At 65.4% G+C, this 56229-nt stretch carries 47 protein-coding genes, 3 tRNA genes and 1 pseudogene; 37 read left to right on the top strand and 14 right to left on the bottom strand.

Features of this window, described 5'->3' with window-relative positions:
• Window positions 1–87: 87 nt before the first annotated feature.
• The gene (locus tag C725_RS13590; protein WP_038283409.1) at window positions 88–351 is read left to right on the top strand and encodes a hypothetical protein; all 264 of its coding nucleotides are present in this window, start codon (window positions 88–90) and stop codon (window positions 349–351) included.
• A gap of 274 nt (window positions 352–625) precedes the next feature.
• Here C725_RS13590 and C725_RS13585 read toward each other — a convergent pair.
• Window positions 626–702, bottom strand: a tRNA-Arg gene (locus C725_RS13585).
• Between the two features lie 110 nt (window positions 703–812).
• Here C725_RS13585 and C725_RS13580 point away from each other — a divergent pair.
• On the top strand, window positions 813–1433 hold the full coding sequence (locus C725_RS13580; RefSeq protein WP_008603750.1) for a hypothetical protein: 621 nt from the start codon (window positions 813–815) through the stop codon (window positions 1431–1433).
• A 21-nt stretch (window positions 1434–1454) separates the two neighbouring features.
• Here C725_RS13580 and dapE read toward each other — a convergent pair whose 3' ends face one another.
• The 3 genes from dapE to C725_RS13565 are packed head-to-tail and all read right to left on the bottom strand — an operon-like array spanning window position 1455 to window position 4102.
• On the bottom strand, window positions 1455–2630 hold the full coding sequence (gene dapE / locus C725_RS13575) for a succinyl-diaminopimelate desuccinylase (protein ID WP_008603749.1): 1176 nt from the start codon (window positions 2628–2630) through the stop codon (window positions 1455–1457).
• Entirely contained in the window at window positions 2623–3441 is an 819-nt protein-coding gene (dapD, locus tag C725_RS13570; protein WP_008603748.1) for a 2,3,4,5-tetrahydropyridine-2,6-dicarboxylate N-succinyltransferase, read from the bottom strand. Before dapD ends, dapE begins: the two co-directional genes overlap by 8 nt.
• 4 nt (window positions 3442–3445) lie before the next feature.
• Entirely contained in the window at window positions 3446–4102 is a 657-nt protein-coding gene (locus C725_RS13565) for a pyrimidine 5'-nucleotidase (protein ID WP_008603747.1), read from the bottom strand.
• 131 nt (window positions 4103–4233) lie between these two features.
• Here C725_RS13565 and C725_RS13560 point away from each other — a divergent pair, with 131 nt between their 5' ends.
• Window positions 4234–6516, top strand: a complete 2283-nt coding sequence (locus tag C725_RS13560; RefSeq protein ID WP_008603746.1) for a S8 family peptidase — start codon at window positions 4234–4236, stop codon at window positions 6514–6516.
• 10 nt (window positions 6517–6526) lie between these two features.
• Here C725_RS13560 and hisD read toward each other — a convergent pair whose 3' ends face one another.
• Both hisD and hisG read right to left on the bottom strand, forming a co-directional pair.
• Window positions 6527–7819 (bottom strand): histidinol dehydrogenase, encoded by a 1293-nt coding sequence (gene hisD, locus C725_RS13555; protein WP_008603745.1) that lies wholly within the window; start codon window positions 7817–7819, stop codon window positions 6527–6529.
• Window positions 7803–8465, bottom strand: a complete 663-nt coding sequence (gene hisG, locus C725_RS13550; protein ID WP_008603744.1) for an ATP phosphoribosyltransferase — start codon at window positions 8463–8465, stop codon at window positions 7803–7805. The genes hisD and hisG overlap by 17 nt, the downstream gene beginning before the upstream one ends.
• A 155-nt stretch (window positions 8466–8620) precedes the next feature.
• Between hisG and C725_RS13545 the strand changes: the two genes are divergently transcribed.
• From C725_RS13545 to C725_RS13490, 13 genes are all read left to right on the top strand, one after another.
• Window positions 8621–8902 (top strand): hypothetical protein, encoded by a 282-nt coding sequence (locus C725_RS13545; protein WP_008603743.1) that lies wholly within the window; start codon window positions 8621–8623, stop codon window positions 8900–8902.
• Window position 8903: 1 nt separating this feature from the next.
• A complete protein-coding gene (locus tag C725_RS13540) occupies window positions 8904–9965 on the top strand; it encodes a DUF2332 domain-containing protein (protein ID WP_008603742.1) in 1062 nt (353 codons plus the stop codon).
• Between the two features lie 135 nt (window positions 9966–10100).
• On the top strand, window positions 10101–10319 hold the full coding sequence (gene infA, locus C725_RS13535) for a translation initiation factor IF-1 (RefSeq protein ID WP_008603741.1): 219 nt from the start codon (window positions 10101–10103) through the stop codon (window positions 10317–10319).
• 7 nt (window positions 10320–10326) lie between these two features.
• Window positions 10327–10914, top strand: coding sequence for a Maf family protein (locus tag C725_RS13530; protein ID WP_008603740.1), 588 nt, complete (start codon window positions 10327–10329; stop codon window positions 10912–10914).
• A 1-nt stretch (window position 10915) separates the two neighbouring features.
• The gene (locus C725_RS13525) at window positions 10916–11884 is read left to right on the top strand and encodes a ribonuclease (protein WP_008603739.1); all 969 of its coding nucleotides are present in this window, start codon (window positions 10916–10918) and stop codon (window positions 11882–11884) included.
• Window positions 11865–12026 carry a DNA gyrase inhibitor YacG gene (locus tag C725_RS15920; RefSeq protein ID WP_008603738.1) on the top strand — a complete coding sequence of 54 codons (162 nt, stop codon included), beginning with the start codon at window positions 11865–11867 and terminating at the stop codon, window positions 12024–12026. Before C725_RS13525 ends, C725_RS15920 begins: the two co-directional genes overlap by 20 nt.
• 111 nt (window positions 12027–12137) lie before the next feature.
• Window positions 12138–12213 (top strand) — tRNA-Phe (locus C725_RS13520).
• A gap of 83 nt (window positions 12214–12296) precedes the next feature.
• Window positions 12297–12905, top strand: a complete 609-nt coding sequence (locus tag C725_RS13515; RefSeq protein ID WP_008603737.1) for a TetR/AcrR family transcriptional regulator — start codon at window positions 12297–12299, stop codon at window positions 12903–12905.
• 374 nt (window positions 12906–13279) lie between these two features.
• The gene (locus C725_RS13510) at window positions 13280–13681 is read left to right on the top strand and encodes a hypothetical protein (RefSeq protein ID WP_008603736.1); all 402 of its coding nucleotides are present in this window, start codon (window positions 13280–13282) and stop codon (window positions 13679–13681) included.
• Window positions 13678–14958: an efflux RND transporter periplasmic adaptor subunit gene (locus C725_RS13505; RefSeq protein ID WP_008603735.1), complete on the top strand. Its 1281-nt coding sequence runs from the start codon at window positions 13678–13680 to the stop codon at window positions 14956–14958. Before C725_RS13510 ends, C725_RS13505 begins: the two co-directional genes overlap by 4 nt.
• Before the next feature lie 24 nt (window positions 14959–14982).
• Entirely contained in the window at window positions 14983–18159 is a 3177-nt protein-coding gene (locus C725_RS13500; protein ID WP_008603734.1) for an efflux RND transporter permease subunit, read from the top strand.
• A 10-nt stretch (window positions 18160–18169) separates the two neighbouring features.
• Entirely contained in the window at window positions 18170–19672 is a 1503-nt protein-coding gene (locus C725_RS13495; RefSeq protein WP_078056301.1) for an efflux transporter outer membrane subunit, read from the top strand.
• A 74-nt stretch (window positions 19673–19746) separates the two neighbouring features.
• Window positions 19747–22566 (top strand): TonB-dependent receptor, encoded by a 2820-nt coding sequence (locus C725_RS13490; RefSeq protein WP_008603732.1) that lies wholly within the window; start codon window positions 19747–19749, stop codon window positions 22564–22566.
• Between the two features lie 60 nt (window positions 22567–22626).
• Here the strand turns inward: C725_RS13490 and C725_RS13485 are convergent, their stop codons facing one another.
• Entirely contained in the window at window positions 22627–24120 is a 1494-nt protein-coding gene (locus tag C725_RS13485; protein ID WP_008603731.1) for a sulfatase-like hydrolase/transferase, read from the bottom strand.
• 118 nt (window positions 24121–24238) lie between these two features.
• Between C725_RS13485 and C725_RS13480 the strand changes: the two genes are divergently transcribed.
• Window positions 24239–25729 (top strand): sulfatase family protein, encoded by a 1491-nt coding sequence (locus C725_RS13480; protein ID WP_243442756.1) that lies wholly within the window; start codon window positions 24239–24241, stop codon window positions 25727–25729.
• Between the two features lie 30 nt (window positions 25730–25759).
• On the opposite strand, the gene C725_RS13475 is transcribed toward C725_RS13480, so the two are convergent.
• Window positions 25760–26863, bottom strand: coding sequence for an App1 family protein (locus tag C725_RS13475; protein ID WP_008603728.1), 1104 nt, complete (start codon window positions 26861–26863; stop codon window positions 25760–25762).
• A 100-nt stretch (window positions 26864–26963) separates the two neighbouring features.
• On the opposite strand from C725_RS13475, the gene C725_RS15510 reads away from it, so the two are divergent.
• A complete protein-coding gene (locus C725_RS15510) occupies window positions 26964–28031 on the top strand; it encodes an I78 family peptidase inhibitor (protein ID WP_008603727.1) in 1068 nt (355 codons plus the stop codon).
• A gap of 159 nt (window positions 28032–28190) precedes the next feature.
• On the opposite strand, the gene hslU is transcribed toward C725_RS15510, so the two are convergent.
• Together hslU and hslV are read right to left on the bottom strand one after the other, a co-directional pair.
• Window positions 28191–29519, bottom strand: a complete 1329-nt coding sequence (hslU, locus tag C725_RS13465) for an ATP-dependent protease ATPase subunit HslU (protein WP_008603726.1) — start codon at window positions 29517–29519, stop codon at window positions 28191–28193.
• Window positions 29516–30073: an ATP-dependent protease subunit HslV gene (hslV, locus tag C725_RS13460; protein WP_008603725.1), complete on the bottom strand. Its 558-nt coding sequence runs from the start codon at window positions 30071–30073 to the stop codon at window positions 29516–29518. The genes hslU and hslV overlap by 4 nt, the downstream gene beginning before the upstream one ends.
• A 138-nt stretch (window positions 30074–30211) precedes the next feature.
• Between hslV and C725_RS13455 the strand changes: the two genes are divergently transcribed.
• From C725_RS13455 to C725_RS13410, 10 genes are all read left to right on the top strand, one after another.
• A complete protein-coding gene (locus C725_RS13455; protein WP_008603724.1) occupies window positions 30212–31498 on the top strand; it encodes a PQQ-dependent sugar dehydrogenase in 1287 nt (428 codons plus the stop codon).
• Window positions 31499–31614: 116 nt separating this feature from the next.
• Entirely contained in the window at window positions 31615–32175 is a 561-nt protein-coding gene (locus tag C725_RS13450) for a DUF2141 domain-containing protein (RefSeq protein ID WP_008603723.1), read from the top strand.
• Between the two features lie 125 nt (window positions 32176–32300).
• Window positions 32301–32894 (top strand): imidazoleglycerol-phosphate dehydratase HisB, encoded by a 594-nt coding sequence (gene hisB / locus C725_RS13445; protein ID WP_008603722.1) that lies wholly within the window; start codon window positions 32301–32303, stop codon window positions 32892–32894.
• A 55-nt stretch (window positions 32895–32949) separates the two neighbouring features.
• Window positions 32950–33606 carry an imidazole glycerol phosphate synthase subunit HisH gene (gene hisH / locus C725_RS13440; protein WP_008603721.1) on the top strand — a complete coding sequence of 219 codons (657 nt, stop codon included), beginning with the start codon at window positions 32950–32952 and terminating at the stop codon, window positions 33604–33606.
• 23 nt (window positions 33607–33629) lie between these two features.
• The gene (gene hisA / locus C725_RS13435; RefSeq protein WP_008603720.1) at window positions 33630–34361 is read left to right on the top strand and encodes a 1-(5-phosphoribosyl)-5-[(5-phosphoribosylamino)methylideneamino]imidazole-4-carboxamide isomerase; all 732 of its coding nucleotides are present in this window, start codon (window positions 33630–33632) and stop codon (window positions 34359–34361) included.
• Between the two features lie 12 nt (window positions 34362–34373).
• Window positions 34374–35168 (top strand): imidazole glycerol phosphate synthase subunit HisF, encoded by a 795-nt coding sequence (gene hisF, locus C725_RS13430; RefSeq protein ID WP_008603719.1) that lies wholly within the window; start codon window positions 34374–34376, stop codon window positions 35166–35168.
• On the top strand, window positions 35165–35476 hold the full coding sequence (locus C725_RS13425; RefSeq protein ID WP_008603718.1) for a phosphoribosyl-ATP diphosphatase: 312 nt from the start codon (window positions 35165–35167) through the stop codon (window positions 35474–35476). The genes hisF and C725_RS13425 overlap by 4 nt, the downstream gene beginning before the upstream one ends.
• A 54-nt stretch (window positions 35477–35530) precedes the next feature.
• On the top strand, window positions 35531–35923 hold the full coding sequence (locus C725_RS13420; protein ID WP_008603717.1) for an HIT domain-containing protein: 393 nt from the start codon (window positions 35531–35533) through the stop codon (window positions 35921–35923).
• 86 nt (window positions 35924–36009) lie between these two features.
• Window positions 36010–37446 (top strand): sodium-dependent transporter, encoded by a 1437-nt coding sequence (locus C725_RS13415; RefSeq protein ID WP_008603716.1) that lies wholly within the window; start codon window positions 36010–36012, stop codon window positions 37444–37446.
• A gap of 84 nt (window positions 37447–37530) precedes the next feature.
• Window positions 37531–39108: an amino acid permease gene (locus C725_RS13410; protein ID WP_008603715.1), complete on the top strand. Its 1578-nt coding sequence runs from the start codon at window positions 37531–37533 to the stop codon at window positions 39106–39108.
• 86 nt (window positions 39109–39194) lie between these two features.
• Here the strand turns inward: C725_RS13410 and C725_RS13405 are convergent, their stop codons facing one another.
• A complete protein-coding gene (locus tag C725_RS13405) occupies window positions 39195–40202 on the bottom strand; it encodes an adenosine kinase (RefSeq protein WP_008603714.1) in 1008 nt (335 codons plus the stop codon).
• Between the two features lie 66 nt (window positions 40203–40268).
• A complete protein-coding gene (gene queG / locus C725_RS13400) occupies window positions 40269–41330 on the bottom strand; it encodes a tRNA epoxyqueuosine(34) reductase QueG (protein ID WP_008603713.1) in 1062 nt (353 codons plus the stop codon).
• A gap of 97 nt (window positions 41331–41427) precedes the next feature.
• Here queG and C725_RS13395 point away from each other — a divergent pair, with 97 nt between their 5' ends.
• Window positions 41428–42375 (top strand): ABC transporter ATP-binding protein, encoded by a 948-nt coding sequence (locus tag C725_RS13395; protein ID WP_008603712.1) that lies wholly within the window; start codon window positions 41428–41430, stop codon window positions 42373–42375.
• Window positions 42372–43844, top strand: a complete 1473-nt coding sequence (locus C725_RS15505; RefSeq protein ID WP_008603711.1) for an ABC transporter permease — start codon at window positions 42372–42374, stop codon at window positions 43842–43844. The genes C725_RS13395 and C725_RS15505 overlap by 4 nt, the downstream gene beginning before the upstream one ends.
• Window positions 43845–43851: 7 nt before the next feature.
• Here C725_RS15505 and C725_RS13385 read toward each other — a convergent pair whose 3' ends face one another.
• Window positions 43852–44649, bottom strand: coding sequence for an undecaprenyl-diphosphate phosphatase (locus C725_RS13385; protein WP_008603710.1), 798 nt, complete (start codon window positions 44647–44649; stop codon window positions 43852–43854).
• A gap of 265 nt (window positions 44650–44914) precedes the next feature.
• Here C725_RS13385 and C725_RS13380 point away from each other — a divergent pair, with 265 nt between their 5' ends.
• From C725_RS13380 to C725_RS13370, 3 genes are all read left to right on the top strand, one after another.
• The gene (locus C725_RS13380) at window positions 44915–46345 is read left to right on the top strand and encodes an NAD(P)-dependent oxidoreductase (RefSeq protein ID WP_038283397.1); all 1431 of its coding nucleotides are present in this window, start codon (window positions 44915–44917) and stop codon (window positions 46343–46345) included.
• Between the two features lie 152 nt (window positions 46346–46497).
• A complete protein-coding gene (gene gltB, locus C725_RS13375; RefSeq protein ID WP_008603707.1) occupies window positions 46498–51024 on the top strand; it encodes a glutamate synthase large subunit in 4527 nt (1508 codons plus the stop codon).
• 77 nt (window positions 51025–51101) lie between these two features.
• On the top strand, window positions 51102–51770 hold the full coding sequence (locus tag C725_RS13370; RefSeq protein ID WP_008603706.1) for a glutathione S-transferase family protein: 669 nt from the start codon (window positions 51102–51104) through the stop codon (window positions 51768–51770).
• A gap of 21 nt (window positions 51771–51791) precedes the next feature.
• On the opposite strand, the gene C725_RS13365 is transcribed toward C725_RS13370, so the two are convergent.
• Window positions 51792–52727, bottom strand: coding sequence for a complex I NDUFA9 subunit family protein (locus C725_RS13365; protein WP_008603705.1), 936 nt, complete (start codon window positions 52725–52727; stop codon window positions 51792–51794).
• A 117-nt stretch (window positions 52728–52844) separates the two neighbouring features.
• Between C725_RS13365 and C725_RS13360 the strand changes: the two genes are divergently transcribed.
• The 4 genes and pseudogenes from C725_RS13360 to C725_RS13345 form a co-directional block, all read left to right on the top strand.
• A tRNA-Leu gene (locus C725_RS13360) sits at window positions 52845–52931 on the top strand.
• Window positions 52932–53107: 176 nt separating this feature from the next.
• On the top strand, window positions 53108–54310 hold the full coding sequence (locus C725_RS13355) for a tyrosine-type recombinase/integrase (RefSeq protein ID WP_008603704.1): 1203 nt from the start codon (window positions 53108–53110) through the stop codon (window positions 54308–54310).
• A 195-nt stretch (window positions 54311–54505) separates the two neighbouring features.
• Entirely contained in the window at window positions 54506–56008 is a 1503-nt protein-coding gene (locus C725_RS13350) for a toll/interleukin-1 receptor domain-containing protein (RefSeq protein WP_008603703.1), read from the top strand.
• Window positions 56001–56229, top strand: a pseudogene (locus tag C725_RS13345) (hypothetical protein); the annotation flags it as partial. The gene C725_RS13350 and the pseudogene C725_RS13345, both read left to right, overlap by 8 nt.

Raw genomic sequence — 56229 nt, 5'->3', positions numbered from 1 at the left:
CATCAGCTCGAGGTCGTTCCCGCAAGCACTTTAATGGGGCCTGCGCCTAGGTCCGGCCCCAGGGCCTGCAAAGGTCGGCGCATTTCGATGCCGAAGCTGGATACCATCGTATTGGACGCGCTTCAGGAGCGCCTGTTCTTGCCGGAACGCCTGCCTGATCTCCTCTCTGGCTGGCTCGATCACTCGGAAAAGGCATCCGAAGGCCGCCGGAAAAAGCTGCGTCAGCTTCGGACCCGCTTCACAACGTTAGAAAGTGGTCATGAAAGGTTGTTAGATCTGGTCGTGGCAGGGCAGCTGACCGCCTCCAATCCCCAGTTCGCAAAAAGAATGCGGAGCTCACCGAGCGGGTGACGCAAACGAAGTCGGATATCATCATCCTCGAGCGACAGCTAAAACGGTCAGAGCGACGCATTACCCGGAACTGATCGACCGCTTCTCCGATCTCATTCGGGACCGCCTCCGCAACGGCGACCCTGCGCTACGCCAATACTATGCGCGCGGCATTCTCGACCGCGTGGACGTGGGGGACCGAGAAATCCGTTTAGTGGGTTCTACAAAAAACCTTGAACGTGCCGTTGCTAACGCCGACGCAAGACCTGTGAAGGTGCCCAACTTCGAACGGAAATGGCGCGCCCGGAAGGATTCGAACCTCCGACCCCCAGATTCGTAGTCTGGTGCTCTATCCAGCTGAGCTACGGGCGCTTAGGAGCGGCGCTACTTAGGTAGGGCTGCCGCGGCAATCAAGCCTTATCGCGCACTGCATTCGAAATCGCGCGTTTCCTCGCTGCCGGAAAGCGCATAGGACGGCCGTCATGATCCGCCGAGCTACCGCGACCATCGTCCTTCTCCTGCCGCTTCTGACGGCGTGCGGTGGCGGCAGCGGCGGCCGTGCCCCGGACAGCCTGTTTCCCAGCCTGGCGCTGCGGCCGGGGGAAACCTTCGAGCCCGGCACCTGTACGGTGCGCGCCGCCCCCGCCGTCGAGGTCGAGCCGGCAGGCGCGGATTTCGATGTGCCGCTTCCGCCGCGGCCGGATACCGATATCGCCGCGCTGTCCGCGCGCTTCGGAACGCTGGAGGAGAATTGGCGGAGCGCCGGCAACGACGCTCAGGCCGCGCTGGCCGCAGACAGCGGCGAAAGCGAGACGGCGACAGCCGTGGCGGTCAGCCGGTGGGAAGCAGCCTTTCTTGCGCTGGCCGAGGTGGAAACCTTGCTTCTCCAGCTTCGGCGCTCCTACGCCTCCGACACGGCGTTCGAGAGCGAGCAGCCGGACGCCGCGGCCCTGCTGGCGCGGATGCGCGACATTCGCGCCCAGCATATGCAGCGCTATGAGGGCGCGCCCGCGCTGGCTGCGGCCGCGCCCGGCGTGGCGGCTTGGGCGCCGCAGCGCGGCAAGCAGGGCATCGATGCGAACGTCGCGTCCTGTAGCGGTTAGAACCTCGGCCGCGCGGGCGGCTCAGCCCCGCTGCGGCGCGAAATAACCCGTCAAGATGGCGGCATAGATATCCGTCAGCCGCTCGATGTCGCGAACCGCGACCGCTTCTCCTACCTTGTGCATGGTCTTGCCCACCAGGCCCGCCTCGATCACCGGGCACATGGCGCGGATGAAGCGGGCATCGGAGGTCCCGCCCGAGGTGGAGAGGTCCGGACGGCCGCCGGTTACCGATTCGATCGCTCCTGCGACCAGTTCGGCGAAGGGGCCGGGGTCGGTGAAGAATGCCTCTCCGGAAACGATTGCCTCGACCGCCGCCTTCTCCGTCACGGACGTTGCCGTGTCCTCCATCCAGTGCACCAGATCGGCGCCGCGATGCTGATTGTTGAAGCGGATGTTCAGCCGCGCCTTCGCCGCCGCCGGAATGACGTTGTGCGCCGGATTGCCGACCTCCAGATCGGTGATTTCCAGGTTCGAGGGCTGAAACCACTCATTGCCTTCGTCGAGGACACGGCTTTGCAAGCGCTGCAGGATCTCGACCAAAGCGGGAATCGGATTCGCCGCCATGTGCGGATAGGCGACGTGACCCTGCGCGCCGGCGACGGTGATCCAGGCGTTCACCGATCCGCGCCGGCCGATCTTCACCATGTCGCCCAGCGCCGCCTGGCTGGTTGGTTCCCCGACCAGGCAGTGATCGGGGACATGCCCCTCTTCGCGCATCCATTGCAGCAGCCGCTTCGTGCCGAATGTCGCCGGCCCTTCCTCGTCGCCCGTGACGATCAGGCTGACGGAGCCCGCGCCGGTATCGGTGCGCGCCGCCGCTGCGACAAATGCCGCGATGGCGGATTTCATGTCGCTGGCGCCGCGCCCGATCAGAAGGCCGTCCCGCACCTCTGCCGCAAAGGGCGGACCGGGCCAGTCCTCCGGCGCGCCGGGGGGCACGACGTCGGTGTGGCCGGCAAAGGCGAAATGGGGTCCGGCCGTCCCGCGCCGGGCGAACAGATTGGCGACGGGCCCGTCCGGCGCCTCGCCCCACAGATGTCGCCAGACCGTGAAGCCCGCCGCCTCCAGCGCCTCCGCAAGCAGATCCTGCGCCGCGCCCGTGTCGGGCGTCACGCTCGGGATGCGGATCAGCGCCTGCGAAAGGGCGACGGGGTCGGGTGCCCTCGCGGCGCGGGCACCGGTCGCGCCTTCAGTCACGCAGCAGCTCGTTGATCGAGGTTTTCTCCCGCGTGCCGGCGTCGACCCGCTTGACGATGACGGCGCAGTAGAGCGCGGGGCCGCCCTTCGGGTCGGGCAGGCTGCCCGGCACGACGACCGAATAGGGGGGCACCTCGCCGCGCACGATTTCGCCCGATTCGCGATCGACGATCTTCGTAGAGGCGGTGATGAAAACGCCCATACCGAGGACGGAGCCCTTGCCGATGCGCACGCCCTCGACGACTTCGGAGCGGGCGCCGATGAAGCAGTCATCCTCGATGATGGTCGGGTTGGCCTGCAGCGGCTCCAGAACACCGCCGATGCCCGCGCCCGCGGAAACGTGGCAATTCCGGCCCACTTGCGCGCAGCTGCCGACCGACGCCCAGGTGTCGACCATGGTGCCGGCGCCGACATGGGCGCCGATATTGACGAAGCTGGGCATCAGCACCGCGCCCTTGCCGATGAAGGCGCCGCGGCGGACGATGCTGCCTGGCACGGCGCGGAAGGCGGCGGCCTTGAACTCCGCCTCGCCCCAGCCCACGAATTTCGAGGGCACCTTGTCGTACCAGGTGGCGCCGCCGGGGCCGCCCTCGATGATTTCCATGCCGTTCAGGCGAAAGGAGAGAAGCACCGCCTTCTTCAGCCACTGATTGACGCGCCAGCCGCCGTCCGCCGGCTCCGCCACCCGAGCGGTCCCCGCGTCGAGCGCGGCCAGCGCTTCGGTCACGGCGTCGCGCACCTCGCCTCGCGTGTCGGTGCCGATTTCGCCGCGCCCGTCCCAGGCGGTTTCGATGATGGTTTCGATGCTCATGCGTTCAAAGCTCCAATGTTTCCAGCCAACCGCCAAGATCGCGGATGGCGATGTCGATCGCGTCCATGTCGGCGCCATAGCTGGCGCTCTCGCTGCCATTGTCCACCCAGATGGTGGTCATGCCGAGCGCCTTTGCCGGGGCGAGGTTTCTCGCCATGTCCTCGAAGAAGGCGGCGCGCCGCGGCGCGATGTCGTAGCGCCGGCAAAGATCCTGATAAACGCCAGGCTCCGGCTTCGGCCGGTAATTCATGGCGTGAATGTCGTGGATCGCCTCGAAATGCGCGCCGAGGCCGAGCCGTTCCAGAACACGTTCGGCATAGGCGGCATCGCCGTTGGTGAAGACGAACTTTCGTCCCGGCAGCGACGCGATACCGGTCTTGACCCTCTCGTCATGGCTCAGCACGTCCATTTCGATGTCGTGCACGAAATCGAGGAACTGCGACGGCTCTATGGCATGCTCGTCCATCAGTCCGCGCAGCGTCGTACCGTGACGATGGAAGAAATCCTTCTGGATCCGCCGCGCCTCGTCCGCGTCCACATGAAGCTCGCGGGCGATGAATTCGCCCATGCGTACGTCGATACGCGCGAACAGGTTTGCCGTCGCCGGATACAGCGTGTTGTCGAGGTCAAACAGCCAGGCATCGATATGCGATAAATCCATGGGCCCTGCCCCTAAAGGCTCGCACAGCCGCTGGCGACCGGTTAACCGGCGCGACATGATCGTGCCGTTATGAGGGCGGCGTCAGGGGCCGGAACGAAAAGCCGTTCCAGTGGCATTCGAGGGCAGTAAGCATGAAGCGGCGTATCGGTTTCCTTCTGGGGGCAGCGTTCTGCGCGGCATTGGCGGCGTGCGGCGGTGGCGGCGGTGCGCCGGTGCGGCCGATCCCGACCCCCACGACGCCGGCGCCCAGCCCGGCCCCCACGCCCAGCCCGGCCCCGACACCCGGCCTGTACGACACGGCCGAATATCGACGCTCCAACGCGGCGACCAGCCTGCAGGCGCTGGCCGCCTATGATTCCGGGGCGCTGGGTCAGGGCGTGAAGATCGGCATCGTCGACAGCGGCATTAATACGGCGCTCCCTGAGTTTGCCGGCCGCATTGATCCGCTGAGCCGCGACGTCGCCGGCAATCGCGGCCTCGCCGACGAGGGCGGTCACGGCACCGCCGTCGCCAGCGTCGCCGCCGCGGCGAATGACGGCAGCTTCACCCATGGCGTGGCGCCGGATGCGACGCTGGTCGTCGCCCGCGCGGACGAACCGGGAAGCTGCGCCGACAGCGAGGACTGTTCCTATCCCGACCGCAATATCGCGAGCGGCGTCGATCTGGCGCTGCAGGCGGGTGCGCGGGTGGTTAACCTTTCCCTCGGCGGCTCGCCTGCGCAACTGCCGCTGGTTCGCGCCATAGATCGCGCCACCGCGGCCGGGATGGTGGTGGTCATTTCCGCCGGCAATGACGGCGAAGCGAATCCCGACCCGTTGACGGCGATCGCGGGCAGTTCCGAGGCGCGGGGACGGGTGCTCGTCGTGGGCGCCCTGAACGAGAGCGGCGCCATCGCCGACTTCAGCAACCGGGCGGGCAGCCTGCAGCAATATTTCCTGACTGCCCTGGGCGAGGATGTCGTCGGCTTCGACGATAGCGGGCAGGGATTCTACCTCTCCGGCACGTCTTTTGCCGCGCCCGGGGTCAGCGGCGCGCTGGCGCTGCTTTATTCCGCCTTCCCCAACCTCACCGCCGACCAGGCGATCTCTCTCCTGAAGGATACGGCCCGCGACCTGGGCGATGCCGGCGTCGACGCCGTCTACGGTCACGGCGCGGTGGACCTCGCCGCCGCCTTCGCACCGCAGGGCAGCCTGGGGCTCGTCGGCTCCGGCCTGTCGCTGCTCCAGACCGGTCCGCTGATCGCATCGGGCGGTGCGGCCGGCGATTCGGGCAAGGCCGGCATGACGTTGGGAACGGTCGTCGCGCTCGATTCGCTCGGCCGCGCCTACAGCATGGACGCACATCGCGAGGCTGCGAGCCTGTCGCCGCGCGGCCTCCTCGCGCCTGCGCTTCTTGGCGGGGAATGGGGCGCCGGGGGAAGGATCGGCGGCGCCGCGATCGGATTCTCCGCCAGCCAACAGGGTTTCGCGCTTGCCGGATCGAACGCGGCGCGCGGTCTCGATGCACGCGGCGGTGTGGAGCCGATATTGCGTCGCGGCTACGCCAGCACGGCGATGTCGCCCCGCACGGCGTTCACGGCCGGCTATGGCTATGCACCGGACATGCTGACGCGGCTGGGCACGGGCACCGCCGCCCGCCCCGCCTTTCTGTCGGACGGCGGTCTTCGCTCCGCCGAGGGAGTCAGCGCCGGCGCCGGCATGGCCGCCTCGACAAGGCTTGGCGCGTGGTCCGTCGCCGCCGCCTTCGTCGAAGGGGAGAGCTGGGACCCGGCGCCCGCTCTGGGTCTGCCCCGAGGCGCGGACCCGGCGCGTGCGGACCGCTTTCGCGTTCAGGTCGCCCGCGCACTTGGCGGTGTCCAGATGATCGCGGCGGTCGAGCGGCTGGAGGAGGCCGAGACCTTCCTCGGGTCCGCCGCCGCGCCGGAGCTCGGCATCGGCGGCAGCGCCACCGATCTTCTGGAGGTCGGCGCTCTCGTCGCGTTGCCGCACGGCTGGTCGCTTGATGTTTCCGCGCGGGGCGGCGCGACCCGGCTGACGAGCGCAGGCGGGCTGATCGCTGCGGGGGGTGCGCCGCTGCTTTCCAGCGGTTTCTCGGCGGCGCTGAACGGGTCTTCGCTGCTGCAAACGGGGGACCGTTTCGGTGTTCAGCTGTCGCAGCCGCTGCGGTTCGAGCGCGCGTCCCTGCCCCTGTCGCTACCGGTTGCCTATGATTACGGCACGGCGGCGGCGACCTATGCCCTGCGCCGGTTCGACCTCAGCCCCTCGGGCCGCGAAATCGCGTTGGAGGCCGCGTACGCCCTGCCCCTTCGCAGCGGCTTTCTGAACCTGAGCAGCTTCGTACGTCGCCATCCCGGCCACCGCGCCGATGCGCCGGCGGATATCGGCGCCGCCGTGCAACTGGAACGCCGATTCTAGACGCGGTGCGCTAGGCTCCTCGATCGAGGCGGCGCGTGATCGACAGTGCGTGCGCCGGCAGCCCTTCCGCTTCGGCAAGGCGCGCGGCCGGCGGTCCGAGTGCCTGGAAACCCTCGGGGCCGCAGCCGAGGAACGTCGTGCGCTTCATGAAATTCGCTGTGCCGAGCCCGCTGGAGAACCGCGCCCGCCGGCCGGTCGGCAGCACATGGTTGGGACCGGCGAGGTAATCGCCGATCGCCTCCGGCGTGTCGTAGCCCAAAAAAACGCTTCCGGCATGGCGCACGCGCGCGAAGACGGCGTCCGGATCACGGACCGCCAGCAGCAGATGCTCGGGCGCCAGCGCATCGATCAGCGCGGGCGCTTCGGACAGGTCTGCAATTTCGATGACCGCACCGTTGGCATCCCAGCTCGCACGCGCCGTCTCAGCGGTCGATATCGCATCGAACGCGGCTGGTAGCGCCGCCAGAACCGCCTGAGCGAGCGACGGCGAATCGGTGATCAGGATCGATTGGGAGGTCGGGTCGTGCTCCGCCTGGCTCAGCAGATCCGCGGCCAGGACCGCCGGATCGGCGCCGCTGTCCGCCACGATCAGGATTTCCGACGGACCCGCGACCATGTCGATGCCGATGCGGCCGTAAAGCTGGCGCTTCGCCTCCGCCACAAACGCATTGCCCGGACCGGCGATGAAATCGACCGCGGGCACGCTTTCTGTGCCGAAGGCGAGCGCGGCGACGGCCTGTGCGCCGCCGATTCGGTAGATCGTGTCGACGCCGGCAAGCTTCGCGGCCGCAAGCACCTCGTCGTTCGGCTCTCCGCCGGGGGTCGGCGTGACCATCACCAGTTGCTCCACGCCCGCCACTTTCGCCGGAATGGCGTTCATCAGTACGGAGGAGAACAGTGCCGCGCGGCCGCCCGGCACGTACAGCCCGGCCGCCGCAATCGGGCTGTAGCGCCAACCCGTACGCGTGCCCGTCTCGTCGACCTGCTGATGGTCGGCGGGCCGCTGCACCTCGTGAAAGGCGCGAATTCGGGATGCCGCCAGCTCCATCGCCGCAAGCAGATCCTTGTCGACGCGCTTCAACGCGGCGTCGATGCGGCCTGTCGGAATGCGCAGTTCGCCCGCCGGATCGAACCCGTCGAAGCGGGCCGTCAGTTCCGCGATCGCCGCATCGCCGCGCTGGCGCACGTCCTCGATGATCGTCCGCACGGCCGCAGAGACATCGCCGCCCTCGCCCCGGCCTGCCTCGACCAGCGCGCGAAAGCGGGCGGCGAAGTCGCCCGATGCGCTATTCAGACGTTGCATCCGCCGCCTCCCGGAACCGCGCAATCCAGTCCGCCATCACCGCGCCCTTTCGCTTGAACGCCGGCCGCGCGACGATCAGCCGGCTGGTGACCTCGGAAATCACCTCGACCTCGACCAGGCCGTTCGCCTTCAGCGTGTTGCCGCTGGACACCAGGTCGACGATGCGGCTGGTCAGCCCCAGCGCCGGGGCAAGCTCCATGGCGCCGTTCAGCTTGACGCATTCCGCCTGCACGCCGCGCGCGGCGAAGTGCCGGCTGGTCGTCTGGGGATATTTCGTAGCGACCCGAACGTGACTCCAGCCGCGCGGATCGTCCGTGGCGGCAAGTTCCTGCGGCTCCGCCACCGAAAGGCGGCATGCACCGATCTTCAGGTCCACCGGGGCATAGAGCGCGGAATAGCCGAATTCGTCGACGACGTCGCTGCCGACGATGCCGAAATCGGCAGCGCCGTGCGCGACGAAGGTGGCGGCGTCGAAGGCCCGCACGCGTATCAGCGATACGCCCGGCACGTTGGTACCGAATTGCAGCTTGCGGCTCGACTTGTCGTGAAATTCCGCCTCCGGCGTCAGACCGGCGCGTGCCATCAGGGGCAGCGCCTCGTCCAGAATGCGGCCCTTCGGAACGGCGAAGATGAGGCTGTCGGTCATAAGGGGGTCATGCCCATTGGGGTCGTCTTTAGGAAAGGTGCTGGTATAGGGAGCGGTTACTGGCCGCAAGGCGCCGCCGCCGTCCGCGGCGCAGGAACGCGGCCCGGCATGTGGGGGAAACACTGACTATATTCGATGACACCATCGCAACTGGCGTGCGCGCAGCGAAACTTTCGCTGCTGTGGGGAGAGACATTGACGGCCAGCGCCTTCGTGATGCACCGGCGCATGCGGATGATCTGCGACGCCGGCGCGTCGCCCAGCCCTGCCGACATGGCGGAATTCGGCCGTATGTTGCCGGAGAAGACCGACGCGTTCTATCGCGCGTTTTCCGGCGCCAGCCGCGCGCGGGATCCGCTGGAGGCGCTGGAAAACCTGCTGAAACCCATTCACAGCCGCGCAACCGGCAACGCCAGGCGATTACGCGGCGTCCGCTGACATGACGACGCGCCCGTTCGAGCGGCAGGCGCAATGGTCGGCTCGGCTGGGATCGCCGTTCATGCAGCGGCTCTGCCTGGCACTGGACCGGGCGCTGGACATGTCCAGTGAAACGGGACGGCGCGTTATGGGCTGGCCGGGAGATCCCGTGGCGGATGCCATGGTGCTGCGTGTGACAGGCGGGCTGAACGCACTGGTACGCGCCGGGAAAGCGCCTGCTTTGGCAAGTCTTTACCCGCCAAACCCGCTGCCGGAGACTGCCGCGCTTGAGGCCGCGCTCCGCAAAACCCTGCCGGTCGTGGGCGCCGCATTGCAGCCTTGGCTGGACGGGCCGCCGCAGACGAACGAGGTCGGCCGTTCGGGCGTGCTGATGCCGGGACTGATGACCATCGCTGCCCGCACCGGTCTGCCGCTGCGCCTGTTCGAGCTGGGCGCGAGCGCCGGCCTCAATCTGCGCCTCGACGATTATGCCTATGATTTGGGCGGGCTGAGGACCGGGCGCACGGCGTCGGCGGTAAGGATTCAGCCTGAGTGGGAGGGGCCGCCGCCGCCGAATGCCAAGGTGAATGTGACGGAACGGCGAGGCGTCGACATCAATCCGCTCGATGTGACCGATCCGGCGACGCAGCAGCGGCTGCTCGCCTATGTCTGGCCCGACCAGACCGCGCGGGTGGAACGGCTGGAAGCGGCGCTTGCCGCCGCTGCCGCCGATCCGCCGCCCATAGACCGGGCCGATGCCGCCGACTGGACGGAGCGGTGCCTTCTCCCGCTGGACGGAACTGCGACGGTCCTGTTCCATTCCATCGCATTCCAGTACTTCCCGCGCGCCTCGCAGCAGCGAATCGCCGCCCACATGCGGGGCATCGGTAAGCGGACCGGCGCCTTTGCGCCGCTGTTCTGGCTCCGCTACGAGGATGACGCGGGTTCGCCCGGGGCCTTGCCCACGCTGCGGCTGACCAGCTGGTCCGGCAGACCGGAAGGCGATCCGGATGAAGAGCATCTGGCGGACGCGCATCCGCACGGGACGCAGGTCCGCTGGCGGCTTCCGCAGACCGGGAATTGAAATTCTTGCCTTTCGTTCCCATCTCGTAGAGAGGTGCCGCCGCCCTTCGCCACTTCGCGAAGCGGCGCGATTTTTCATGCGCCGGTCATTTTTTCCGGTTTCGGCGCACAGCAAGCGAGATCCCAAGGGAGCCGAATGGCAAAAGAAGAACTCATCGAAATGCGCGGTCAGGTAACGGAACTGCTTCCGAATGCCATGTTCCGCGTCAAGCTCGAGAACGATCACGAGATCCTCGGGCACACTGCCGGCAAGATGCGCAAGAACCGCATTCGCGTCCTGGTCGGTGACGAGGTGCTCGTCGAACTGACCCCCTACGACCTGACCAAGGGTCGCATCACGTACCGCTTCAAGTAGGCGCGCGGTGCCGCGGCCGGACTCCGCGCCCGCCCTTGTGCTGGCTTCCTCCAGCCCGCGCCGCCGCGATCTCTTGGCGCAGCTGGGCATCGAGCCGGCGCGCATCCAATCCCCCGATATCAACGAAACCCCGGCCAAGGGCGAACGTCCGAGACCCTATGCCGAACGGATGGCCCGCGAAAAGGCGCTCGCCGTCTCGCGCGCCGATGGAGAGTGCGTCCTTGCCGGGGATACCACTGTCGCGGCCGGCCGGCGCATCTTTCCGCCCGCTGAGAGTCCGGACGATGTTCGCCGCTTCCTGACCCTGCTCAGCGGCCGGCGCCATGACGTCTTTTCCGCCGTCGCGCTGATCGACGCGGACGGTCAGGTGCGTGTTCGCGTTGCCGCCAGCGTCGTCCGCTTCAAGCGCCTGCATCCCGATGAGATCGACGCCTATGCCGAGAGCGGCGAGGGCGTCGGCAAGGCGGCGGGTTATGCTATACAGGGCCGCGCCTCTGCGTTCGTCCCATTCCTGTCGGGGAGCTATACCGGGGTGGTGGGGCTGCCGCTTTACGAGACGCGGGCCCTGCTGCTGACCGCGGGTTTTCCCGTCTAGCATGGGCCCGCCGGCCGGCGACTGGCTGTCGGAGCGCGGCATCGGCGAAACCCGCCTTGCGCGCGTCGAGCGGGGAGAGATCACCGACGCGCGGATCGAGAGGGCTGGCGAACTGGTCGCCGGCACCGTCGTCGAGGCGAGGCTGGTCCGGAAACAGGATGGGCGCGGCCTGGCCGAGATGAACGGCACGCCGCTTCTGGTCGAGCCCTGGCCGCGTGGCCGGACGGAGGGTGAGACGGTAGCCCTGATCATCGCTCGTCAGGTCATTCCGGAACGCGGCCGCCTGCGCGACGCGAAAGCGCGCATGCCCCACGCTGCCGCTGCTGCTGCCGAGGGCCCGGAGCGGATAGACGCACGGCCCGGCGATCTGTCCGAACATGGCTGGGAGGAGTTGATCGAGGAGGCGCGCTCCGGCGTCGTGGCATTCGAAGGCGGCTTGCTGTCCATCGTTCCGACGCCCGCCGGGACCACGATTGATATCGACGGCAGCCTGCCCCCGGCCGATCTGGCGCGGCGCGGCGCCGCCGCTGCCGCGCGTGCGATTCGCCGGCTCGACATTGGCGGCTCCATCCTCATCGACCTGCCCAGCCTGGAGGGGAAGGCCGAGCGCCAGTCCGCTGCCGCGGCGTTCGACGACGCCTTCGATTCCGCCGCGGCCGGCCCCTTTGAACGAACGGGCGTCAACGGCTTCGGCCTGCTTCAGGTGGTGCGGGCGCGTCGACGCCCGTCACTGATCGAGCGGGTGCAGAATCAATCGCTCGAAACCGGCGCGCTCGACCTGCTGCGGCGCGCCGAACGCGCGGTGCCGTGCACGAAACTTGAGCTGTCGGCTGGCGTCCGAATTGCGGACTGGCTGGAGGGGCAGCCCGCGCTCCTCAGCCTGCTGGCGCGGCGTACGGGCGGGCGCGTGACCTTGAAAGCGGCGGGGAACGACCCCTTATGGTGGGGCGATGTCCACGCCGGCCCCTGAATGCCCGATCTGCGGCAAACCCGCGACCCCTGCGGATCGCCCCTTTTGCTCGCGCCGCTGCCGCGACCGCGATCTCATCACCTGGCTTGACGAGGGATACCGCGTCCCCGTTGCGCCGGAAGAGGAGCCATCCGGCAATTAGGGTTGGCCAACGGCGTATTCTGAACTGGATGGGACCGCATCCTCTGGACAAGCCGAACGCTGCTCCCTATTAGGCCGCTCTCCACGCGCGGAACAGACGCCGCGTTCCCGTGCCCGGGTAGCTCAGTTGGTAGAGCATGCGACTGAAAATCGCAGTGTCGGCGGTTCGATTCCGTCCCCGGGCACCACTTGGCTTCCCTGCCCTATCCATCCGCGCAGGTCCTGCCCGTTCATTGGACTTTAAGACGGCGGGCATTATATACCGTTCGTTATGTTAGCGAGCAATACACCCACCAAAGGCCGCCCGCGGGAGTTCGACGTCGACGTCGCGCTGACGGCGGCGCTGCGCGTCTTTTGGAGCAAGGGGTATGAGGGCGCCTCTCTGACGGACCTTACGGAGGCGATGGGGATCACGCGTCCCAGCCTTTATGCGGCCTTCGGCAACAAGGAGGCGCTGTTTCGGCGCGCTCTCGACCTCTACGAGCGGGAAAAGCTCGAATATACGCGGCGTGCGCTTGATGCCCCGACCGCCAAGGGCGTGGCCGAACGTATGCTCTATGGGGCCATCGATGCGCAATGCAGCGAGTGCGAGCCGAAGGGCTGTCTGGGAGTCATCAGTGCGGTTGCTTGCGGTGCGGAAGCGGACGCCATCCGCGAACATGTCATTGCCCGCCGGGTGTCGTCGCGCAACGCGCTCGTCGAACGGTTGGAGCAGGCGAAGCAGGATGGCGACTTGCCGGCCGAAATCGATATCGACGGACTGACGGGATACCTGTTCGCCATATTGCAGGGCATGGCCGTTCAGGCCGGTGCCGGTGCGACGCGCGAGGATCTGGAGAAGGTCGTGAAGACTGGTCTCTCCATGTGGCCCGGGCGCTAGCCCGGCCCGTTTCCAACTTTTTTATTGAATAATACCGACCGGTACATAAAAGGTCTTGACGATCGGCCGTGCCCATTTATATACCGCATGGTATGGAAATGAGAAGGGGACGTGCGATGCACAGCCGACTCGATATGGACTTAGCAGAATAACGGAGCCCGCCCCGAACTAGCGGCGGTTCCGTTTTCGATCGGCATCGGATTCAGGCGCGATTTGGTGCGCCTGAATCCCCTGCCGACCACACACAATAGGGCACTCTTTTCTCGTTCGGCGCATGCCGGGCTGCGGGAGGCGTGCATCCAATTCACAGCGGTCCGAAGACCCGCGTTTTCGGAAACAGGGGACGTGCGCCTGCGTCCCGACAAGGATTTTACATGACGCTACTCGACGCTTCGCAAACCACGGAATTTCAGGAGGAGGCCGATTTTCCGGCTCTTCGTGCCGTGGCCTCCCCCCAGCCCGCCAGCCTGTCGGCACTGGAATGGTCCGTGGTGGCTCTTGCCCGCAGGGAGCGGCCGTCCAGCATAAGAAGACCCGGCGCTATCGCGGCCGCCATGGGACTTCTGTTCGGCGGGCGCCGTCTGCCGGCGCTCGCCGACCGGCGGCTCGAGGCTCTGCGCCGCCTTGCCGTGCTTGCGTGGCACCGCGCGGCCGCCATCGACGATGGTGAGATCGCCGCGTTCCTCGGCGCCGGCTTCACATCGCAGCAATATGAACTGGTCCGCGGAAGCATCGACGCGGGGCGGTCCGGTCGCAGCGTGGGGGTACACGGATGAACATGCATACGAAAATCGCGTCCTCCTCGGCGGACGCACCGAAGCATCCTGCGGCGCGCAGATCGAAGCGCGCGGCACTGCGGCGCGGCGCCTTCATGGCGGTGCCGCTATTTCTGGCCGCATGGGCGGGATACGAGGTGTTGCAGCCCGCAGGTCCGGCGAATGCCGCCCCGCCGCAGGTCGAAGTGACTGTCGCCAATCCCGTGGTTCGCGAGATCACGGAATGGGACGAGTATGTCGGCCGTTTCTCGCCCAGCCGGACGGTCGAGGTGCGGCCGCGGGTAGCCGGTGAGGTCACCGGCGTCCATTTCGAGGACGGCGCCCTCGTCAGGCGCGGCGATCTTCTCTTCACGATCGACCCCCGCCCCTTCGAGGCCGCTCTTGCCGAGGCGCAGGCGCGGCGGGCGAGCGCCGTCAGCAGCATGAACCTGGCCGATGCCGAGCTGACGCGGGCGCTGGAACTCGTCGATATCGACGCCGTATCAGCCAGCGAAGTCGACCGCCTGCGTGCGGAGGAGCAGGCGGCGCAGGCTGCCGTTGCGGCTGCGGATGCCGATGTCCGGGCGCGCACGCTCGATCTCGGCTTTACGAAGGTTCGGGCGCCCATAGCGGGTCGCATCTCGGACCGCCGGATCGATGCCGGCAACCAGGTGGGCGGCGGCGGTGCCGGTACGGCCACGCTTCTGACGACGATCAACGCTGTCGACCCGCTCTATTTCAATGTCGAGGCGTCCGAAGCGCTGTTTCTGAAGATGCGCCGCGCGGCGGAGGAAGGCGGCGGCGACGCCCCCATCGAGATCAGGTTGCAGGACGAGACCGCATATCGCTGGAAAGGACGGCTGGATTTTACCGACAACGGCCTCGACCCGCGATCCGGCACGATCCGCATTCGCGCGGTCGTCGACAATCCCGATGGGTTCCTGTCGCCCGGAATGTTCGGTGATGCGCACCTGACGAGCGCCTCGGCCCGCCGTGCGCTGCTGGTGCCCGATGCGGCCGTGCAGACCGATCAGGCCCGCAAGATCGTCACCATTATCGGCGATGACGGCACGGCGGAGGCAAGGCCGGTCGAACTGGGCCCCGCCATTCGCGGCCTTCGTGTCGTGCGCAGCGGCCTGTCGCGGTCGGACCGTGTCGTGATCAGCGCGCCCGAGCTCGCGCAGCCGGGCATGAAGGTCGAAACCCGCCCCGGCCGGATCGCGCCGAACGACGAAGACCGCGTCTCCGCGCCGGCAACGACCGCCCTGATCGGCGGCGCCAGCTTCGCCGCGAACTGATCGCCCTATCCAGACGAGGCTTCCATGCGTCTTTCCCGATTTTTCATATCGCGGCCGATTTTCGCCGCGGTCATCGCCGTCGTCATCACCATATTGGGGGCGATCGCGTATATCGGCCTGCCGGTTTCGCAATATCCGGATATCGTGCCGCCGACCGTAACGGTCACCGCCAGCTATCCGGGCGCGACCGCGCAGACCGTCGCAGAGACGGTGGCCGCGCCCATCGAGCAGCAAATCAACGGTGTCGACGACATGCTCTACATGTCCTCGGAATCGACCGGCGACGGCAACCTGACGATCACCGTTACCTTCAGGATCGGCACGGATCTCGACGCGGCCCAGGTGCTGGTGCAGAACCGGGTCGCGGTCGCGCTGCCGACCCTGCCGGAGGAGGTGCGCCGGCTTGGCGTCGTCACGCAGAAGACGTCGCCAGACTTCCTGATGGTGGTGAATCTGGTGTCGCCGGACGGATCGCTCGATCGCGGCTACATCTCGAACTACGCGCTGACGCAGATTCGCGACCGGCTGAACCGCATCGACGGGGTCGGCGATGTTCGCCTGTTCGGCGCGCGCGACTATGCGATGCGCGTCTGGATCGATCCCGGCCGTGCCGCCGCCCTCGATCTGACGGCGGGCGAGATCGTGGCCGCCCTGCGTGCGCAGAACGTCCAGGTCGCGGCCGGCACGCTCGGCCAGCCCCCCTATGACAGCGGCAACGCCTTTCAGCTGAACGTGGAGGCGCAGGGTCGCTATGCCGATCCCTCAGAGTTCGAGGGCATTGTCGTGCGCAGCGATCCGGACGGACGCCAGGTGCGCATTTCCGACGTCGCGAACGTCGAACTCGGCGCCGCCGATTATTCGTCGAACACCTATTTGTCGGGCGATCCGACCGTCATCATGGCCGTGTTCCAGCGGCCGGGGTCGAACGCACTGGCAGCCGCGCAGGCGGTCGAGGAGCAGATGGAGACGGCCTCCCAATCCTTTCCGAAGGGGCTGGACTACCGCGTTATATACAATCCGACGGAATTCATCTCGCAGTCGGTCGATGCGGTCATGCACACGCTTGGCGAGGCGGTGGTCCTGGTCGTGCTGGTCATCGTCGTGTTCCTGCAGAAATGGCGCGCGGCCATCATTCCCGTGGTCGCCATTCCGGTCTCGCTGATCGGCAGCTGCCTGGCGCTCGCCGCCTTCGGCTATTCGCTCAACAACCTGTCCCTGTTCGGCATGGTGCTGGCTATCGGCATCGTCGTCGACGACGCCATCGTCGTCGTGGAGAATGTCGAGCGGAACCTGGAGCGCGGCCTGTCGCCGCTGGAGGCCGCGCGTGTCTCCATGGACGAAGTGTCGGCGGCGCTTGTCGCCATTGTTCTGGTCCTCTGCGCGGTGTTCGTGCCGACGTTGTTTCTGACCGGCCTGTCGGGCGCCTTCTATCAGCAATTCGCTGTGACCATCGCGACGGCCACCCTGATCTCTCTGGTCGTGTCTCTGACGCTGTCACCGGCGCTTGCGGCCCTTCTCCTCCGTGCGGAGGAGCGCAGCGACAGGCCGTCGCGGATCATGGCCGTCCTTCACCGGGCCGGTGACGGGTTCAACCGCGGGTTCGAGCGGATGAGCGAACGGTATGCCGCGCTCACCCGCTGGCTCGTGACCCGGCCGCGTCGTGTCATGCTGGGCTATGGCGGCCTGATCGCGGCCACGGTCGGGCTGTTCTGGGCGACGCCGACCGGCTTTATCCCGGCGCAGGACCAGGGCTATTTCCTGACCGTGATCCAGCTTCCCGCCGGCTCCTCGCTTGAGCGCACGGATGCAGTCATGCAGGACGTGGCGAAGCGGATCCTGCCGATCCCCGGGGTCAAGGGTTCGGTGATGCTGGCCGGGTTCGACGGCCCGTCGCAGACGCTCGCGCCGAACACCGCCGCTGCCTATGTGCCGCTGGAATCCTTTGAGAAGCGCCAGGAACTCGGTGTCAGCTTCGAGGATATCATGGCGGAGGCGCAGCGCCGCACGGCCGACATCAACGAGGCGCGGCTGATGATCGTGCCGCCACCGCTCATTCAGGGCATCGGCTCTGCCGGCGGCTATCGGATGATGGTGCAGGATCTTGGCGAACACAGTTACGAGGCGCTGGAAGGTGCGGCCTATGGCCTGATCGGAAAGGCGAACCAGACGGAGGGGCTGGCGCAGGTCTACACCTTCTTCAACACAGCCACGCCGCGCATCTTTGCCGATATCGACCGCCGCAAGGCGGACATGCTCGGCGTCCCGCCGGAGCGCGTGTTCGAGGCGCTGTCGGTCTATCTGGGCTCCGCCTATGTGAACGACTTCAATCTTCTCGGCCGCACCTACCGCGTCACGGCGCAGGCGGATGCGGAACACCGGGAAACGGAAGCCGATATCGCGAACCTGCAGACGCGCTCGAACAGCGGCGAGATGGTTCCCATCGGGTCCGTCGCGACGTTCGACAGCAAGACCGGTCCCTATCGGGTGACGCGTTACAATCTGCGGCCCGCCGTTGCCATCGATGGCGACACGGCGCCCGGCTACTCGTCTGGCCAGTCGCTGGTGACGATGGAGAAGCTGGCGACGGAGACCCTGCCGAGCGGCTTCGGTCAGGAATGGACGGGCATTGCCTATCAGCAGCAGATGGCCGGCAATACCGCCGCCATCGTCTTTGCCCTGGCCGTGCTGTTCGTCTTCCTGGTGCTGGCGGCGCAGTATGAAAGTCTGGTGCTGCCGCTGGCGATCATCCTGATCGTGCCCATGTGCCTGCTCGCGGCCATGATCGGCGTCAATCTGCGCGGCATGGACAACAACGTCCTGACGCAGATCGGCCTTGTCGTCCTGATCGCGCTGGCGGCGAAGAACGCCATTCTGGTGGTCGAGTTCGCCAAGCAGGCGGAGGACGATGATGGTCTGTCACCGGTGGAGGCCGCCATTCGCGCGGCGCGGGACCGGCTGCGGCCGATCCTGATGACCAGCTTCGCCTTCATTCTGGGCGCGGTGCCGCTCCTGATCGCGAAGGGCGCCGGGGCGGAGCTGCGCCAGGCGCTGGGTACGGCGGTGTTCTTCGGCATGCTCGGCGTGACCGGGTTCGGTCTTCTTTTCACCCCCACATTCTACGTCGTCTGCCGCGCGCTGGGCGACCGTCTTGGACGGCGCCGCCGTTCCGAGGACGGCGCGGCGTTGCAGCCGGCGGAATAGGTTCGATCCCATGACGATACGCAATCACCTTCTGTCAGCTCTTTCCGCGCTTGCCCTTGCGGCATGTGCGGCGGGGCCGGATTATGTCCCCCCTGCGGTCACTCCCACCGCGTCCGGCCCCTTCCTTTCCACAGAGTCGTCCGCCGTGACCGCCCAGCCGGTCGCCGCCGACTGGTGGCGTCTCTATGACGATCCGGTTCTCGACAGGCTGATCGAGGACGCGCTGGCGGCGAATACCGACATTCGCGTTGCCGCGGCGCGCGTCGCCCGTGCGCGTGCGATGCTGAGAGGCGCGAGGGCGGACCGCGAACCGCAGGCTCAAATCAATGCGGACGCGAACTACGGCCGCCAACCGGCCATCCAGCGTTTTCCCGGCCTCGACCGGGAAGACTGGATCATCGATGCCGGTCTGGACGTCGCCTATGAAGTCGATCTGTTCGGCCGCGTGTCGCGCGGCGTCGAGGCGGCAGAGGGCGATGTCGGGGCGGCGCAGGCGGACGCCCGCGCCGTGCGCGTCGCCATCGTTGCCGAAACGGCGCGGGCCTATGCCGACGCCGCCTCCTCGGCCGCGCGGCTGAAGGTGGCGAACGACATCGTCGGTCTGCTTGACCGGTCCCTGTCGCTGACGCGGCGGCGGCATCAGGCCGGCTTCGACACCGGCCTCGATACCGCGCGCATCGCCGCGCTCAGGAACCAGCGCGCGGCGGACGTGCCCGCGATAGAGGCGCAGCGCGACGCGGCATTGTTTCGTCTTGCGGAACTGACAGGCCGGGTGCCGGCGGATCTGCCGGCCATTGCCGCGGAACGGGCCGATATGCTGATCCTGGACCAGCCCATCCCGGTGGGGGACGGCGCCGCTCTTCTGGCGCGCCGCCCCGACGTGCGGGCGGCCGAACAGCGTCTTGCGGCCGCGACGGCGCGGATCGGCGTCGTGACCGCGGACCTCTATCCGCGGATTTCGCTTGGCGGGTCGGTGGGTTCGACCAGCACGTCCTTTGGCGACATGTTCGGCGCCGGCCCCTTTCGCTGGTTGCTGGGCCCGCTCATCGGCTGGACCTTTCCCAATCAATCGAAGGCGCGCGCGCGGATCGCCGCTGCCGAGGCCGATACGCAGGGCGCACTGGCGGAATTCGATGGCACGGTGCTCGCTGCCCTTCGGGAGGTGGAAACGGCGCTGTCCGTCTACCAGCATGATCTGCAGCGCCGGTCCGATCTGCAGGCGGCCTATGAGGAGGCGAAGCGAGCGGTCGAGATTACGCGGGTCCAGCAGCGCGTTGGTTCGGTCGATTCGCTGGCCCTTCTGGATGCGGAGCGAACATTTGCCGACGCGAACGCGGCTCTGGCGAACGCGGATGCCGCCCTATCGGGGGATCAGATTGATCTTTTCAGGACGCTCGCTGGCGGGTGGGGACCGCCTGAGTCGGATGTTCTGACAGGCAGGAGATCCAGCACGCCCACGGACGACGGTGACCAGCGAGATTGGTCGCAAAACTTAGCCGATTTATCCGATTAATAATTGTCATTTCGTTAAGGATTGCTATGGGCAAAATCTAAGAACGGCGAAAATGTGTCGTGAAGGGGAGGATTATGACGTGGCGTGCACTCATGCTGGGCGCGGTATCCAGCATTGGCCTGACATCTGCGGCCCTGGCGCAGGACACTTCGCCGCCCATCGATCAGACACCCCCCGCGGAGAACGAGACGCCCTCTGACGTCGGAACGGTTCCTGCCGATAATCAGCAGCCTTCGGCGCAGCAGCCGATCGTCATCACCGGCATTCGCAGTTCGCTGGAGCGCGCGGCGGAGATCAAGCAGAATGCCGATCAGGTGGTCGATTCGATCATCGCGGATGACATCGGCAAGTTCCCGGATCCGACCACGGCCGCCGCGCTGCAGCGCGTGCCGGGCGTGCAGGTCACCGTCGGCGGCAATAACGAGATCACCGGCGTCCTCATTCGCGGTCTCAGCGACATTTTGACGACGGTGGACGGGCGCGAGCTGTTCTCGACCGCCGGCCGTACCTTCGAATTCCAGGACCTGCCGGCCGAGGCGCTGGCGCGCGTCGACGTCATCAAATCCTCGACCGCCGATCTGATCGAGGGCGGCATTGCCGGCATCACCGATCTGCAGCTGAACAAGGCGTTCGATTTTCAGGACCCGACCGTCGTCGTCACGGCCCGCGGCAACCATGCGTCGAACACCGACACGATCACGCCGCAGCTCGGCTTCCTGGCAACCGACACCTGGGAAACCGGCATCGGCGACATCGGCGCGCTGATCAACGTCACCTGGTCCAGCACCGACTATAACCGGCCGTACTTCTATGTCCCTGTCCGGCGCAGCGGCACGTTCCGGTTCGATACCCCTGGCGTGGCGCTGCCGAATGTGAATGGCGGCCTCAACGAGTACGGCAATTACGAGCGGCCGCAGGCCAATGCCTCGCTGCAATGGCAGGCCTCTTCCGAGCTGGAAATCTACGCCGACGGCCTGTTCACGGGCTTTCGGTCCGACAACCAGTCCGCATTCGTGGAAACCCAGTTCTTCAACGAGGGCACCGAGGTGTCCGACATTGTCACCGACGACAATTGTTTCGATGCGCGGGTGACGGAGGGCGGCTTCAATCCGCGCGTCATCCAGAATCCGAACCAGAATGGCGGCCAGCCGTTTCTGGAAGACTTCACTGTTCAGAATCTATGCAACGTGACCTCCGCGACGTTCCGCAACGCCCGGGCCTTCACCAGCGCGCAGTCGCGCACGGCAGAGACGAACAATTACCTGGGCGCTCTCGGCTTCCGCTATGAGAAGGACGCCTTCAAGCTGGACGGCGATTTCTCGTACCAGGATTCGACCTATACGAACGAGACGTTCATCGTCGACATCGGCAAGCCGATCGAGGAAATCCAGGTTGTCACGAACGACGGCAATGGCGGCCGTTACTTCCAGCCCGGCAATCCGCTCTACAATCCGGACGGGTTCTTCTTCCGCAACGGCCTCAATCAGAACTTCACGCGCACCAGCGGCGACATGCTCGCCGCGCAGCTGGACGCCGAATATGAAATCGGCGGCATCATCGACCGAATTCAGATCGGCGGCCGGTTCGCGGACCGGTCGGCGCGCTCCGATCAGGCGTTGGTCAATATTGGCGCGCCGGGCGGGGACATGGTCACGCCCATCAGCGACGCGACCGGTCTTCCGAGCGACTTCCTGGTCAGCACGCCCGGCATTCCGCGCCAGAACAATGGTGCGCCGGTGCTGATACCGAACCCGGATTATCTGCGCTCCGACGAGGGCCGCGACTATCTGCGCGGCTTCTACGGCCTGCCGCTCGGCGATCCGGAATATCAGGCGGAGCGCCGCTTCGACGCGCAGGAAAAGACCTATGCCGCCTACATTCAGGCTGCCTACGACATTCCGCTGGGCGATACGATCAACATCGACGGCCTGATCGGTGTGCGTCCGACCCGCACCGAGCGCACCATTGCCGGCGCGGGCCTCGTCGACGGCGTACCGGTGCCGGTGGAATCCTCCACGACCGACACCGACGTACTGCCGAACGCCAGCGCGCGCATCGACTTCGGCGGCGGTCTGCAGGCGCGCGCCAATTACAGCAAGACGGTGCGCCGGCCCGGCTTCGGCTCGCTGAATCCGGGCGTCAGCTATGTCATCGCCACCAACCCGAACGTCATCAATTCGGGCTCAGCCGGCAATCCGGATCTGCGCCCGCAGAAGTCCGACAGCTATGACGCCACCCTGGAATATTACTTCCAGAACGGCTTCCTCGCCGTCGCCGCCTTCTACCGCGAAATCAGCGACCGGATTATCACATCCGCAAGCGCCGAGGTGATCGATGGCAATACCTACAACATCTCGCGTCCGCGCAACCTGGGCGCGGCGGAGCTGAAGGGTGTGGAGGTCAGCGGCCAGACCTTCTTCGACTTCCTGCCCGGCGCGCTCTCCGGCTTCGGCGTGTTCGGCAACTACACGCTCGTCGACAGCGAGGTAACGGCCGAGGACGACAATCTGTTCGGAGAGACGCTGCAGGGCGTGTCGAAGCACAACTTCAACGCCGGCCTCCTCTACGAGAAGTTCGGCCTGTCGACCCGCCTCGTCTACACCTACCGCTCGCGCTACTATGATGGCGACGCCACCGGCCTGAACATCGTCCGCCCGATCGACGCCGACCGCGTCGACGAGGTGTTCGTGCCGACCGTCCTCAACTATGTGCGCCCCGGCGGCCGTCTCGACCTCAGCATCGCCTATGACCTCAACGAGGATATTCGCCTGACGGTCGGCGGCACCAACATCCTGCGCAACAAGTACAAGAGCTACTTTCAGGAGTCCTACTTGACGCGCGACGTGCGCTACGACGACTCCATCTACACGTTCGGCATTCGCGCCCGCTTCTGAAGGCTCTGAAAAGGCGCCGGTTCCCGCCACTTGAGGGAGCCGGCGCCTTTGTGCGTGCTGCTATTCGGCCGGTTGCGGCTCGCGAGGCGAGGCCTGGACCGGCAGCGAGGCGGACCAGCGGCGCAGCTTCGGCGTCAGCATGTTCATGATATCGGGACGCTCGGCCGCCATATTGCGGGTTTCGCCCGGATCCGACTGCAGGTTGTAAAGTTCGGCGTCGGAGCCGTCGGCCGCCGCCAGAAGCTTCCAGTCACCGGCGCGGATGGCGAAACCGGGGCGCTGATCGCGCTCCAGATACGGCCGCGGAAACTTCGAGCGGTCGCCGAACGCACCATAGGCATAATAAAGATCGGGGCGGCTTTCGATCGGGTCGCCCTCAAGCGCGGGCAGCAAGCTGATCCCGTCGAGATTCGCTGGCGCCGGCACATCGGCTGCGTCGGCCAGGGTCGGGTAGAGATCGACCGCATTGGCAACGGTGGTGTCGTCGCGTTGGCCGGGCTCGATGTGGCCGGGCCAGTAGACGATCAGCGGCTCGCGCACGCCGCCCTCGTACAGGCTGCCCTTGCGGCCGCGGAACTCGCCCGCGCTGCCCGGCACCACCCCTTCCTTGTAGTAGGCCGGTGAGCCGGTGGGGCCGTTGTCGCTGGTCAGCACGATCATGGTGTTGTCGAGTTCGTCGCGTTCCCGCAGCGCATCGACCATTCGGCCGATCTCCATATCGAGCGCTGACAGGACCGCCAGAAACCGCACCTCCGACTCGGATCGTCCAGCGCCGTTGACGGCGGCGATCTGCTCCTCGGTGGGGTGCCAGGGATCGTGGACATCGTCGGGCCACAGGGTCACGTACCAGGGCTCGTCCTGGTGCCGGTCGATGAAATCCAGCGCCTTGTCGATATAGCGCTCGGTGATCTTGCCCTTCGGCAAGTGGTCGATGGGGCCACGTCCCAGCGCCTCGCTTCTGGATGCAAGGCGCGCATCGTCCTCGGTCATCAGAACGCGGGGGCCCAGCCCCTCGAACTGGGTATAGCTTTCGTCGAAACCATATTCGGTCGGTAGCGGCGCCTCGCCAATGTCGCGGCCGCCCCCCATGTGCCACTTGCCGAAATGGCCCGTCGCATATCCTGCGGCCTTCAGCGAGCGGGGCAGTGTCGGCAATTCCGGATTCAGCCAGTGCGCCTGCCGCGTCGCATCATTGTGCGCGCGGGAATCGATGAAGTTCCAGAAGCGTTCCCGTGCAGGGAAGCGTCCGGTGAGGAAGCCGGCGCGCGATGCCGAACAAATAGGCGCCGCGACCGTGAACTGCGTCATCAAAAGCCCGTCCCGCGCCAAGCGGTCCATGTTGGGCGTTTCCACGAGATCGTTGCCCGTGATCGACAGGTCGCCGTACCCCATGTCGTCGATCAGGATGAACAGCATGTTCGGCCGCGCCTCTGCCTGCTGCGGGGCGGCGCGCGCGGAGGCGGCGGGTGAATCGGCCCCAGGCTGGCTGCAGGCGGCCACCCCCAGAAATACGGTCGATAGGAATGTACGAACGGCGCCTGATCTGATCTTCATAATCTCTCCCCGGTATCGAGCGGCCGGCATGACAACCCGGCAGCTCAGATGCCTTATATCAGATAAATATGCTATTGAGCTAGGACTGGGCTTCCCTAGTATGAGAGCAGGAAACGAAATGACGCTGCTGCAAAGGCGGCGCGGCACCAGGGGAGACGCCATGCGCCAGATTATCCACAACCGCCTGTCCCGCCGACGGTTCACACTGTCCGTCGCTGCGGCAGCGGCAATGTCGCTGAGCGCCCTCCTGCCGGCGCCTGCGGCGCATGCGCAGCAGCCTCCGCCCGCTGCGCAGGCCGCCGAAAAGCCGGACATGGTCATCATGCTTGCGGACGATCTCGGGCTTCTCGACACCGGGGCCTATGGCAACCGAGAGGTGCGAACACCCAATATCGACCGGTTGGCGCAGGAGGGGCAGACCTACGACCGTGCCTTCGTCGCCTCGCCCGCCTGCGCCCCCAGCCGAGGGGCGCTGCTGACCGGCCTGATGCCGGCCCGGAACGGAGCCGAGCCCAATCACGGTGCCGTGCACAGCTGGGTCAAGAAAATGCCCGCCTATCTGCAGGAGCAGGGCTATCAGGTCGTATCGTTCGGCAAGGTCGCGCATTACGAGCAGGTGAAGCGATATGGTTTCGACCATTACGAGCATTTCACCTTTCACGACGATGAGGCGGTGGAGGCGGCCGTTCGCTGGCTGAAGGAGCGTGACGATCCGCGGCCGCTTGCCCTGTTCGTCGGCAGCAACTGGCCGCACGTCCCGTGGCCGAAAACGACCGAGGGCTACGATCCCGATGCGGTCAGCCTGCCGGAAAAATCGATCGACACTCCACTCACCCGCGATGCCCGGGCGCGCTTCTACGCCGCCGTCAGCCGGCTCGATACGGAGGTGGGCAAGGTTCTCGACGCCAGCGAGGCGATCTTGGGCGACGACACCTTCTACCTGTTTACCTCGGATCACGGGACGCAGTGGCCCTTCGGCAAGTGGAATCTCTACGATACCGGTACGCAGGTGCCGATGATCGTACGCTGGCCGGGCGCCACCCAGCCGGGATCGCGCACCGATGCGATGGTCAGCTGGGTCGATATCCTGCCGACCCTCGTCGACGTGGCAGGCGGCGAGGCGCCGGACGATCTGGACGGGCGCAGCTTCATCCCCCTTGTGCGCGGCGAGACGGACGAGGCGCGCAGCGAGATTTTCACCACGCATACCAATGACGGCAAGGTGAACGTCTTCCCCATGCGCAGCATTCGCACGGACCGGTGGAAGTATATCCGCAACCAGCATCCGGACTGGGTCTACACGACCCATATCGATCAGTTCGGCAAGCGCGTCGATTCCGGCGCCTATTTCCTGTCCTGGGTCGATGCGGCCGAAACGGACGCCCGCGCGAAGGAGATCGTCGACGATTATTATAACCGTCCGGCGGAGGAGCTTTACGATCTGCAGGCCGACCCGGCGGAGAAGCGGAATCTGGCGGACGACCCGCGATATGCGGATGTTCTGAAGGATCTTCGCTCGCGCCTGGATGCGTGGCAGACCCAGCAGGGCGACACGATGCGCCTTCATGCGCCGCCGCATCTGACGCGGGAGCAGACGGTCACGAAGTGACGGCGGGCCGGCTTGCCGATTTCGTTGCAGTCAACCGCTCTGTAGCGAAGCGGCGCGCGCCGCCTCCTGGTCGGGACCGAAGCCGACCTCGTCCACCAGTTCCAGCGCGTCGTTGAAGCCGGCCCCGCAATACACCGGGACGCCGGCGGCTTCGATGCCTGCAAGATGATCGCCAGTCGCACCCGTCCGGCAGGTGCCGGCAACATCGCGAATGAAGACACCTGCCACGTTGCGGGGAAAATCGCGCACGACCGCGGCGTAAATGGCGACATCCTGCTGACCGTTGTCGCCGATCAGCAGAAACCGGAAATCCGGATAGAAGGCCAGGATGCGTTCGATCGCCTGCAGCTTGTGGTCGTCATGCGCGCCCGCGATGAACATGTCGCGGCCGATCCCATAGTCGCGCAGGAACATCGGCCCGTGCGGAATATCGTTTAGCTCCATGAACTCCGTAATGAAGCCGTGAAGATTCCAGGGGCTGGAGGAAACATAGAAGACGGGCCGCCGCGGCGCGTCATGGTCGACGACGAGCATGCGATAAAGCTTCGAGGCGCCCGGCACGGCCAGGCGGTCCGCCGGCCGGTGCAGCAGAACACGGCGCCAGTTCTTCAGGAAATTCGTGGCGCCGGTTTCCACCACCGTATCGTCGATGTCCGAGATGATGCCGAGCCGCATCTCTCGTCCCGGGGCGAGGACGGGGGCGGTCACGCGCCGCTGATCGGATTCGCGGTCCGGCAGGGACAGGGTCACCTCCTCCCAGCCGGTGCGTGCCGGAAGCGCGCGGCCGGAGAGCGGAATCCGAAAGGTGAAATAGCCCTCCCCGTCGGTTCTGGTCTCGAAGTGGCCGCCATACCCCTCCGCGGCGATACGTACGCCGGGAACCTCGTCGCTTTCGTAGATTGCCAGCATCGCGCGCAGCCGGCTGAACGTACCCGTACCGGGGTCGAGCGGTTGCCGGTATTCGACGATGCGGCCCGACAGGCGTGCCTCCGTCTCGTTCCGGTAGCCGGCATAGGTGAGGATTCGTAGCTTCTGCGTGGGACTGCGTCGCCGCGCCCGCACGGCGTCGATGCGCTCCTCGGCCTCTGCCACCGCGCGGTGGAACAGGCGGAAGAACGGTGTGTCTGGAAGCATTTGGCCCTTTCACGCAGCGTTTTGACGACTGATCGGTTCTAGCGGCATGATCGGTCCGGCCCAAAGAGACAACTGCCGGCCAAAGAAGGGGAAGAACGATATGCCGATGCGAACCATGCTCATGGCGGCGCTGCTCGCCGGAACGCCGCTTGCCACCACGATCGCGGCATCCGCAAGCGCCGCACCCGTCGATGCGGCGCAGGTCGCGCCGATGCTTGCGGTTGCGGACCGCAGCGCCGACGACCGCGCGCTCGACGCCCTGCGCGACCCGGCGAAGGCGATTGCCTTCATGGCGGTGGAGCCCGGAGACCGCGTGCTCGATGTCTTTGCCGGCGCGGGATATTATTCCGAACTTCTGGGTCGGCTCGTCGGACCGGATGGATTCGTCATCGCGCAGAACCCGGCGGGTTTCGCGAAGCGGGAGAGGATACGCACGGCCGTCGCCGCCCGCGGCTATGGCGAGCGCCTGCCGAATGTCGCCGCGATGAACCGCGACTTCGACGCGGTCGGCCTGGCGCCAAACAGCCTGGACGCGGCGCTGTTTCACCTCGTCTATCACGATCTTTATTTTCAGAATCCGGAAATGAGCCTGCCGCAATCCGATCCGCAGAAGCTGCTCGCCGAAATCAATCGCGCTCTGCGGCCAAGCGGGACGGTGACGGTCATCGACCATGTCGGTGCAAAGCCCACGGACCCGCGCGCGGAGGTGGCCGCCGTCCACCGCATCGCACCGGCGCGGGTCATTCAGGATTTCCGCAAGGCCGGATTCGACCTGGTGGCGGAGGAAATCTTCTTCGAGAATCCGCAGGACGATGTTTCGCGGTCGGTGTTCGACGAACCGGTTCGTGGCAAAACGAACCGCTTCGCGCTGCGTTTTGCGAAGGCAGGAGATCCCAATGTCCGCTTCATCGAGACGGAGACCGCCATGCCGGACCAGCCAGATCCCTCTGCCGGAATGGACGCAGCCTGCGACGCCTCCGCGGCCGCCACGTTCGTGGGACAGGTTTATGAGGAGGCGCTGAAGGCGCAGATGGTCGAGGCGGCGGGCGCGCGCACCGCGCGGGTCTATGACACCAACAGCGCCGTCACGATGGATTTCCGCCCGGATCGCCTCAATATCGTCACGGAGCCGGAAACGCGCAGGATTCTGGAAGTGAAGTGCGGGTGAATCCCCGCAGCGGCCCGAAGCGCCTCAACAAAGGCTAGAACCAGCAGGAGGCGGCAAGCTTGGAAACGGCATGGACTCCCGCGGGCGCCGGACGATGATCTCTTTCCAAGCGCCCTGAAAAATCGGGGGCGGACCGTGTCGTGTCCGCCCCCAATCCAGCTACAGGACGTATTTCGACAAATCCTGATCCTTGACGATCTCCGCAAGCTGCGTGTCGACATAGGTGGCATCCACGGTGACGGTCTCGCCGCCACGTTCGGACGCGCTGAAGCTGATCTCCTCGACCAGTTTCTCCAGTACCGTCTGAAGGCGCCGCGCGCCGATATTCTCGACACCGGCATTCACGTCGGCGGCAAGCTTCGCGATGCGATCGATCGCATCCTCGGTGAAATCGAGCGTCACGCCCTCCGTGCCGATAAGGGCGCGGTATTGGGTGATCAGACTGGCCTCCGTATCCTTCAGGATGCGACGGAAATCGCTTTCCGTCAGGCCCTTCAGCTCGACGCGAATGGGAAGCCGTCCCTGAAGTTCCGGCAGCAGGTCTGACGGTTTGGCGACGTGAAAGGCGCCGGACGCGATGAACAGGATGTGGTCGGTCTTTACCGCGCCGTGCTTGGTGGAGACCGTCGTGCCCTCGATCAGCGGCAGCAGGTCGCGCTGCACGCCCTCACGGCTGACGGTGCCGCCGCGGCTGTCGCTGACGGCGATCTTGTCGATCTCGTCCAGAAAGACGATGCCGTTCTGTTCCGCCGCCTCGATGGCCTCCCGCGCGATCTCCTCATCGTCGAGCCGCTTATCGGATTCCTCGGCCAGCAGCGCATCGAACGCCTGCCGCACGCTGAGGCGGCGGCGCTTCTGCTGCTTGCCCATCTTGCCGAACATGCTGCCGATATCGAGCGTGGCGATCTGCCCCGACATGCCCGGCAGTTCGAAGGGCATTTGCGGGCTGGCCTCGACGTCGATCTCGATCTTCTTCTCGCTCAGCTCGCCATTCGCCAGCTTCTCGCGCATGCGTTCCCGCGTGCCGGACGATGCGTCCTTCCCCGCGAGCGCATCGAGCAGGCGTTCTTCCGCATCGCGCTCCGCCTCGATCTTCACGGCCTCGCGCTTGCGGGCGCGGACCAGACGGATCGCTTCCTCGACAAGGTCGCGGACGATCTGTTCGACGTCGCGGCCCACATAGCCGACTTCGGTGAACTTGGTTGCCTCGATCTTGATGAAGGGCGCTTCGGCAAGCTTGGCCAGGCGGCGGCTGATCTCGGTCTTGCCGCAGCCCGTCGGACCGATCATCAGGATGTTCTTCGGACTGACCTCGTCACGCAGGGCTGCGGGCAGCTGCTGGCGGCGCCAGCGATTGCGCAGTGCGACGGCGACAGCGCGCTTCGCCTCGTCCTGTCCGACGATATAGCGGTCCAGCTCGGCGACGACCGCGCGGGGCGTCAGGCCCTCGACCTCGGCGCCCGCACCGATGGGGGTTTCGTAATTCATTGGCTCTCGCCCTCAAGTGTTTCGACGGTGATGTTTTCGTTCGTGTAGACGCAGACCTCAGCGGCGATCGCCATGGCGCGGCGGGCGATCTCCTCTGCCGGAAGATCCGTGGCTTCCATCAGCGCGCGGGCCGCGGACAGGGCGTAATTGCCGCCAGACCCGATGGCGGTGACGTTGTGGGTCGGCTCCAGCACGTCGCCCGTACCGGTCAGCACCAGCGTCACCTCCCGGTCGGCAACGATCATCATGGCCTCCAGCCGGCGCAGATAGCGGTCGGTGCGCCAGTCCTTGGCCAGTTCGACGCAGGCGCGCTTCAACTGGCCGGGGAAGCGCTCCAGCTTGGTTTCCAGTCGCTCGAACAGCGTGAAGGCATCGGCCGTGGCGCCGGCGAAACCGCCGATGACGCTGCCGTCACCGAGGGGGCGGACCTTGACGGCATTGCCCTTCATGATGGTGTGCTGCAGCGATACCTGACCGTCGCCCGCGACGACGACCGTGCCGCCGCGGCGCACGGACACGATGGTGGTCCCGTGCATGGTAATGGGCTCTGACATTCTTCCCCTTCAAGCATGCGGGTTGGAAGGACTGGGGGCCGCCCGGTTGGCGGCGCTCTTTCGGGGATATAGGAAGCCGGAAAGCGCGCGCAAACGCGGGGGCACGCCCGCCTGCAGGCCGCTCCAGTGGAGACAGGAATGACCAGGACTATTCTCGCCGCCCTCCTTCTGCTCAGCGCGTGCGGCGAATCCGCCAATCTTTCGGTCGAGGAGGGCATGGGTCCGGATCCAAGGTTGCCGGAACCGACGAAGACCCTGTTCCCGACGGTGAACACGGCGGAGGTCGGCGGCTGGGCGGAGGGCGAGATGCCGACGCCGGCACCCGGTTTCACCGTCACCGAATATGCCGCGGATCTCGACCATCCGCGCTGGCTCTACCGCCTGCCGAACGGCGACATGCTGGTGGCGGAAACCAACAAGCCGCCGCAGACACCGAGCGGCATAAAGGGATGGATCGAATCGACGATCATGTCGAACGCCGGCGCAGGGGTGGAAAGTCCCAACCGCATTACGCTGCTGCGCGACGCCGACGGTGACGGCACCGTGGACGAGCGCCACGTGTTCCTCGATGCCGAGGATGGCCTCGCCTCCCCCTTCGGCATGGCGGTTGCCGCCGACGGCAACCTCTATGTCGGCATGTACGAGGGGCTGATGCGCTTCCCCTATCGGGATGGGCAGACCAGCATTTCCGAACCCGGCGAGATGGTCGCCGAGCTGCCGTCGAAGGGGGAGAAGGCCGGGCACTGGACACGAAACGTCCTCGCCAGCCTCGACGGATCGAAGCTCTACATTTCTGTGGGGTCCGTCTCCAATGTCGGTGACGAGGGCATGGCGGTGGAGGAGGGCCGTGCGGCGATCCACGAATACGACGTTGCGACGAGGCGTATCCGGCAGTTCGCCGGCGGCCTCAGAAATCCGGTCGGCATGGCGTGGAATCCGGCTTCGGGCGAGCTCTGGACCGCCGTCAACGAGCGCGATGCGCTCGGCTCCGACCTTGTCCCGGATTATATGACGAGCGTGAAGGAGGGCGGCTTCTACGGCTGGCCCTACAGCTATTACGGACAGAATGTGGACGACCGGCCAGAGCCGCAGCGGCCGGACCTCGTCGAACGCGCCATCGTGCCCGATTATGCGCTGGGTCCGCACACGGCGTCTCTCGGCCTCGCCTTCACGCCCGCAGGCGGCGGTGCCGTCGTCGGGCAGCACGGATCCTGGAACCGGGAGCCGAGGTCCGGCTATCAGGTGGTCTATGTGCCCTTCGACGGCGCGGAACCCTCCGGCAAGCCGCAGGTGCTTCTTGGCGGCTTTCTTGTCGGCGACACGGCGAAGGGGCGCCCCGTGGGCGTGACGTTCGACAGGGCGGGCGCGCTGCTGGTGGCCGACGATGTCGGAAACCGCATCTGGCGCGTGACGCCGGCGGGTTGAACCATACCGGGCCGGCAGGCGTCCGCCCGCCGCCCCTGAGACAGTGTGCCGCACCTCCCAATTGGAGCCGTCATTCATTGAAGGCGGCGAATGACCGTTCCAACGGAGGGAAGATCATGAAGACGTTTGTTGCGCTCAGCGCTCTTTCTCTTGCACTCGCCGCATGTGGCGGCGCCGAACAGGCCGACGATCCGCCGACGGAAGACACGGCGATGACCGGCGACGAAACCATGGGCGAGGGCGCGATGCCCGGCGACATGGCTGCGAACGACCCGATGGCCGGAACCGATCCCATGGCCGGCGACGACATGATGGCCGAAGGCGAAACGGTCACGGTAAACGTCACGGGAATCGAGCCCGGACCCGGACAATTGATGGTCGCGCTCCAGACGCAGGATGAGTTCGCCGAGGCCGCCGGTACATATACGCAAATGCTGACGGCCGACGCCGCGACGGAAACCGTCACCTTCGAAGGCGTCGAACCCGGCAGCTATGCCGCAGCCGTGGTCCACGACACCAACGAGAATGGCGAGGTGGACATGGGCGATACCGGCCCGACCGAGGGCTGGGGTCTTTCGGGTGAGGCGCAGGAAGGCGCCCCGGAATTCGATCCGGCCATGTTCGAGGTGACAGATGCGGGCGGCAGCGCCGACGTGTCGCTGACCTACCCGGAATAGCGTTTGACACCGGGGCGGCCCAGGCATGGCCGGCCCGCCCGCGGTGCGTGCATCGGGTTATCGACTCAAAGGCGAAGGCGTGGCCGCTTGCGTGTGGCCGCGCCTTCGCTAGTTACGCGAGGGTCATGACAACGCGCCGCGCAGAGATCATTCGCAAGACGAAGGAAACCGACATCCGCATCGCCGTCGATCTGGACGGCACCGGACGGTATGAGGTGGCGACCGGCATCGGCTTCTTCGATCATATGCTGGAGCAGCTTGCGCGGCATTCGCTGATCGACCTCGATCTGCGCTGTGACGGCGACCTGCATATCGACCAGCACCATACGGTCGAGGATACGGCCCTCGCGCTGGGCGAGGCGATCGCCAAGGCGCTGGGAAGCAAGGCGGGTATCCGCCGATACGGCCACGCCTATGCACCGATGGACGAAACGCTGACGCGCTGCGCACTCGACATCAGCGGCCGGCCGCATACCGTTTACAAGGTCGAGATTCCGCAGTCCCGCCTCGGTGAGATGGATACGGAGCTGTTTCCGCACTTTTTTGAAAGCCTGGCGCAGACGGCCGGCATCACGCTGCACGTCGAGACACTCTACGGCAAGAACTCGCACCACATCATCGAATCGGCCTTCAAGGCGCTGGCGCGCGCGCTGAGAGCCGGCGTGGAGATCGACACGCGGGCGAAGGATGCGGTCCCGAGCACGAAGGGCGTGCTTTAACGGGCGCCGCAAAGAAACGGACGCAAGAGGACCGACCGGGGGGAGTGGATAGTTCATGGCGCAGCGCATCGCTGTCATCGATTACGGCGCGGGCAATCTGCGTTCGGTCGCCAAGGCGCTGGAGGAGGTGGCGAAGGACGCACCCGGCGGCGGGCATGTCATGGTGACGGCCTCGGCCTCTGCCGCACGCGGCGCGGACCGTATCGTGCTGCCGGGGGTCGGCGCCTTCGGTCAATGCGCCAACGCCCTTCGAGCCGTGCCGGGCATGATCGAGGCGCTGGAGGAGGTGGTGACGGAACGGGGCCGCCCCTTTCTGGGAATCTGCGTCGGCATGCAGTTGATGGCCCGGCGAGGCCGGGAGCGCGGCGAGCATCAGGGGCTCGGCTGGATACCGGGTGAGGTGGTGAAACTGGATCCCGGTGATCCGCGCCTGAAGGTGCCGCACATGGGCTGGAGCCCGATTTCCCAGAAGCTCGCGGGATTGCGGCACGATCTTCTCGGCCGGCTGGAGGACAATGGGGAGGCCTATTTCGTCCATTCCTACCATTTCCAGGTCGCCGAGACTGCGCATCTTCTCGCCACCTGCGACTATGGCCAGACGGTGACGGCGGTGATCGGCCGCGACAATGTGATCGGCACACAATTCCACCCGGAGAAGAGCCAGGCCTACGGCCTCGCCTTCCTGCGCGGTTTTCTGGACTGGACGCCGTAGCGCAGCGGCCTAAGAGCCGGGCCATGCCCTTTAATCTCTACCCCGCCATCGACGTGAAGCGCGGTCAGGTCGTGCGCCTTGCCGAGGGCGACATGAATGCCGCCACGGTCTATTCCGACGACCCGGTCGAACAGGCGCGTGTCTTTACGAAGGCGGGCGCGGAATGGCTGCATGTCGTCGACCTGGACGGCGCGGTGGAGGGGAAATCGAGAAACCGCGACGTGATCGAACGCGTCGTCAAATCCTTTGGCGGACGCGTACAGGTCGGCGGCGGCATTCGCAGCCGCAGCGCCATTCGCAACTGGATCGACGCCGGGGTGAAGCGCGTGGTTCTCGGCACGGCGGCGCTGAAGGATCCGGACCTTGTGAAAACTGCGGCGGCGGAGCTGCCGGGCCAGGTGGTGGTCGCGGTCGATGCGCGCGGCGGCTTCGTGACGACGGAGGGGTGGGCTGAGCGTTCGGACATCCCCGTGGCCGACCTTGCCCGCCGGTTCGAGGATGCGGGCGTCGCCGCGCTGCTGTTTACTGACGTTGGTCGCGACGGACTGCTGACGGGCGTCAACATCGAGGAGACGCTGGCGCTCGCCGAAGCGGTGGATGTCCCGGTCATCGCCTCGGGGGGCGTGTCCGGCATGGACGATATTCGTGCGCTGAAGAAGGCGTCGGACAAGGGGATACTGGGCGTGGTGGTTGGGCGCGCCATCTATGACGGACGCCTGAACCTGAAACAGGCGCTGATCGTGGCGGCGGGCTGACGCGAGGGGATTATGGCCGCCGTTCGGATCATTCCCTGCCTCGACGTGGCGAAGGGGCGCGTGGTCAAGGGCGTGAACTTCGTCGCGCTGCGCGATGCCGGGGATCCTGTCGCGGTCGCGCGCGCCTATGACGAGGCGGGGGCGGACGAGATCTGCTTCCTCGATATTGCAGCAACGCACGAAAACCGGGGCACGCTGATCGACATCGTGGCCCGCACCGCAGACCAGTGTTTCGTGCCGCTGACGGTCGGTGGCGGCGTGCGCAGCGTCGAGGATGCGCGGGCGCTGCTCCTCGCCGGGGCGGACAAGGTTGCCGTCAATTCGGCCGCCGTTCGCGATCCTGCGCTGATCGGCCGGCTGGCGGATGCCTTTGGATCGCAGTGTGTCGTGGCGGCCATCGATGCGCGGCAGACGGGCGAGGGGCACTGGGAAATCTTTACTCATGGCGGCCGCCAGGCAACCGGTATCGATGCGCGCGCCTATGCGGATCGCGCGGTGAAGGAGGGGGCGGGCGAGATTCTGCTGACCTCCATGGACCGTGACGGCACCAAAGACGGTTTCGACCTCGCCCTGACGCGCGCCATCGCCGATGCGGTGCCGGTGCCGGTGATCGCGTCCGGCGGCGTCGGGAAGGCCGCGCATCTGGTTGAGGGGGTGACGCGCGGCCATGCGAGCGCCGTCCTCGCCGCATCGATCTTCCACTTCGGCGAGGTCTCGATCAGGGATGCGCGTGCCGCCATGGCAGGGGCCGGCATCGATGTGCGCCGGATTGCCCCGCGAGAGGCCGCGCCGTCCGGAGCGCTATGACCGACACGCTGCGCCGCCTTGCCGACATCGTGGCCCGCCGCGCCGGGGCTGCGCCGCAGGAGAGCCACACGGCCGCCCTGCTGGCAAAGGGCCGGGCGAAGGTGGCCGAAAAGCTCGGCGAGGAAGCCGTCGAAACGGTCATCGCGGCCGTTCAGGGGGATCGGGCGGCGCTGATCTCGGAAAGCGCGGACCTGCTTTTTCACCTGTCGGTGCTGTGGCACGATGCCGGCATCGGCCCGGAAGATGTCGACGCTGAGCTGGCCCGGCGCGAGGGGCGTAGCGGCCTTGAAGAAAAGGCTGCGCGCTGACGCGGGGCGGCGGCCGCCGATCCAATCATCACCACAGCGAAAGGAACCGATCTCATGGAGCCTGTCGATGCCAAGGGTCCTTATGACGACGAGAATGTCTTCGCAAAGATCCTGCGGGGAGAGATCCCGTCAACGGAAGTCTATTCGGACGAACATGCCTACGCCTTCGTCGACATCAATCCGCAGGCGCCGACGCACGTTCTGGTGATTCCGCGCGGACGCTACCGGTCGTGGGTCGATTTCACGGAAAGCGCCGAAGATGCCGAAATCGCCGGCTTCATTCGCGCGGTCGGGAAGGTCGCGAAGAGCCTGGATGTCGAGGATCCCGGCTACCGCCTGCTCGTCAATTCGGGCCGCCATGCTCATCAGATGGTCCCGCATCTTCACGTACATCTGTTCGCCGGGCGCCCCCTGGGGCCGATGCTGTCCGGCGGAGCGGTCGGCTGAAATCCGCCTTTTTCTGACCAGTCGCCCTTCAAATGTGACCGATATGTTGTAGAAGGGCGCCATCGCGTACCCCGGGGGGAGTCACGATGGGAGCGAAGAGTACCGCCGCGGCGGCCGCCAGTGAGGGCTGGTCCAGCCGCGCAGCCTTCATATTGGCGGCCATCGGCGCTGCCGTCGGTCTGGGCAATGTCTGGCGTTTCCCGACGCTCGCCGGCCAGAATGGCGGCGGCGCGTTCGTGCTGTTCTATATTGCCTGCGTGGCGCTGATCGGCCTGCCCCTGATCCTGTCGGAGATCCTGATCGGCCGTGCGGGGCGGGAGGATGCGGTCGGCAGCATCCGTCAGGTGGCTAGGCGATCGGGCGTCAGTGCGCGCTGGACGTCGGTCGGGTGGATCGAGCTCGCGGCCGCATTCTTCGTCCTAAGCTTCTACAGTGTCGTTGCGGGCTGGGTAGTCTATTATGCCGGTGTCATGGGTGCGGATTTGCTGAGCGCCATTCTGGCCGGGGATCCCTTTCGCCCGGCGCTGATCGGCGAGGGTCCGGCTGCGGTCCAGGGCCGCATGGACGACCTCTTCGCCAACATTCCCATGCTATTTGCCATGCATCTCGTCTTCATGGGCGCGACGTTCGCCATCATCGCCAAGGGGGTGCACGATGGTATCGAGAAGGCCGCACTTTACCTGATGCCGGCCTTCTTCGTGCTTCTGGTCGGTCTTGCCGTCTACGGCGCCATCGTCGGCGACGTGTCCGAAAGCGCCGCCTTTCTGTTCACGCCGGACTTTTCCCGCCTGACACCTATTGCGATGAACGAGGCGCTGGGACAGGCGCTCTTCTCGGTCGGCCTCGGCTCTGCCGCCCTGATGACCTACGGCGCATACATCAGCCCGGGCGAGCGGCTGGCGCCGATGGCCGGAATGATCGCGGTTGCCGATACGGTTGTCGCCATCATTGCCGGCCTTGTCATCTTTCCCATCGTCTTCGCCGTGGGCCTCGACCCGGCGGCGGGGCCGACGCTGGTCTTCCAGTCACTGCCGGTGGCCTTCCAGCAAATGCCCGGCGGCGCGCTCATCGGTTTCCTGTTCTTCGTCCTTATCTTCTTCGCGGCCCTGACGAGTTCCATTTCGCTTTTGGAGGCCCCGACCGCCTGGGGCATCGCCGAACGGGGTTGGCGCCGGCCGGTCTCCGCGGCGATCTTCGCCGGCGGCGCCTTCGTCGTTGGCGTCGCGTGTCTCCTGTCCCTGAACGTCTGGAGCGAGGTACGCCTTCTCTCCTTCTGGCCCATATTCGCAGATTCCAATATCTTCGACACGGTCGACGGATTTACCGGCAAGGTCCTGCTGCCGCTTGCGGCGCTCCTGACTGCCATTTTCGTAGGCTGGCGCGCGGACCGGAACCTGGTGTCGGCGGAAACCGGTCTTGCCGGCGCATCGCTCGTCATGTGGCGTTTCCTCGTTGCCTGGATCTGCCCTCTTGCCGTCGGACTGATCCTCGTTCTCGGCTTGTTCCCGGTCCTTACAGCATGACGGGACAAGCCGCCCTTATGCTTTGTCGTTTGCGGTCGGCGATCCGTCCGCTAATCGAAATGCCCCTTGAAAGGTCTTTTCTATATGCTTCTTGGCCGCGTTAAGCCTTTAGACGCGATTCTGGCGACCGCAGAAAAGCAGTCCCTCACGCGCACACTCGGTGCATGGCAGCTGACGCTGCTGGGTGTCGGCGCCATCATCGGCACCGGCATCTTCGTGCTGACGTCCGAGGCGGCGCAGAAGGCTGGTCCGGGCATGATGTGGAGCTTCGTCATCGCGGCTGCGGTCTGCGGCGTCGCCGCGCTGTGCTATTCCGAACTGGCCTCCATGGTTCCGGTCGCGGGCAGCGCCTACACCTATACCTACGCCGTCATGGGCGAGCTTCTGGCCTGGATGGTCGGCTGGGCGCTGATCCTGGAATATGCGGTCGCCGCCAGCGCCGTCTCCGTCGGCTGGTCGGGCTATTTCATAGGCCTCTTGCAAAGTTGGGGCATAACCTTGCCCACGGCGCTGTCCGTCGGGCCCTATGCCGGCGGCATCGTCAATCTGCCGGCCCTTGTCATCGCGCTTTTGATCACGGGTCTCCTGATGATCGGCACGACGGAGAGCGCACGCGTCAACGCCGTGCTGGTGGCGATCAAGGTGACGGCGCTGACGGCCTTCATCGCGCTGACCTTGCCGGTGGCGCAGGGTGCGGAGTTCGAGCCCTTCACCCCGAACGGCTGGTTCGGTGAAAGCAGCGGCTTCGGCGTCGTCGGCGCGGCGGCCTCCATCTTCTTCGCCTATGTCGGCTTCGACGCGGTTTCCACAGCGGCGGAAGAAACAAAGAACCCGCAGCGCAACGTACCCATCGGCCTGATCGGCAGCCTTGCCATCTGCACGATCTTCTATCTGCTGGTGGCCGCGGGCGCGATCGGGACCATCGGGTCGCAGCCGATCACCACCGAAGCGGGCGGTCTGCTCGCGCCCGGCACGCCGGAATTCGCCGCGCGCTGTCAGGACTTCATGGCGATGGGGCAGGAACCGCTGGTCTGCTCGCGGGAGGCGCTGGCCCATGTGCTGCGCGAGATCGGCTATGAGCGTCTGGGTGACCTGATCGGCATCGCCGCCTTCCTGGCCCTGCCGTCGGTCATCCTGATCATGCTGTTCGGCCAGACGCGCATCTTTTTCGTCATGGCCCGCGACGGGCTGCTGCCGGAGAAGCTCGCCTCTATCCATCCGAAGTGGAAGACGCCGCACATCGTCACGATGATCACGGGCGTCGCGGTGGCGTTCTTCGCCGCCTTCCTGCCGGTTGGGCAGCTTGCCGACATCTCCAACTCCGGCACGCTGTTCGCCTTCTTCATGGTGGCGCTGGCCGTTCTGATCCTGCGCCGCGCGCAGCCGGACCGTCCGCGTCCGTTCAAGACGCCGCTCGTGTGGATCGTCGCGCCGCTTGCGATGCTCGGCACGCTTGGCCTGTTCTGGAACCTGCCGTTCGATGCGAAGATGGTCCTGCCGATCTGGGGCGGCATCGGACTGGTCGTCTACTTCGCCTATAGCCGCCGCATGAGCCATGTCGGCCGCGGCATCATCGAGGTGCATGAGGACGACCCGGACGCGCCGCCGCATCCGGTGCCGCCGATCGGCGATGCGCACACGCCCGGCGGAAAGGACGCCTGACGCCGGCGGGGTTCGCGAACAGAAAAAGGGCCCGGTGAGACGATCACCGGGCCCTTTTTCTGTCTCGCTCCGATCTGCTGACGACGTCAGCTGAGCGCCTTCGACGCTAGCGCCTTCAGGTCGGCGAGCGGGCGGGCGCCGTAATGGGAAATGATCTCCCCCGCCGCGACCGTCCCCAGAAGGGCGCAATCATGGGGGCTGCGGCCTTGTTGCAATCCCGCGAGGAAGCCGGCGGCGAACAGGTCGCCCGCACCTGTCGTATCGACGACGGAGGCCACGGGCTGCGCGGGCACCTCGATCCGCTCGCTTCCGTTCAGCACGACGGCGCCGAGGGGCCCGCGCGTCACGACCGCGAGTTCGCAGCGGCCCTCCTGAGCGGAAAGGGCAGCGCCGAAATCCTCGGTCTCGTACAGGCTTTTCAGTTCCTGCTCGTTCGCGAACAGAATATCCACGCCGCCGTCCGCCAGCGCCAGGAAATCGCTGCGATGGCGATCGACGCAAAACAGGTCGGAGAGGGTGAAGGAAACGCGCCCCCCGGCCGCTCGGACGGTATCCCGTGCTTTTTCCATGGCCGCGCGCGCGTCCTCGGCATCCCAAAGATAGCCCTCCAGATAGACAATGGAGGCGGCGCCGATGGCGTCATAGTCGACGTCCCCCTCGGCCAGTTCCGCGCTGGTGCCGAGGAAGGTGCACATGGTGCGCTCCGCGTCCGGCGTGACGTTGATCAGGCAGCGCGCCGTCGGCACCTCGCTTGTGGAAAAGGGCGTGTCGAAGGCAACGCCAGCCGCGCGAATATCATGCTGGAAGACCCGGCCAAGCTGATCGTCGGAAACGCGGCCGATGAAGCGCGTCGTGCCGCCGAGCGCCGCTATGCCGGCTGCCGTGTTCGCGCCGGAGCCGCCGGAACTTTCCTGGCCCGCCGCCATCTTTGCGTACAGCCTCTCCGCCTCCTCGGCGTCGATCAGCCGCATCGAGCCCTTTTCGAGACGGTTGCGTGTCAGAAAATCGTCTTCGGCGCGCGCAATGACGTCGACGATGGCATTGCCGATGCAGACGATCGGCGCACTCTCGCTGGGCGAGGCGGGACTGGTCATGGGGCGGATTCTCCTTTTGATTTCGTGCTCGTACAAATCGTCGGGCGCACTTTCGTGCTGCGGCGCCTATGCGCTCGCGCCGGACCTGTCGAGTTCGGCGAGCGCCCATCCGGCCGCATCGCGCACCTGCTCGCTTTCGTCCTGCAGCAGCGGCATCAGCACGCGCCGCGCATCGGGGTCGCCGCTATTGCCCAGCGCGATGCAGACATTGCGCACGAAGCGGCCGCGCCCGACCCGCTTGACCGGGGAACCGCTGAACAGCGTCCGGAAATCGCTGTCGGACAGTTGCGCCAGATCGGTCAGTCGGGGCCGTACCAGCGGTGCGCGGGGGCCAAAGCGCATGTCGCGGCTCGCCTCCGCGAACTTGTTCCATGGACACACCGACAGGCAATCGTCGCAGCCATAGATGCGATTGCCGATCGCGCGCCGGAACTCTTCCGGAATGGGACCATCATGCTCGATGGTCAGGTAGGAAATGCAGCGCCGCGCATCGAGCCGGTACGGCTCGGGAAAGGCTGCGGTGGGACAGGCATCCTGACAGCGGCGGCACGACCCGCAGCGGTCCCCGTGCGCCGCATCGGGCTGAAGGGCGAGCGTCGTGTAGATGCAGCCCAGAAACAGCCATGATCCCTGCTCGGTAGAAACGAGGTTGGTGTGCTTCCCCTGCCAGCCGAGGCCGGCGGCGGCGGCGAGCGGCTTTTCCATCACCGGCGCAGTGTCGACGAAGACCTTCACCTCCGCATCCGTCGCGGCTGCGACCATCCAGCGCGCGACCCGTTTCAGCGCCTTCTTGACCACATCATGATAGTCGGCGCCGTGCGCATAGACGGACAGCGCGCCGATCTCCGGCGAATTGGCATGACGGAGCGGATCGAGCGCGGGTGCATAGCTCATGCCCAGCGCGACGACGCTGTTCACGGCCGGCCACAGCGCCCGCGGCGCACGGCGCCGGTCTGCCTTCTCCGTCATCCACAGCATGTCGCCATGCATGCCGGCCTTGAGCCAGCGGTCGAGCCGCGCGCCCGCTTCCGGCACCGCGTCCCAACGTGCGATACCGAAGGCGGCAAAGCCGGCCTCCGCCGCTTCCTGTCGCAAGGCAGGCAAGAGTTTGTTATCGGGGAGCGGCATTGACGGCATTGCCGCCTATCTAGTCGCCATCGGGCGCGGCGCCACCCGCCTGGGCGTGGCCGGCCGCGTTGGGGGTGGCCCGAACAGGGGACGGGGTTTGGAATTTGCGATCGCCGCCCATGGGCTGCAGAAGCGCTTTGGCGACAAGCTCGCCGTCGCGGGTGTCGATCTGATCGCCCGCCCCGGTGAGATCCTGGGTTTTCTGGGACAGAACGGCGCCGGCAAGACGACCACCATCCGCATGCTCCTTGGCATTCTGACACCCGATGGGGGCACCGTGGAGGTGCTGGGATCCAGACAGCCGCTGACCGTCGCCGGCAGGATCGGCTATCTGCCGGAGGAGCGCGGGCTGTATCCGGCCATGACCACCCGGGAGACAATCGCGTTCATGGGCGCGCTTCGCGGTCTGCCACTGGCGGAGGGGCGCCGACGCGCGGAGGCGCTGCTGGCCCGGCACGGGCTGAAGGCGGAGATCGGCGCGAAGATTCGGACGCTTTCCAAAGGCATGGCACAGAAGGTCCAACTGCTCGGAAGCTTCGTGCACGGCCCCGATCTCATCATCCTCGACGAACCCTTTTCCGGGCTGGACCCCGTCAACCAGCAGGCGCTGGAGCGGATCATCGCCGGAGAGCGTGCGCGGGGCGCCACCATCCTGTTTTCTACGCATATCATGAGCCATGCCGAGCGGCTCTGCGACAATCTGGTCATCGTGGGGGCAGGGCGCACCCGATTTACCGGTACCGTTGCTGAGGCGCGAGCCGTGTTGCCGGCGCAGGTGGTCCTGAAAACCGGACACCCGCTCAACGGCCCGCTCGCCGGTATGCCCGCCGCTTCTGCGCAGGCGGCGGATGGCACGTATCGTTTTGCGCTGCCGGAGGAGGGGTTGGAGCCGATTCTGCGACACCTGCTCGATTCCGGCGCGTCCATCCGGGAGATCTCGGTAGAGCGGCCGGACCTGCACGATGTCTTCGTCGCCATGGTCGGCGACCCGGACGAAGAAGATGGCGCGCACGTCGGAGCCCCAATGGCGGAGGTTGCGCCATGATGAGCGCCGCCTTCCTGCGCGCCGTTCTGGTGGTTGCCAGACGGGACATCGTCGCGACCGTCATGTCGCGTGGCTTCCTGATCTGGCTGGCGACGCCCATTATCGCGCTTGCCTTCGGTCTATTGATCGGCGTCCTGACGGGCGGGAATACGGCCAAGGACGAGCCCGCGGCAGCGGCCGTCCTCGACCCGGGCGGGAATTTCGCGCCCTGGATATCCGACACTGCGCGGCAGGAGCGGGCGCGGAGCCGCTACGCTACGCTCCGCAGCCGGTTCGAGGCGCTGCGGCCGGGTGAGGATTTGCCCGCCGCGCTGGAAAGGCCAGCCGCACTCCTGGGAGAAGACGACCTTGAGGGGCTTGCGGACGGCGGACTGGAGCGGATCGAAGCGGCTAGCGAGCTCGGGGCGGACGAAATGGCGGCGGCGCTCGGCATCGATCGCGGCGAGCCCGTGCTGACCGTCGTCGACCCGGCGGGCGATCCGCGCACTCAGGCCATGCGCCTTCTGCGACCGGGTTCTGATCGGTTCGGGGCGGTGTTGTTGGTGGAGGATGGCGAGTTGACGATCCTGCGCCGCTCGCCGTCTACCGACATCGCGCGGCTGCGTGTCATTGCGGCGCGGGCCTGGGACCGCCGCATGGCCGAGGAGATGGGGCTGACCCGGCAGCTCGATGCGCTGCGCGCTGCGGCGCCGGCGCTTTCCATCGAGACGGTTCCCGCCCGCGCGGACGCGGCCCAGGGCCCGGCGCGCGATCAGGCCGCTGAGGGACTTGGCACCGGCGCGGTCATGGCGCTGTTCATGCTGATCTCTCTGCTCGCAGGCGCGCTTCTGTCCAATATGGTCGAGGAGAAGGGCAACAAGGTTATCGAAATCCTGGTTGCCGCCGTCCCTATTCCGGCGATCTTCGCCGGCAAGCTGATCGCGATGGTCGCGGTATCGCTGATCGGGATTTGCGTCTGGGGTGTGATTTTCGGCGGCGGGGCAGCGGTTGCCCTTGGGCAGCTTCCGGACGGGATCGTGCCGGACCCCGCGCGCGGCTGGCCCATGTTCCTGGCCCTGGTCTTGGGGTTCTTCATCTGCGCCTATCTGATCTACGGCGCGCTGTTCCTGGGCATCGGCAGCCTCTGCAGCTCCATTCGAGAGGTTCAGACCCTCTCCATGCCGATCACCATCCTGCAGATGGTCATTCTCGTCATGGTTCTGCAGGGGATTTCCGCTGGCGCGGGCGCGATGCAGGCCGCGCTCAGCTGGTTCCCGCTGTCGGCGCCCTACATGATGGCGGCGCGGGCGGCCGGCGGCACGGACCTCCTGATGTTCGCGGGCGCGTATCTATGGCAATTGACCTTTGCCGGCGGGGTCATCTTCGTCGCGAGCCGCCTGTTTCGGTTCGGCGTGCTGCGCTCGGGACCGCCGCCGACGCTGAAGCAGCTTTCCCGTTCGGCAGGAAGCTGGCTGCGCCGCTCGCCCTGAGGCCGCGTCAGGCGAAGAACAGCAGCAGGGCGACCCCCATGGCGACGCGGTAAACGACAAAGACCATCATCGAAGCGCGCTTCAGGAAGTTCATCAGGAAGACCATCGTCAGAATGGCGGCGACGAAAGTCAGCGCGCCCGCCGTGATCGCATCCGACTGCATGCGTGCGCTGGCATCCGCGAGGTCTAGGACGGCGAGTAGGCCCGCGCCGGCAATGGCGGGAATCGACAGCAGGAACGAAAAGCGCGCGCTTTCGAAGCGGCTGTAGCCGAGGAAGCGCGCCGCCGTCATTGTCACGCCGGAGCGGCTCGTGCCCGGGATCAGGGCAAGCGCCTGGGCCAGGCCGACGATCACGGCGTCCTTCAGCGTCAACTCCTCGAAGCTCTTGCGCTGGGCGCCGAACCGGTCGGCAATGCCCAGAAGAACGCCGTAGACGATCAGATTTATCGCCACCAGCGTGGTCGACCGGAAACCCTCCAGATAGCCGCCCGTTTTCAGGAACAGGCCGACCAGGACCGCGGGAACCGTGCCCGCCATGATGTACCAGAACAGGCGCCGCTCCGCCGGGGCCGTGCCGATCCCGACGCTGGCGAAGCCGCCCCGGGCGAGGCCCCAGACGTCGCGCCAGAAATAGGAGACGATGGCCGCCAGCGTGCCGACATGCACCGCCACGTCGATCAGCGGGCCCTGGTCCGGAAAATCCATCAGTTTCGGGATCAGGATCAGATGTCCCGACGAGGATATGGGCAGGAATTCGGTGACGCCCTGAACAATGGCGATGATGAGAAGCTGAAGGAAACTCATGAAGCAGGTCCGGACCGGAAAAGAGCAAGGCGGCGCCTTTAGCATAAGCGAATCCTGACTGTCGCTCGGCAAGATCGCGAAATGAAAGTACCATTACGGTATGAAGGCGCGCTGCGGCGGAACGACCCTAGGGGGTACACCCTGTTCTTCCCGCCATTCAGGTATGTAATCCTGTCCTTTTGCCCGTTTATGTCGTGACTCCGCGGGTCTTATATCTTAGAATTGCGGAATTCACTGTGGGGAGAGCGCTAAAGTGGGGTCGGGCATGTTGAAGTTCACAAAAGTCGGACAGGATTACCCGGCCAAACGGCCTGCGCCGGAGCGTGACGACGACTTTCTGGAGATTGCGCGGCCCTTCATCGTGGAGAAGGCAGAGGAGCAATCGTCACGTTGCTCGCAGTGCGGGGTCCCGTTCTGTCAGGTTCATTGTCCCCTTCACAACAACATCCCCGACTGGCTGATGCTGACGTCGGAGGGCCGGCTGGAGGAGGCGCATGCCGCAATGGCGGCGACCTCCACCATGCCGGAAATATGCGGCCGCATCTGTCCGCAGGACCGCCTGTGCGAGGGCAATTGTGTCATCCAGCAGTCGGGTCACGGCGCCGTGACGATCGGATCCGTGGAAAAGTTCGTCACCGATCTGGCATGGGAAGAAGGCTGGGTGGAGCCGATCCGGCCCGCTCGCGATCGATCGCACCGCTCCATCGGTATCATCGGGGCGGGGCCGGCCGGGCTGACGGCGGCCGAGTTGCTGCGCCGGCGCGGCTATGCCGTTACCGTTTATGATCGGCATGACCGGGGCGGCGGATTGCTGACGTACGGCATCCCCGGCTTCAAGCTGGAGAAATATGTCGTCGGCCGGCGCCTGAAGCGGCTGGAAGACGGCGGCATCCGGTTCCGCTACGACTTCGAGGTGGGACGTGACGCGTCCCTGGCCGAGCTGCGTTCACGGCACGACGCGCTGCTTATCGCGACCGGCGTTTACCAGGCGCGCGAACTGTCCGCGCCGGGCGTCGGCAGCGGCGGCATCGTGCGGGCGCTCGATTATCTGATCGCCTCGAATCGCAAGGGATTCGGCGACAAGGTGCCGGATTTCGAATCCGGTCAGCTGAACGCAGACGGCAAACGGGTGGTCGTTATCGGCGGCGGCGACACGGCAATGGACTGCGTACGCACCGCCGTGCGGCAGGGCGCAACCTCCGTGAAGTGCCTCTATCGCCGCGACCGGGACAATATGCCGGGCTCCGCGCGTGAGGTGCAGAATGCGGAGGAGGAAGGCGTCGAGTTCGTCTGGCTGGCCGCCCCGGCCGGGTTCGAGGCGGATGGAGACGCGGTTTCGGCGGTGCGGGGAGCGCGCATGAAGCTCGGAACACCCGGCCCCGATGGCCGCCGCCAGCCGGAACCGGGCGGCGAGGCGTTTCGCGAACCGGCGGATCTGGTCGTGACCGCGCTCGGGTTTTCGCCGGAGGACCTGCCCACGCTGTTCGGAGCGTCGGACCTTGGCGTGACGCGCTGGGGCACGCTGCGAACGGATCACAAGACCATGATGACCAGCGTTCCGGGCGTCTTCGCGGCGGGAGACATCGTGCGCGGCGCCAGCCTCGTCGTCTGGGCCATTCGCGACGGCCGCGACGTGGCGGGCCGCATGCACGACTATCTGCTCGCAGAGGATGAAGCAGAGAAGGAAGCAGCATGAGGCGCGCGCTTTGTCGCGTTACCGCCGCCGGGGCGCTGCACGCGTCGTCCGCAGTCCGGTGATCAAGGGCCATATTGAGGCCGGAATCGCGCATCTTCCCGCGCCGGAAGAGTCCGCCGCACGGCGCCGTTTGAAGAAAGAATTGCAGATCGATGGTTGATTTCGAAAGCGAACGCGAGCGTCTGGCACGCGAGGGCATGTACCGGCCGGAATTCGAGTCGGACGCTTGCGGCGTCGGGCTCATCGCCGCGACCGACGGACAGGCGTCGCGGCGAGTGGTGCAGCTTGCCATCGACGCATTGAAGGCGGTCTATCATCGCGGCGCGGTCGATGCGGACGGGAAAACCGGCGACGGGGCCGGCATCCATGTCGAGCTGCCCGTCGGCTTCTTCAACCAGCATATCGAGCGCACGGGCCACAAGCCGAAGAAGGATGCGCTTCTGGCGGTGGGAATGCTTTTCCTGCCGCGCACCAACCTTGCCGATCAGGAAACCTGCCGCACCATCGTCGAAAGCGAGATCATCGATTTCGGCTATCGCATTTACGGCTGGCGGCAGGTGCCGGTCGACCAGTCGGTAATCGGCGAAAAGGCGCGGCTTACGCGTCCCGAGATCGAGCAGATCATGATCGAGGGGCCGGAGCCGGGCCCGGACTATGCCAATCAGGCAAAGATGGAGAAGGACCTGTACCTGATCCGCCGGCGCATCGAGAAGAAGGTGATCGCGGCGCAGATCAAGGATTTCTACGCCTGCTCGCTCAGTTCGCGCTCGATCATCTACAAGGGGCTGTTCCTGGCGGAGAGCCTGGCGGATTTCTATCCAGACCTGAAGGACGACCGCTTCACCAGTCGCTTCGCCATCTTCCATCAGCGCTACTCGACGAACACCTTTCCGGAATGGTGGCTGGCGCAGCCGTTCCGCTGCCTTGCGCATAATGGCGAGATCAACACGGTTCGCGGCAACAAGAACTGGATGAAGAGCCACGAGATCCTGATGACCGCCGAGGCGTTCGGCGACTATTCGGAGGAGGTGAAGCCGGTCGTTCCGGCGGGCGCGTCGGACACGGCTGCGCTCGATGCTACGTTCGAGGTGATGGTCCGCTCCGGCCGCGATGCACCGACGGCGAAGTTGATGATGATTCCGGAGGCGTGGTCGAAGGATTCGACGCTGCCCGACGATCACCGGGCCATGTACGCCTTCTTCGCCTCGGTCATGGAACCGTGGGACGGGCCGGCCGCGCTGGCTATGACCGATGGGCGATGGGTGGTGGCTGGCGTCGACCGCAACGCCCTTCGCCCGATGCGCTACACGATTACCGGCGACAATCTGCTACTCGTGGGCTCCGAAACCGGCATGGTGCCCTTCGCCGAATCGAACGTGATCGAGAAGGGCGCGCTGGGCCCGGGACAGATGATCGCTGTCGACATGGATGCCGGCCGCCTGTTCTCGGACCGCGCCTTGAAGGACAAGGTCGCCGCTGCGAAGGACTATGCCTCGCTGAGTGCGAATTTCATAAAGTTCGAGGAAATGCCGGGTTCCGAGGATCTGGAGCCCGCGCCTGCCTACGAGCCGGCGGAACTGCGCCGCCGCCTGGTCGCCGCCGGCATGACCATGGAGGATATGGAACTGATCCTGTCGCCCATGGTGGAAACCGGCAAGGAGGCGATCGGCTCCATGGGCGATGACACGCCGCTTGGCGTCGTCAGCACCAATCCACGGACGTTCAGCCATTTCTTCCGGCAGAATTTCAGCCAGGTCACCAACCCGCCCATCGACTCCTTGCGCGAAAGCCGGGTCATGTCGCTGAAGACCCGGTTTTCGAATTTCACCAATGTCCTCGACGAAAAGGCCGATCAGAAGGGCGTGATCGTCGCCCGCTCGCCCGTGCTGACCAATCGCGACTGGTACCGGCTGAAGACCCATTTCGGCGATACGGCAGCGGAAATCGACTGCACCTTCGATCCCGAAGCCCCGAACGGTCTGAGAGAAGCCATCGACCGCGTCCGCGCGGAGGCGGAACGCGCCGTTCGGTCGGGCCAGGCCCAGCTTTTCCTGACCGACGAACGGATCGGACTGGACCGACAGGGCATCACCATGATCCTGGCCGCTGCGGCCGTGCACACCCATCTGGTTCGCAAGGGGCTGCGCTCCTTCGCGTCGGTGAACGTGCGTTCGGCGGAATGCCTCGACACGCATTATTTCGCTGTTCTGATCGGCGTCGGAACGACGACGGTGAACGCCTACCTCGCGCAATCCGCCATTCGCCAGCGCCACGAGCGCGGCCTGTTCGGCGACATCACGTTCGAGGAGGCCATGCGCCGCTACAAGGCGGCCGTCGACGGCGGGCTTTTGAAGATCATGTCGAAGATGGGCATCTCGATCATATCGTCCTACCGCGGCGGCTATAATTTCGAGGCTGTCGGCATCTCCCGCGCTCTGGTGAACGAGTTCTTCCCCGGCATGCCGGCCAAGATCTCCGGGGAAGGCTTCGCCTCGCTGCAATTGTCGGCCGTCGACCGGCATCGCATGGCGTTCGATGAGGATGTCATCGCGCTGCCGGTGGGAGGGATGTACCGCTACCGCTCCGGCGGCGAGCCGCACGCCTATCAGGCGAACCTCATTCATCTGCTGCAGAAGGCGGTGATGAGCGGCAGCTATACGCAGTATCTGCAGTTCAGCCGTGGCTGCGCCGACCTGCCGCCAATCTACCTGCGCGACCTGCTCGGTTTCGCGCCGCAAAAGCCGGTGCCGATCGAGGAAGTCGAGTCCATTGCGGAAATCCGCAAGCGCTTCGTGACGCCGGGCATGTCGCTTGGCGCTTTGTCACCCGAGGCGCACGAGACGCTGGCCATCGCCATGAACCGGATCGGTGCGAAGGCTGTCTCGGGCGAGGGCGGCGAGGATGTGAAGCGCTTCACGCCCTATGAAAATGGCGACAATGCCAATTCGAACATCAAGCAGATCGCCTCTGGCCGATTCGGCGTCACCGCCGAATATCTGAACGCCTGTACCGAAATCGAGATCAAGGTGGCGCAGGGGGCCAAGCCGGGGGAGGGCGGGCAGCTTCCCGGATTCAAGGTGACCGATCTGATCGCAAAGCTGCGCCACGCGACGCCGGGCGTCACGCTGATCAGCCCGCCGCCGCATCACGACATCTATTCGATCGAGGATCTGGCGCAGCTGATCTACGATCTGAAGCAGATCAATCCCAATGCGCGCGTCTGCGTGAAACTGGTGTCGGAGGCGGGCATCGGTACGGTCGCGGCCGGCGTCGCCAAGGCGCACGCGGATACGATCCTGATTTCCGGACACACGGGGGGCACCGGCGCCAGCCCGCAGACGAGCATCAAATATGCCGGCACGCCATGGGAAATGGGCCTGTCGGAGGTCAATCAGGTTCTGTCGCTGAACGGCCTCAGAAGCCGGGTGAAGCTGCGCACCGATGGCGGTCTGAAGACGGGCCGCGATATCGTCATCGCCGCTATTCTGGGGGCGGAGGAATTCGGCATCGGCACGCTCAGCCTGGTGGCCATGGGCTGCATCATGGTGCGGCAGTGCCACTCGAACACCTGTCCCGTCGGCGTCTGCACGCAGGATGAGGCCCTGCGCGATAAGTTCGTCGGCACGCCCGAGAAGGTCATCAACCTGATCAGCTTCATGGCGGAGGAGGTGCGCGAGATCCTGGCGTCCCTAGGCGTGCGCTCACTGGACGAGATCATCGGGCGGACGGAACTTCTGCATCAGGTCAGCCGCGGCGCTGAGCATCTCGACGATCTCGATCTCAACCCGATTCTTGCCAAGCCCGGCGCGCCCGACGGCGCGAACCGCTTTGCCATTTCCGGTTTCCGCAACGAGGTGCCCGATACGCTGGATGCCGAAATGGTCAAGGACGCGGCCCCCGTGTTCGAACGCGGCGAGAAAATGCAGTTAACCTATTCGGTTCGAAACACGCATCGCGCCGTCGGCACGCGCCTGTCGCACCATATCGTCAAACGGTTCGGCATGGGCGGGCTGAAGCCTGGCCATGTCCATGTCCGGCTGCGCGGTTCGGCGGGGCAGTCGCTCGGCGCCTTCGCGGTTCAGGGGGTGACGCTGGAGGTGCTGGGCGACGCCAACGACTATGTCGGCAAGGGTCTGTCCGGGGCGGAGATCATTGTTCGCCCGCTCGTATCCTCCACCCTGAAGACGAACGAAAACGTCATCATCGGCAATACCGTTCTCTACGGTGCGACGTCAGGCACGCTCTACGCCGCCGGGCGGGCGGGTGAGCGTTTCGCGGTGCGCAATTCCGGCGCCACCGTGGTGGTGGAGGGCTGCGGCGCCAATGGCTGCGAATATATGACGGGCGGCCTCGCCGTCATTCTGGGTCCGGTCGGCGACAATTTCGGCGCTGGCATGACGGGCGGCATGGCCTTCGTGTACGACGAGGGGCGGGAGTTCGATGCACGCGTCAATTCTGAGAGCCTCGTCTGGCAGCCCGTGCGCTCCGCACATTGGGAGGGCGTGCTGCGCAGCACCGTCGAGGATTATGCCGCGCGTACCGAATCCACCTGGGCGCGCAGCCTTCTCGACGACTGGGACGAAAAACGCGCGCATTTCGTGCAGGTTGTGCCGAAGGAAACCCTGCCGCTCTTGTCCGTGCCGCTGGACGGCGAGGCGGAAATGGTCGCGGCCGAATAACTCTGCGCGCAGCAGCGCTGGCAACGAAAGGAACGCATTGCCGAAGGGCGGCCCCTGCGCTTATGAACGGGCCGCCCATGTGGACCCTGCATCAATTCCCGCTTTGCCCGTTCAGCCGTAAGGTTCGCATTCTTCTTGCGGAGAAGGATGTCGAATTCGCCATGCAGCTCGCCTATCCTTGGGAGAAGTCGGACGAGCTGATGGACCTGAACCGCGCCGGCCAGACGCCGGTCCTGTCCGGGGAGCGCGGCGGACCGCTGGTCGATTCGACGGTGATCGCGGAATATTTCGACGAGACCGTGCAGAAATCGCCGCTGATGGGATCGGGCGCTTCGGCCCGGGCGGAGGTTCGCCGGCTGACGATCTGGTTCGATCAGAAATGCTATGCGGAGGCGGTGAACCCGCTGCTTCTGGAGCGCATGTACAAGCGTTTGGTCCTGCGCCAGCCGCCGGATGCGCGTATGCTGCGCGTTGCGGGGCAGGCGCTTGCCCAGCATCTCGACTATATCGAGTATCTGCTAGGGGAGCGGCGCTGGCTTGCGGGCGGCAGCTTCAGCCTCGCCGATATTTCGGCGGCGGCGCATTTGTCGGTTGCCGATTATCTGGGCGGACTGTCCTTCGACGGGTATCCCGATGCCAAGACCTGGTATTCGACCATCAAATCGCGCCCCAGCGTCCGGCGTCTGCTGCCCGACCGCATGGAGGGACTCAGCCCGCCGCAGCATTACGACAAGCTGGATTTCTAGGCTGGCGCTGCGGCCCGCGCCTCAGGGAAGCTTCGTGAAGCGGCCCTGGCGGCGAAAGCGCACCATCCAGTTCGGCGCGACGGCCTCCAGCGGAGTGGGATCGACCTCCAGCGCGGCGCAGCCATTTTCGCCGCTGACGACATTCGGGCGTTGCAGCATCAGCCATTGGTCGTGTGTCAACGGCGCGCCCGGCAGCCAGCCGAACATCGCCGCCAGGCGGCCGCTGACGCCATCGGGAACGTCGACGAAGCTTTCCGTCTTGCCGATGGTCCGCGCGATCCAGGCGAACAGTTCGCGCATGGTGACCGTCTCGGGACCGCCCAGTTCGTAGCTCTTGCCGACATGCTCCTCCGGCCTCAGCGCCGCCTCCGCGATCGCCTCGGCCAGGTCGACGACGTAGATCGGCTGGAACACGGCATTGCCGGCGACGACCGGCATGATCGGCGCCATGCGGATCAGGCTGGCGAAGCGGTTCAGGAACTCATCCTCCGGCCCGAAGACGATGGAGGGCTGCAGGATGATGGCCCCCGGGAAGGCGTCTCGCACCGCGCCTTCGCCTGCGCCCTTCGTGCGGGCATAGGCGGGCTCGGCCTCGGGATCCGCGCCGATGGCGCTGATATGGACCAGCGCGGATGCCCCTGCCGCATTTGCCGCCTTCGCGACGTTGCGAGCCCCCGCCACGTGCACGGCGCCGAACGTCTGCTCGCCTTCCGACAGGATGCCGACGAGATTGATGACCGTATCCGCGCCTTCGCAGGCCGCCGCCACGGATGCCTCCTCCGTCACCGAACCGCGAACGATCGCCATCTGGCCGAGTGCCGCCAGCGGCTTCAGCGACTGCGCGCTGTGCGGGTCGCGGGTGACGGCGCGAATACGCGCCCCCCGGCGCGCCAGTTCCTGCACGACGTAGCGGCCAATGAATCCGGCAGCCCCGAAAACGGTAACGAGCTTTGACATGAAGGGCAAAATCTCCGGGCGTTGGTAGAAAAAAGCGCGCCGCCGCCCCTAGCCCGACAGGACGCGCATTGACAAGCGCGGCCGGGGGCCGTAGCAGCCCGTTTCCCGCTTGGGCGGGCCCAGATGGCGGAATTGGTAGACGCGCTAGCTTCAGGTGCTAGTGTCCGTATGGACGTGGAGGTTCGAGTCCTCTTCTGGGCACCATTTGTTCTCATCAGAACGTTCCAAAACATTGCAGAAATGGCGGAATTCTGCCATTCTTGACCTCTAGCGCAGAAAGCGAGGTCTTGTTTTGTTCCGCTTGTTCCAACGCCTCTGGGGGCCTCGGCTGGGGGCTCCAGCTCAAAAGCCCCCAAATTGCACGAAAGCGAGGCCCCCAAATGAGCCTCAATGTGCAGGAAATCAAAGGCTTCCGGGCTGCCGATAAGTCGTACAAGAAATACGACTCGCGGGGGCTGCTGCTGCTGGTGAAGCCGAACGGCTCCAAGCTCTGGTATTTCAAGTACCGCTTCGGCGGGAAAGAAAAGAAGCTACCCATCGGCGCTTTCCCAGAGGTCAGCTTGTCGCAGGCGCGCCAGCTTCGCGACCGGGCACGGCTCAAGGTTTCGGATGGCATCGATCCGATGCTGGAGCGGAAGCGTAAGAAGGCCAGGATCAAACTGGGTGCGGAGAACACCTTCGAGGTCATCGCCAACAAGTACATCGACGAGAAGATGGTACCCGAAGGCAGGGCGGAAGCCACGCTGCGCAAGGCGCGCTGGTTCCTTGATCTGCTCAAACCCGCAATCGGCAATATGCCAATCAACGACGTCGATCCGCAGTTGATGCTAGCGGCGCTCAAGAAACTCGAAGCCAAAGGCAATCTCGAAACTGCAAAGAAGTGCCGGTCTTTCGCAAGCCGGGTGTTCCGGTATGGAGCCGCGCTTGGCCAGTGCCAAACCGATCCAACATCGATCTTGCAGGGCGCGCTGGTCACGCCCAGAGCGCGGCACTACGCGGCGATCCTTGAACCCGAGAAGCTGGGCGGGCTGCTCCGTGCTATCGATGATTTCGAATGCTACCCGGCCACGAAATTCGCGTTGAAGATCGCACCGCACGTCTTTGTGCGACCCGGCGAGCTTCGCCACGGCGAGTGGAACGAGATCGATTGGGACAAGGCCACCTGGACAATTCCGGAAGGCAAGATGAAGGCGCGCCGGACCCATGTGGTGCCGCTATCACGCCAGGTGTTGGCACTGTTTCGAGAGCTGAGATCGATTACCGGCAATAAGGGCTACATCTTCCCAGCGTTCCACACGAGCCAGCGCCCGATGAGCGAGAATACGATCAACGCGGCATTTCGGCGTATGGGGTTCACCAAAGACGAAGTGACGGCGCATGGGCTGCGCTCGACGGCCTCAACAATGCTCAACGAAAGCGGCCTCTGGCATCCCGACGCAATTGAGCGCGCTTTGGCTCACGGCGATAGCAACGCAATTCGAGGGGTCTACAATCGCGGGAACTACTGGGATGAACGCGTAAAGATGGCGCAATGGTGGAGTGACTATCTTGATGAACTGCGACAACGCGAAGCGAGCCGCTGACCTCAAACTGATGTGGAGGTAGCTTTGCGCCTTCTATTTGGTCAATGCCGCGTCCTTGTCGCTTTTTCGAAAGCGGACGATTTCCAAAGAAGCAGATGAGCTTCTCCCTACTTTTCGGCCAGAAAATTGTGGAACAAATCAGAAACTTGTAGCTGCTTCGGGCTGATCCTCTATGCTTATATCTTTAGCGATGAAATGAGTGACAAGCTGTCTGCCGAGGGGGCGTGCCGATTGGGAACCAGAGACAAAATATTTATCAGCCATGCCACCCCCGGTGACAATGCCTTCGCGATCTGGCTTTCTTCGCGGCTTTCAATGGCCGGTTTCGATGTCTGGTGCGACGCGAAAAAGTTGCTCGGCGGGGAGGACTTCTGGCAGGAGATCGAGCGCACGCTTCGCAACGAAACCGCCAAATTCCTAATCGTGATATCTCACAGCGCATTCGGGTCCGAGAATGTCCTGAGGGACGGAATTGCCAAGGAGCTGGCCCTTGCCGATATCGTGAAGAAGCAAATCAGCGATCCCCATTTTATCGTTCCCGTCCGGCTGGACGACACGAGCTATGGAGATTTTTCGATCGAGCTCATCAGAACCAACGGCGTCGATTGTAGTGAGAATTGGGCGAACGGCCTTGCCCGCGTTCTTGAGATTTTCGATCGCGACAAGGTGCCACAGAGCGGCGCCGCCTCAGAAAGTCTGGCTGCCTGGCGCTCGGTCCACCAGCACCACACGAGGGCAATCTCTGACACACCTGAAATTCTGCAATCCAATTGGCTTCCCGTCACCGAGTACCCCGAGACCCTCTATTTCTACGAGAGTCCGGGAGTCCGCTGGACGCTTGAGCCGCGCGTGATCGCTTCCCAGTGCACGATTCCGGCGTTTGCGCATGGCCGGTTGCTCGCATCCTTTGCGCAGCTCGATGAAATGCAGGCGGCTGCGGGCAGTGAATTCCCCATCCGTGATCGCGGCAATCTGCCTCTCAAGGATTATTTGCGAGGCAGGACAGGCGACATTCTAGGTGTAAGCCCGTTTGATGCGAGGAACCAGATAAGCTCTCTGGTTCGTCAGGCGTGGGATTTGAAAATGGCGAAGCTTGGCCTGTGGAATTATGCTCTCGCGAACGGCCAGCTAACTTGGTGGTTTCCGAGAAACGTTCCGGAAGACGGGCAGCTTCGCTACACTGACTTCAACGGTAAAGAGCGAAAGCGCGCTTCTACTGGAATCAAGGGACAAAAAGAGCTTCCCGATGGCCAGCAGGTGCCGCGCAACTATTGGCATCTCGGCTTTACGGCGCAGCCCATGCTGGGCGATCCGAAGGTCATGAGATTGCAACCAAGGATTGTCATCACTGAGGATGGCCGAACCCCCTTGGCAAACAAGACCCGTCTCAATTCGGTGCGGCGCTCGCTGACCAAGATGTGGTTCAATGACAAATGGCGCGGCCTGTTTCTCGGCTTCGTAAATTTTGTGGCGAAGGGCGAAGCGACCATCAGGCTGCCTGTCTCGTCCGGCGAGGATGTCGCAATATCCTCTCAACCTGTCTCGTTCCCGCTGTCATGCGGGATTTCAACCGATCCTATCGACCAGAACCTATCGGACGAGTTGGCAGAAGTGTTCGAGGAGGCAGAACAGGCCATGCGGCTTACTGACCCGGTATTTTCCTCGCTTCTCGTTGACGAGGAGGGCGAGGATGAGTGACTCAACGTTGTTCTTTATCTCGGAGCCCCAGCTCGAATTCGCATTCTCCCAGTTGGAAGAGCATCCCAAGGACGGCCTGTATCTTTATGGCCCCGCCGAGCGTGGGGAGCATTCCGAGACGCTCAAGATCGGCATGATCGGCACGCGCGACGGTCTTTCCAAACTTGACGATTTCGGGAAGCTCGTGACCGGCCACATACCGCCGTACGTTGAAGACAGGG

The sequence above is a fragment of the Pacificimonas flava genome (assembly GCF_000342165.1).
GTDB lineage: Bacteria > Pseudomonadota > Alphaproteobacteria > Sphingomonadales > Sphingomonadaceae > Pacificimonas > Pacificimonas flava.
This window is presented reverse-complemented; position numbering and strand designations above follow the sequence as displayed.

Excerpts from the sequence above, each read along its gene's own strand:
- C725_RS13590 (WP_038283409.1), top strand. The coding sequence starts at position 88 with ATGCCGAAGCTGGATACCATCGTATTGGACGCGCTTCAGGAGCGCCTG.
- C725_RS13580 (WP_008603750.1), top strand. The coding sequence starts at position 813 with ATGATCCGCCGAGCTACCGCGACCATCGTCCTTCTCCTGCCGCTTCTG.
- dapD (WP_008603748.1), bottom strand. The coding sequence starts at position 3,441 with ATGAGCATCGAAACCATCATCGAAACCGCCTGGGACGGGCGCGGCGAA.
- C725_RS13565 (WP_008603747.1), bottom strand. The coding sequence starts at position 4,102 with ATGGATTTATCGCATATCGATGCCTGGCTGTTTGACCTCGACAACACG.
- C725_RS13560 (WP_008603746.1), top strand. The coding sequence starts at position 4,234 with ATGAAGCGGCGTATCGGTTTCCTTCTGGGGGCAGCGTTCTGCGCGGCA.
- hisD (WP_008603745.1), bottom strand. The coding sequence starts at position 7,819 with ATGCAACGTCTGAATAGCGCATCGGGCGACTTCGCCGCCCGCTTTCGC.
- hisG (WP_008603744.1), bottom strand. The coding sequence starts at position 8,465 with ATGACCGACAGCCTCATCTTCGCCGTTCCGAAGGGCCGCATTCTGGAC.
- C725_RS13540 (WP_008603742.1), top strand. The coding sequence starts at position 8,904 with ATGACGACGCGCCCGTTCGAGCGGCAGGCGCAATGGTCGGCTCGGCTG.
- infA (WP_008603741.1), top strand. The coding sequence starts at position 10,101 with ATGGCAAAAGAAGAACTCATCGAAATGCGCGGTCAGGTAACGGAACTG.
- C725_RS13525 (WP_008603739.1), top strand. The coding sequence starts at position 10,916 with ATGGGCCCGCCGGCCGGCGACTGGCTGTCGGAGCGCGGCATCGGCGAA.
- C725_RS15920 (WP_008603738.1), top strand. The coding sequence starts at position 11,865 with ATGTCCACGCCGGCCCCTGAATGCCCGATCTGCGGCAAACCCGCGACC.
- C725_RS13515 (WP_008603737.1), top strand. The coding sequence starts at position 12,297 with ATGTTAGCGAGCAATACACCCACCAAAGGCCGCCCGCGGGAGTTCGAC.
- C725_RS13510 (WP_008603736.1), top strand. The coding sequence starts at position 13,280 with ATGACGCTACTCGACGCTTCGCAAACCACGGAATTTCAGGAGGAGGCC.
- C725_RS13505 (WP_008603735.1), top strand. The coding sequence starts at position 13,678 with ATGAACATGCATACGAAAATCGCGTCCTCCTCGGCGGACGCACCGAAG.
- C725_RS13500 (WP_008603734.1), top strand. The coding sequence starts at position 14,983 with ATGCGTCTTTCCCGATTTTTCATATCGCGGCCGATTTTCGCCGCGGTC.
- C725_RS13495 (WP_078056301.1), top strand. The coding sequence starts at position 18,170 with ATGACGATACGCAATCACCTTCTGTCAGCTCTTTCCGCGCTTGCCCTT.
- C725_RS13490 (WP_008603732.1), top strand. The coding sequence starts at position 19,747 with ATGACGTGGCGTGCACTCATGCTGGGCGCGGTATCCAGCATTGGCCTG.
- C725_RS13485 (WP_008603731.1), bottom strand. The coding sequence starts at position 24,120 with ATGAAGATCAGATCAGGCGCCGTTCGTACATTCCTATCGACCGTATTT.
- C725_RS13480 (WP_243442756.1), top strand. The coding sequence starts at position 24,239 with ATGACGCTGCTGCAAAGGCGGCGCGGCACCAGGGGAGACGCCATGCGC.
- C725_RS13475 (WP_008603728.1), bottom strand. The coding sequence starts at position 26,863 with ATGCTTCCAGACACACCGTTCTTCCGCCTGTTCCACCGCGCGGTGGCA.
- C725_RS15510 (WP_008603727.1), top strand. The coding sequence starts at position 26,964 with ATGCCGATGCGAACCATGCTCATGGCGGCGCTGCTCGCCGGAACGCCG.
- hslU (WP_008603726.1), bottom strand. The coding sequence starts at position 29,519 with ATGAATTACGAAACCCCCATCGGTGCGGGCGCCGAGGTCGAGGGCCTG.
- hslV (WP_008603725.1), bottom strand. The coding sequence starts at position 30,073 with ATGTCAGAGCCCATTACCATGCACGGGACCACCATCGTGTCCGTGCGC.
- C725_RS13455 (WP_008603724.1), top strand. The coding sequence starts at position 30,212 with ATGACCAGGACTATTCTCGCCGCCCTCCTTCTGCTCAGCGCGTGCGGC.
- C725_RS13450 (WP_008603723.1), top strand. The coding sequence starts at position 31,615 with ATGAAGACGTTTGTTGCGCTCAGCGCTCTTTCTCTTGCACTCGCCGCA.
- hisB (WP_008603722.1), top strand. The coding sequence starts at position 32,301 with ATGACAACGCGCCGCGCAGAGATCATTCGCAAGACGAAGGAAACCGAC.
- hisH (WP_008603721.1), top strand. The coding sequence starts at position 32,950 with ATGGCGCAGCGCATCGCTGTCATCGATTACGGCGCGGGCAATCTGCGT.
- hisA (WP_008603720.1), top strand. The coding sequence starts at position 33,630 with ATGCCCTTTAATCTCTACCCCGCCATCGACGTGAAGCGCGGTCAGGTC.
- hisF (WP_008603719.1), top strand. The coding sequence starts at position 34,374 with ATGGCCGCCGTTCGGATCATTCCCTGCCTCGACGTGGCGAAGGGGCGC.
- C725_RS13425 (WP_008603718.1), top strand. The coding sequence starts at position 35,165 with ATGACCGACACGCTGCGCCGCCTTGCCGACATCGTGGCCCGCCGCGCC.
- C725_RS13420 (WP_008603717.1), top strand. The coding sequence starts at position 35,531 with ATGGAGCCTGTCGATGCCAAGGGTCCTTATGACGACGAGAATGTCTTC.
- C725_RS13415 (WP_008603716.1), top strand. The coding sequence starts at position 36,010 with ATGGGAGCGAAGAGTACCGCCGCGGCGGCCGCCAGTGAGGGCTGGTCC.
- C725_RS13410 (WP_008603715.1), top strand. The coding sequence starts at position 37,531 with ATGCTTCTTGGCCGCGTTAAGCCTTTAGACGCGATTCTGGCGACCGCA.
- C725_RS13405 (WP_008603714.1), bottom strand. The coding sequence starts at position 40,202 with ATGACCAGTCCCGCCTCGCCCAGCGAGAGTGCGCCGATCGTCTGCATC.
- queG (WP_008603713.1), bottom strand. The coding sequence starts at position 41,330 with ATGCCGCTCCCCGATAACAAACTCTTGCCTGCCTTGCGACAGGAAGCG.
- C725_RS15505 (WP_008603711.1), top strand. The coding sequence starts at position 42,372 with ATGATGAGCGCCGCCTTCCTGCGCGCCGTTCTGGTGGTTGCCAGACGG.
- C725_RS13385 (WP_008603710.1), bottom strand. The coding sequence starts at position 44,649 with ATGAGTTTCCTTCAGCTTCTCATCATCGCCATTGTTCAGGGCGTCACC.
- C725_RS13380 (WP_038283397.1), top strand. The coding sequence starts at position 44,915 with ATGTTGAAGTTCACAAAAGTCGGACAGGATTACCCGGCCAAACGGCCT.
- gltB (WP_008603707.1), top strand. The coding sequence starts at position 46,498 with ATGGTTGATTTCGAAAGCGAACGCGAGCGTCTGGCACGCGAGGGCATG.
- C725_RS13370 (WP_008603706.1), top strand. The coding sequence starts at position 51,102 with ATGTGGACCCTGCATCAATTCCCGCTTTGCCCGTTCAGCCGTAAGGTT.
- C725_RS13365 (WP_008603705.1), bottom strand. The coding sequence starts at position 52,727 with ATGTCAAAGCTCGTTACCGTTTTCGGGGCTGCCGGATTCATTGGCCGC.
- C725_RS13355 (WP_008603704.1), top strand. The coding sequence starts at position 53,108 with ATGAGCCTCAATGTGCAGGAAATCAAAGGCTTCCGGGCTGCCGATAAG.
- C725_RS13350 (WP_008603703.1), top strand. The coding sequence starts at position 54,506 with ATGAGTGACAAGCTGTCTGCCGAGGGGGCGTGCCGATTGGGAACCAGA.